A 56515-nucleotide genomic window follows, 5' to 3' on the forward strand; every position below is an offset into this window, starting at 1 on the left:
TCCAGGGGAAGACGCCCACCTTACGGCGCCGTCCACCGCCCCGGCCCCCCTGCCTACGATGAACGGACACCGACAGCCGCCGGAGGCCCCGTTGACCGATCTCACCGCCTTCATCGCCGCACTCCCCAAGGCGGAGCTGCACGTCCACCACGTCGGTTCCGCCTCGCCGCGGATCGTCGCCGAGCTGGCGGCCCGGCACCCGGACACGTCCGTGCCCAAGGACCCCGAGGCGCTGGCCGAGTACTTCACCTTCCGCGACTTCGCGCACTTCATCGAGCTGTACATCTCGGTCGTCGACCTGATCAGGGAGGCCGAGGACATCCGGCTGCTCACCTACGAGGTGGCCCGCGACCTGGCCCGCCAGCAGGTCCGCTACGCCGAACTGACCGTCACCCCGCACACGTCGGTGAAGCGCGGCATCCCGGACGTCGCGTTCATGGAGGCCATCGAGGACGCCCGCACCGCCGCCGAGCGCGACTTCGGCGTCGTGCTGCGCTGGTGCTTCGACATCCCCGGCGAACTGGGCCTGCCCGCGGCCGAGGAGACCGCTCGGATGGCCTGCGAGCTGCGGCCCGAAGGACTCGTCGCCTTCGGCCTCGCCGGGCCGGAGATCGGCTGGCCGCGCCCGCAGTTCAAGCCCTACTTCGACCGCGCCATCGCCGAGGGCCTGCACAGCGTGCCGCACGCTGGGGAGACCACGGGCCCGGAGACGATCCGGGACGCGCTGACCGCGCTGCGCGCCGAGCGCATCGGCCACGGCATCAGCGCCGCGCGGGACCCGGAGCTGATGGCCCTCCTGGCCGAGCGGGGCATCCCGCTGGAGGTCTGCCCCACCTCGAACGTCGCGACCAGGGCCGTGCCCTCCCTGGCGGAACACCCGCTCCCCGCCCTGGTCGCCGCCGGCGTCACGGTGACGATCAACAGCGACGACCCGCCGATGTTCGGCACCGACCTCAACAACGAGTACGCCGTCGCCGCCCGCCTGCTCGGCCTGGACGCGGCGGGCGTCGCCGCGCTCGCGAAGAACGCGGTGGCCGCCTCGTTCCTCGACGGCACGGGCAAGGCCCGGCTGAACGAGGAAATCGACGCCCACCTCGCCGCATGGCCGGGGTGACCGCCGTCGCCCACCGCGGCGACCCGTACCTCGCGCGCGAGAACACCCTGGCCTCCTTCGCCTCGGCCATCGCCGCGGGCGCCGACGCGATCGAGCTGGACGTGCGGCTGACCGCCGACGGCGTGCCGGTGGTGCTGCACGATCCGACGCTGGAGCGGCTGTGGGGCCACCGGGCCGCGGTGGCGGACCGCACCGCGGCGGAGGTCGCCGCGCTGACCGGCGGCGGCGTGCCCACCCTCGCCGCCGCGCTGGCCGTCACCGCGCCCGTGCGCACCCTGATCGACCTGCCGGAACGTTCCCCCGCCCTCGCCGGGGCCGCCGTCGCCGCCGCCCGCGCGGCGGGCGCGGCGGACCGCGTGTACTACTGCGGGGACCCGGGCGCGCTCCGCGCGGTGCGCGCCGCCGACGGCTCCTCCGAGATCGCGCTCACCTGGAAACGCACCGGGCGCCCGCGCCCCTCGCTGCTCGCGGAGCTGCGGCCCCGCTGGCTCAATTACCGCTTCGGCCTGGTGACCAGGGACACGGTGGAACGGGCCGCGGCCGAGGGCTACGAGGTGGCCGCCTGGACGGCCGACAGCAGACGCACCATGCGCCGGCTCGCCGCCCTCGGCGTCACCGCCATCACCACCAACCGCATCGCGACGCTGCGCGCCGTCCTGGCGGACGGCGCACGGCGCGGCTGACGGAGCGGAAACGGCCGGCCCGGCCGACCCCGCCGCTACAGGGCGGTCATCACGTGCTTGACGCGCGTGTAGTCCTCCAGGCCGTACGCGGACAGGTCCTTGCCGTAACCGGACTTCTTGAACCCGCCGTGCGGCATCTCGCCCACCAGCGGGATATGCGTGTTCAGCCAGACGCAGCCGAAGTCCAGGGCCTTGGACATGCGCATCGCCCGGGCGTGGTCCCGGGTCCACACCGAGGAGGCGAGGCCGTACTCCACGCCGTTCGCGTGGGCGACGGCCTCCGCCTCGTCCGCGAACTTCTGCACGGTGATGACCGGGCCGAAGACCTCCTGCTGGACGATCTCGTCGTCCTGCCGGCAGCCGGTGACGAGGGTCGGGGCGAAGAAGTAGCCCTCCTCGCCCACCCGGTGGCCGCCGGTGAGGACGGTGGCGTGGGCCGGCAGCCGGTCGACGAAGCCGGCGACCTTCGCCAGGTGCGCCTCGCTGTTCAGCGGACCGTAGAAGCAGTCGGGGTCCGCGACGTCGCCCGTCCGCACCTCCGCCACGGCCTTGGTGAGCGCGTCGACGAACGCGTCGTGCACGGATTCGTGCACCAGCACCCTGGCCGCGGCCGTACAGTCCTGCCCGGCGTTGAAGAAGCCCGCGTCCCTGATCCCCTCGGCCGCCGCCGCGAGGTCGGCGTCCTCGAACACCACGCACGGCGCCTTGCCGCCCAGCTCCAGATGGACGCGCTTCAGATCCCTGGCGGCCGCGGCTGCCACCTCCGTGCCGGCCCGCACGGAGCCGGTGATCGACACCATCGCCGGGGTGGGGTGCTCCACCATCAGCCGGCCGGTGTCCCGGTCCCCGCAGACCACGTTGAACACGCCGGGCGGCAGGATCTCGCCCATCAGCCCGGCCACGTAGGCGGTGGACGCCGGCGTGGTGTCCGAGGGCTTGAGCACCACCGTGTTGCCCGCGGCCAGCGCCGGGGCGAACTTCCACACGGCCATCATCACCGGGTAGTTCCACGGGGTGACCTGGGCGCAGACCCCGATCGGCTCGCGCCGCACGAAGGAGGTCAGGCCCGCCATGTACTCGCCGGCCGACTTGCCCTCCAGCATCCGGGCGGCGCCCGCGAAGAAGCGGATCTGCTCCAGCATCGGCGGCAGTTCCTCCTGGCGCGTCAGCTCCAGGGGCTTGCCGGTGTCGCGGCACTCGACGTCCAGCAGCTCGTCCGCGTGCGCCTCGAAGGCGTCCGCGATCTTCAGCAGCGCCAGCTGCCTGGTCGCCGGCGTCGCGTCCCGCCAGGCGGGGAACGCGGCCTCGGCGGCGGCCATGGCGGCGTCCACGTCGGCCGCACCCGACAGGGGCGCCGTGCCGTACGGCCGGCCGCTCGCCGGGTCCACCACCTCCATCGTCCGCCCGTCCACGGCGTCGCGGTACTCCCCGTCGATGTAGTTGCGCAAACGGCGCGGCTCGGTGGTCACGGCACCCTCCTGCCTTCCCGGTCCGGTCTTCTGCGGGCCTTCCGGCTATGCAGCCTATGCCCAGGGGGCTGCCGCACAACACCGCCTCGAACGACAGATCCGCCGCTCGCGGCTGCCCCAGCCCGGAAAAACAGCGCCTCTACCTCAGGATCAGCGCATTTCTTACGCCGCCGGGCCGGGGGGGTGCACCGTTCGGAGGATTCTTCGGACTACTCGCCGAGTCGGCGGGCACCGGCCCGCGGCGCCGTGTCACGGTGCCGAGTGGCTGTGACCGTTTCCCCGGCCGTTCGTTCACCCGGCCGGAGGAGTCACCACGATACGAGCGGAGGTGCCGCAGACATGGCCCCACCCGACAACGACGTGCTCTGGGCGCGCGACGTGCACTACGCCCACAACGGCTCACCCGCCCTGCTCGGAGTCTCCCTCGGCATCCGGCAGGGCGAGATCATCGCCGTCACCGGCCCCCGCGGCTCGGGGAAGTCCACCCTGCTCGGCTGCCTCTCCGGCCAGCTGGTGCCGGGGCGCGGGGAAGTCTGGTTCAACAGCATGCCCGTCCACACCCTCACCGCCACCTCGCGCGAGCGGCTGCGCCGCGACCGGTTCGGCTGGGTCGGGGACACCCCGCAGCTGGTCGCCGAGCTGACGGCCTGGGAGAACGCGGCGCTGCCGCTGCTGCTCGCGGGCACCGGGCACCGCAAGGCCCGCCGCACCGCCCTGGAGTGGCTCGACCGGCTCGACGTCGGCGACTGCGCCCGCAAACGCCCCGCCGCGCTGCTCCAGGCGCAGCGGCAGCGCGTCGCCATCGCGCGGGCCCTGGTGCACCAGCCGGACGTGCTGTTCGCGGACGAGCCGACCGCGCCGCTGCACCGCGCCGACCGGGCGCAGGCGCTGCGCACCCTCACCACCGCGGGCCGCTCGCACAGCATCACCGTCGTACTCGCCACCCACGACACCGAGGTGTCCACCCTGGCGGACCGCACGCTCACCCTCGTCGACGGCCGCGAGGCCGGCGCGGCGAACGAAGCCGCATGCTCACTCTCCGCCTAGCCCGCGGCGCCCAGCCGCTGGCCCTGTGCCGCAGGCTGCTGCTGGCCGGGGCCGCGGCGGGCGTCGGTTTCCTGCTGCTGGCCGCGCTGGCGTACGCCACCGCCCACCCGGGCGGCGGCCGGTCCGCGTGGCTGCGCCTCGCCTGGTGCGCGGTGCCGCTGGCCGCGACGGTCCAGCTGGCCGTCGCGGTGGCCAGGGCCGATCCGGCGGCGCGGCCCCGTTCCGGACTCGACATGGCGGGCATGGGCCCCGCCCGGGTCCCCCTGCTCGCGGCGGCCTCCACCGCGATCGCCGGGCTGCTGGGCAGCGCGCTCACGCTGCTGGTCTTCCTGCATCTGCGCGGCTCCGGTTCCGGCCTGCCGCTGGACGGCGCGGCGGGCGACGCCCTGGCCGCCGAACGGCCGCTGCCGGTCGGTGCGGCCCTCACGCTGCTGGCCGTGGCGCCCGCGGCCGCGGCCGCGGCCAGCGGCCTCGCGCTGCGCCGCGGCACGGCCGCGCCGCGGCGGCGGGCCGCGGAGGAGCCCGCTCGGGCCGCACCCGCGCTGCCGCCCGCGGGGCTGCCCTGGGGCACCGCGCTGACCGGGGCGGGGATCGCGCTGTGCGGATACGGAGGGAACGACGCGCGGGACGGCGCCGCGGAGGGCTGGCTGCCGCTGCCCGGGGTGCTCGGCGGCACCGCGCCGGGCGTGGTCGGCGGCTGGCTGCTGATCGCGGCCGGAATCGTGCTGGCCGCGCCCGGCCTGGTGTACCTGTGCGGGCGGCTGCTGTGCGGCGGGCGGCCCGGCGTACTGCGGCTGCTGGCGGGGCGCACGTTGCAGGGCGAGGCGCGCAGGCTCGGCTGTCCGCTCGGCGCGCTGTGCGCCGCGTCCGCCACGCTGCTCGCCGCGCTCGAACTGGACGGGCTGCGGGAGTTCGGGCCCCTCGGGGCGCTGGGCACCGGCGTGGTGCTGGCCTGCGCGCTCGGCACGGTGGCCACCGTCGCCGACACGGCGCGGGCGGACCGCAGGTCCGCCACCGCGGCGCTGGCGCGCCTCGGCGCGCCGCGCACGCTGCTGCGCGGGGCCGCGATGCTGCGGGCGGCGACGCTGCTCGGGGTACTGGTGCCGCTGACCTGGCTGGCCGCCTACCTGATCGCGCTGCCCGCGGGGCAGTGAGCGGACCGCGGCCCGGCCCCCGCCGGGGAGGCTCCGGGGGCCGGGCCGCGGTCCGGCCGGGTCAGGGCAAGGCATGGAAGGCGGGGAAGTCCGCCTCCGCGATGCCGCCCCGGCCGACCTTGAGGGGAACGACCGGCACGCCGACGACGCCGCGCGGCAGGTCGACGCGCGCCAGGTAGAGCCCCGGGTCGACGTGGGCGAAGCCGAACCACCCGGAGCCGTCGGCGCGCAGGGTCCGCTCCCCGCCCGCGGCGAAGATCGGGGTGAGGGTGACCTCCGCGCCGTCCAGCGGGGTGCCGTCACGCAGCGTCAGGGCGCCCGTGATGTGCCCCTCCTCGGGCGCCTCCTTCCACGGCATCCCGGGCACGGCGGCCCGTTCGGCGAACGGCGCGTCCGGCCCGTTCGTCAACGCCTCGGCCAGCCGGTCCTGTTCGGCCTCGCGGCCCTGCTCGGGCACGTCCATGCTGGGGTTGGCGTAGGAGTAACCGCTCCACCCGGCCGCGGTGTTGCCCGCGGCGGTGGGGGCGAGGGCGAGGTTGGCCTGCCGGACGCTGTCGGAGACCGAGTTGAGGTAGAGCGCGGGCCCGTTGACGGCCTGGCGGTCGCCCTGGCTGTCGGCCAGGAACTCCGACCACTCGGCGTACATCCGCGCCTGGTCCTGGTCCCAGTCGCGCTTGTAGTTCATGGCCACCACCGTGTCCATGATTCCCTCGTCCAGCCAGCCGGCCCAGTCCTGGAGTACTTCGCGGTAGGTGCGGGTGGTCTCCCAGCCACCGGTGGTCTGCGGGCCGAAACCGTAGGTGATGGCGTCCATCGACAGCCTGACCTGCGGGTCGGTCTCCCATATGCCCAGGTAGATGCGGCGCACGAGGCCGGTCACCTGGTCGCGCCGCCAGTCGCTCCACTGCTGGTCCGCCGGCTCGGGAACGTCGGTGCGGCCGGTCGCCCGCTGGAAGCGCTCCACCGAGACCTCGTTGTACCCCCAGTCGCTGTGGGTGGTCTGCGCGCTGCCGTCGGGGTAGCGGATGTAGTCGAGGTTGATGCCGTCCACGTCGTACTCGCGCACGATGCTCCGGATCGCGGACACGATGTACTCGACGGCGTCCGGGTGCCCGGGGTCGACGTAGGCGTTCGCGCCGACCAGCTCGGTCCCGTCCGCCTTCCGGTTCAGCCAGCGGTCGGCGCCGGTCGCGGACGGGCCGTGCCGGTTGAAGACGTGGTCCGCGGAGCGCGGCGGCGTCGTGCTGTTCCACATGGTGTTGACGTTGACCCAGGCGTGCACTTCGAGACCGGCCGCGTGGGCCTGCGCGATGACCTCGTCCAGCGGGTCGTAGGGGGCGGGGTCGACGGCGGCGTCGGTGCGCGGGTACTGGGCACGGTTGCAGAAGCAGTCGTAACGGCGGGCGGTCTGCACGATGAGCGCGTTGGCGTTGACGGCGAGCGCGTCGTCGATGAGCGTGCTGACCTGATCCGGCGTGTAGATGCCCTCGTTGAAGGCGTCGACCCAGTAACTGCGCCACTGTTCTGGCGGATTGTCCTCGGCCTGGGCCGGCCCTGCGGTGGCGAGACCGCCGCAGAGCAGACCCAGGCAGGCGAGCAGGATGGGCAGGAACCGTCTCATACGGGTCCCTCCGGGGGGAGTTGGTGGCTGCGGCCGATAATTTACTTCGCCGCCGCCGCCCCGCCTAGACGAAAACTTTCATCTTTTCTCCCGGCTTCCGCTTTTCTCCCGGCTTCCGCCCGCAAGTGAGGGTCCGGCAGTGTCCGGGCCGGCCGGCAGGGTCACCACCTCGGCCGCGTCGAAGCCCACCCGCACGGTCTCCCCCTCCTCGGGCGCCGCCCGCAGCGGGCAGGCGGCCTCCAGCTCGGGACCGCGTTCGGGCGCCAGGTGCAGCAACACGTGGTCGCCGCGGAAGGTCCGCGCCCGCACCGCGGCGGGCAGCGGCCCGCCGAGGCGGACCCCCGAGGGCCGGATCAGCACCCGGCACGGGCCCGGCGGGGTGCCCTCGGGCACCGGCACGGGCCCCCACGGGGTGTCGGCCCGGCCGTCCGGCCGCACGGTGGCCGCGGCCACGTTGCGGAAGCCGAGGAAACGGGCCACGAACGCGTCGGCGGGCCGCCGCCACACCTCGACCGGGCTGCCCGCCTGCGCGATCCGCCCCTCGCGCATCACGACCACCCGGTCGGCGAGCGCGAACGCCTCGCCCTGGTCGTGGGTGACGGCGAGCACGGTGGTGCCGAGGCCGCGGAGCAACTGCCGCAGCTCCACCGCGAGCCGCTCGCGCAGGTCGCGGTCGAGCTGGCCGAGCGGCTCGTCCAGCATCAGCAGCCGGGGGCGCGGCGCCAGCGCGCGGGCCAGCGCGACCCGTTGCTGCTCCCCGCCGGAGAGGCCGGCGACGGGCCGCCGTTCGGCGCCAGGCAGCCCGACCAGGTCGAGGAGTTCGGCGACGCGGCGGCGCGCCTCACCCGCGGGGACCCGGTGCATGCGCAGCCCGAACGCGATGTTGCCGCCGACGTCCCGCTGCGGGAAGAGCTGGTGGTCCTGGAACATCAGGCCGACGCCGCGCCGGTGCGGCGGCACGCCCGCCTGGTCCCGGCCGGCCAGGTGGACCGTTCCGGCATCGGCCGCGGTCAGGCCCGCCACCACGCGCAGCAGCGTGGACTTGCCACTGCCGCTCGGGCCGAGCACGCACACCGTCTCGTGTGCGTCGACGCGCAGGTCCACCGCGTCGAGCGCGGTGCGCGCGCCGTAGGCGACGCGGACTCCGGACAGTTCGAGCAGGGACATCAGGCCACCAGTTCCGTATGCCGGGCGGGGCGGAGGCTCTCCAGCAGGACGAGGGTCAGCGCGCACGTCACCATGAGGATCGTGCTCAGCGCCATGGCCTGCCCGTAGTTCAGCTCCCCGGCCCGGCCGAGCAGCCGGGCCACGGCGACCGGCAGCGTCGGCCGGTCGGCCCTGGCGATGAACACCGTCGCGCCGAACTCCCCCAGCGACACGGCGAACGCGAAACCCGCCGAGACCAGCAGCGCGCGCCGCACCAGCGGCAGGTCCACCTCGCGCCAGGCGCGCCACGGCGAGGCACCGAGCACCGCGGCGGCCTGCCGCAGCCGGTCGTCGACCGCGCGCAGCACCGGCAGCATGACGCGCACCACGAACGGCACGCCGACCAGCGCCTGCGCGAGCGGCACGAGTATCCACGAGGAGCGCAGATCGAGCGGCGGTTCGTCGAGGGCGATGAGGAAACCGAAGCCGACGGTCACGGCCGAGGTGCCGAGCGGCAGCATCAGCAGCGCGTCGAAGCCGCGCGTGAACCGGCCCGCGCGCCGGGTCAGCGCCGCCGCCGCAAGACCGCCGACGGCCAGCGCGATCAGGGTGGCGACGGCGGCGTAGGACAGCGAATTGCCGACGGCCTCCCACGGCGCGACCGCGAACGTGCCGCCGGACCGGGAGCCGAGAGCCCGGTAGTGCGCGAAGCCGTAGCCGTCCGGGCCGGAGAGGGAACGTTCGACCAGGACGCCGAGCGGCAGCAGGATCAGCAGCGCGATCACGGCCAGGGTGCCGCCGAGCAGGGCCCGTTCCCCAGCGCCGCGCGGCGGACGGGCGGTGTGCGCGGCGTCGACGAGCGCCAGCGAGGACTCCCGGCGGCGCACGATCCAGGCGTGCACGCCGAGCAGCACGCCGACGGTGGCGAGCTGGAGCAGGGTCAGCACCGCGGCGGTCGGCAGGTCGAGGAGCTGCGCGGTCTGCCGGTAGATCTCGACCTCCAGCGTCGCGTAGCGGGGGCCGCCGAGGATCTGGATGACGCCGAAGGAGGTGAACGTGAACAGGTAGACCATCAGCCCGGCGGCGGCCACGGAGGGGCCGAGCGCGGGCAGCGTCACCCGCCGGAACGCCGCGAACCGGCCGGCCCCCAGCACCCGCGCCGCCTCCTCCTGCCGCGGGTCCAGCTGGGCCCACAGACCACCGACGGTGCGCACGACGACGGCGTAGTTGAAGAAGACGTGCGCCAGCAGGATCGCCCACACGCCGGTGTCGAGGCGTACCCCCCACAGGTCGTCCAGCAGCCCGCCGCGGCCGGTGAGGCCGAGGAACGCGGCGCCCGTCACGACCGTCGGCAGCACGAACGGGACGGTGACGACCGCGTGCAGCACCCGCTTGCCGGGGAAGTCGAGCCGCGCGAAGACGTAGGCGCCGGGCAGCGCGAGAGCCAGCGTGAGCGCCGTGGAGGCGGCGGCCTGCCACAGCGTGAACCACAGCACCTGTCCCACGCCCGGATCGGTCAGCACCTCGAAGGCCGTGCCGGGCCGCCACTCGCCGTCCTCCTTCAGCCCGCGGCCGGTGATGGCCGCGACCGGATAGGCGAAGAACAGCGCGAAGAACGCCACCGGCACCGCGAGCAGCGCGGCCCGGCGCAGGGCGGCCGTACGCGTCACCTGACGACCAGGGAGGTCCACTCGTCGATCCACTCTTCGCGGTGGGCCGCGATCAGCTCCGCGTCCACGGTCAACGGCTCGTCGACGACCTCCCCGTACCGGGTGAACTCCTCGGGCAGCGCGGCATCCTCGCGCACCGGGTTCACGAACATCTGGAGCGGCATGTCCTCCTGGAACTCCTGGCTCAGCAGGAAGTCCAGCAGGGCCCGGCCCCCCTCCTCGTTGGCGGCGCCCGCCAGCAGCCCGGCGAACTCGATCTGCCGGAAGCAGGTGTCGGGCGCCACGCCCGTCGGCGCCTGCTCCGGCCGTTCCTCGCCGCCGTAGACCACGCCGGCGGGCGGCGAGGAGGCGTAGGAGACGACCAGCGGCCGGTCGCCGTCGCCCGCCCCGGAGAACCGTTCGTTGTACGCCTGCTCCCAGCCGTCGACGACCTCCACCCCGTTGTCCGCGAGCCGCTGCCAGTAGTCCTGCCAGCCGTCCTGGCCGTACGCGGCGACGGTGGCGAGGAGGAAGCCGAGCCCCGGCGAGGAGGTGGCCGCGTTCTGCACGACCAGCAGGTCACGGTAGGCCGGGTCGGCGAGGTCCTCGAAGGTCCCGGGCGGGGCGAGGCCGCGGTCCTCGAACCAGGCCCTGTCGTAGTTGACGCAGATGTCGCCGGTGTCCACGGGGGTGACGCGGTGCTCCGACCCGTCGAGCCGGTACTCCTCCGGCACGGCGGCCAGCCCCTCGGCCTCGTGCGGGGCGAAGACGTCTTCGTCGAGCGTGCGGGAGAGGAGCGTGTTGTCCACGCCGAACAACACGTCGCCCTGCGGGTTGCCCTGGGACAGCACGGCCTGGTTGACCACGATCCCGGCGTCCCCGCCGCGCAGCACCCGCACCGTGTAGCCGGTCTCCTCGGTGAACCGGTCGAGGACCTCGTCGGAGACGGCGAAGGAGTCATGGGTGACCAGGGTGACCTCGTCACCCCCGGAGCCCGCCTCCCCGCCGCCGCAGGCGACCGCGAGCAGGCCGAGCACCGGAACGACTATCAGGCTGCGCTTCATCGTGCCGCTTTCATGACGCGTGGGGCAGGGCGCACGCGGGCAGCACGAGAGCGATCCGAACTTCCTACCCAGCATGACCTGGGCGAGGTTCGAGGGTCTGCGGCCGGTGCCGCACTCTCAGCGCTGCGAGCGCTCCCCTGTCGGACTATGTGATGGCATGTGATCGGATGTTCGAACCAACGATAGCAGCGCGGGCTACCGCTCGGCCGCGGCGAGCTGGCCGCAGGCCCCCTCGATCTCCTGGCCCCTGGTGTCCCGCACGGTCACCGGCACGCCCTGCCGCTCCAGGGCGGCGACGAACGCCCGCTCGTCCTCGGGGCGGGACGCGGTCCACTTGGAGCCGGGCGTCGGGTTGAGCGGGATGAGGTTGACGTGGGCGCCGTGGCCCTTCAGCAGACGGCCCAGCAGGTCGGCCCGCCACGCCTGGTCGTTCACGTCCCTGATCAGCGCGTACTCGATGGAGATGCGGCGGCCCGACCGCTCGGCGTACGCCCAGGCCGCGTCCAGCACCTCCGCGACCTTCCAGCGGGTGTTGACCGGCACCAGGGTGTCCCGCAGCTCGTCGTCCGGCGCGTGCAGGGACACCGCGAGCCGGCAGGCGAACCCCTCCTCGGCGAACCGCCGCATCGCCGGGACCAGACCCACCGTCGAAACCGTGATGCCGCGCTGGGAGAGGCCGATGCCGTCCGGGCCCGGGTCGGTCAGCCTGCGGATCGCGCCGGTCACGCGCCGGTAGTTGGCCAGCGGCTCGCCCATCCCCATGAAGACGATGTTGGAGACGCGCGCCTGGCCGCCCGGCACCTCGCCGTCGCGCAGCGCGCGCATGCCGTCGACGATCTGGTGCACGATCTCGGCCGTCGACAGGTTCCGGTCGAGCCCGGCCTGCCCCGTCGCGCAGAACGGGCAGTTCATCCCGCAGCCGGCCTGGGAGGACACGCACATGGTGACCCGGTCCGGGTAGCGCATCAGCACCGACTCCACCAGCGTCCCGTCGTGCAGCCGCCACAGTGTCTTGCGGGTGGCGCCGTCGTCGCAGGCGAGGTGCCGCACCACGGTCATCAGCCGCGGCAGCAGCGCGCCCGCCAGGCGCTCCCTGGCCGCGGCCGGGACGTCCGTCCACTCGGCCGGATCGTCGGTCAGGCGCGTGAAGTAGTGGCGCGAAAGCTGCTGCGCGCGGAACGGCTTCTCGCCGAGCGCGGCAACGGCCTCCCGGCGCTCCTGTGGATCGAGGTCGGCGAGGTGCCGCGGGGGCTTGGCGGCCCCGCGGGGCGCGACGAAGGTCAGCTCTCCAGGTGCAGGCATGGTCCAGCCAGTGTCGCAGATACCGCGGCTACTCCGCGCCGACGAACGCCAGGAACAGCAGCCACACGACGGGCGCGGTCGGCAGCAGCGAGTCGAGCCGGTCCATGATCCCGCCGTGTCCTGGCAGCAGCGTGCCCATGTCCTTGATGCCCAGATCCCGCTTGATCATGGACTCGCCCAGATCGCCGAGGGTCGCGCTGACCGCCGCCCCCAGGCCCAGGAGCAGACCCTGCCACCAGGTGCCGCCGTCGATCAGGAAGTGCATGCACAGCGCCCCGGCAGCCATGGCGAACACCACGGCACCGGCCAGCCCTTCCCTGGTCTTGCCCGGGCTGATGCGCGGCGCAAGCTTGCGGCGCCCGAGGCGCCAGCCCACGGCGTACGCGCCGGTGTCGCTGACGACGGTCAGCAGCAGGAAGGTGAGCACCCGCCAGGAGCCGTCGTCCGCGGCGAGCATAAGCGCCACGAACGTCGCGAGGAACGGCACGTAGAACGCGACGAACACGCCGGCCGTCACGTCCCGCAGGTAGTTCTCCGGCGGCGCGGCCATCCGCCACACCAGCACCGCGAGCGCCGTCAGCGCGACGGCCACCCACGCGCCCTCCGCACCGCGCAGGTAGCCGGCCATGACCATGGCGGCGCCGCCCACCGCCAGCGGCGGGAGCGGCACCCGGATTCCCTTGCGGTCCGCAAGCCGCGAGGACAGCTCCCACAGCCCCACGACGACGGCCACCGCTATCACGCCGAGGAACGCCGGCTTGTAGACGAACAGCGAGACGAGGACGACGGCGCCGAGGCCGAGTCCGACCGCCACGGCGGCACGCAGATTGCGGCCAGCGCGCTTCCTGGGGCGCCGGGCCGCACGGTCTGGACGCTGCTCCGGCTCACCGCCGCCGGGGTCGGGCACGATCGACATAGGGGGAGTTTGCGCCGCATGCCGGTTTTCGCGCACGGGACCCGCCGGGGCGGGGCCGGCCTGCTCGGTCCTTCCGACGTACCCGGCGGCCGGGGGCGGCCCCCAGGATGATTCGTTCACGGATGACAGCGTCCTTCTCGGATCAGACCTCGAGCAGCTCGGCTTCCTTGTGCTTGAGCAGCTCGTCCACCTGCGCGACGTACTTGGCGGTCGTGTCGTCGAGCTCCTTCTCGCCACGACGGCCCTCGTCCTCGCCGACCTCGCCGTCCTTGATGGCCTTGTCCATGATCTCCTTGGCCTTGCGGCGCACCCCGCGAATGGAGATCTTGGCGTCCTCGCCCTTGGTCTTGGCGACCTTGATGAACTCCCGCCGCCGCTCCTCGGTCAGCTCGGGGAAGACCACGCGGATGATGTGACCGTCGTTCGTCGGGTTGACGCCGAGGTCGGAGTCCCGGACCGCCTGCTCGATGTTGCGCAGCGCGCTCTTGTCGAAGGGGGTGATGACGGCCATACGCGCCTCGGGCACCGAAAAGGACGCCAGCTGGTTGATCGGCGTCATGGTGCCGTAGTACTCGGCCACGATCTTGTTGAACATCGCCGGGTGGGCACGGCCGGTGCGGATGGCGGCGAGGTCGTCCTTGGCGACTCCGACCGCTTTTTCCATCTTCTCTTCAGCCTCGAGGAGGGCTTCTTCGATCACCACGTGCTCCTGGTTCGATGTGTGTGACGTGAATGACGTCGCGTGCGGCGGCCCGCTGGGCGCTTCAGGCCCGCCGGCCCTGGCTGTTCACAAGTGTGCCGATCTTCTCACCCTTTACCGCACGGGCGATATTGCCTTCCGCGAGCAGTTCGAAAACGAGGATCGGCAGCTTGTTGTCCCGGCACAGCGTGACGGCCGTGGAGTCGGCGACCTTCAGATCCCTGGTGATGACTTCGCCGTAGTCGAGCGCGTCGAACTTCACCGCCGCCGCGTTCTTCGCCGGGTCCGAGTCGTACACGCCGTCCACGCCGTTCTTGCCCATGAGCAGCGCCTCGGCGTGGATCTCCAGCGCCCGCTGGGCGGCCGTGGTGTCCGTCGAGAAGTAAGGCATGCCCATGCCCGCGCCGAAGATGACGACGCGGCCCTTCTCCAGGTGCCGCACGGCGCGCAGCGGGATGTAGGGCTCGGCGACCTGGCCCATGGTGATGGCCGTCTGCACCCGGGAGTCGATGCCTTCCTTCTCCAGGAAGTCCTGGAGGGCGAGGCAGTTCATGACGGTACCGAGCATGCCCATGTAGTCGGAGCGGGCCCGGTCCATACCGCGCAGTTGCAGTTCGGCGCCGCGGAAGAAGTTGCCACCGCCGATCACCACCGCGATCTGTGCGCCGTCGCGGACCACTGCCGCGATCTCCCGGGCCATCTTGTGCACGACGTCGGGGTCGACACCGAGTCCGCCGCCGCCGGCGAAGGCTTCTCCGGACAGCTTCAGCAGGAAACGGCGGGGTTTGTCGTCCTGGTTCATGGAACTCTCCTCGTGCACACACACCGAGGAGGCCACTGCCAGTGGACCCTTGCGGCTCCCCTGCTGGGCAATGGCCTCCTCGTCACAACTGCGGTCGCGCCGACCGTGTGATGCCACGGCCGGACGGCCTTCCGCCCGACAATAGCCGGGTAACGTCCGTTCCGCCGCGGACGGCGCGGCGGCCCGGTGCGTCCGCCGAGGTCAGGCGCCGACGCGGAAGCGCGCGAAGCCGTTTGCCGCCACGCCCGCCTCGGTCAGCACCTTCTGCACGGTCTTCTTGTTGTCCTTGGCGAACGGCTGGTTCAACAGGACGTGCTCCTTGAAGAAGCCGTTCACCCGGCCGTCCACGATCTTGGAGAGCGCGGCCTCGGGCTTGCCCTCCTCGCGCGCGGTCGCCTCGGCGATGCGGCGCTCGCTCTCGACGACGTCGGCGGGCACCTCATCCTGGGTGAGGTACCGGGGCGCGAACGCCGCGATGTGCTGCGCGACATCCTTGGCGACCTCGGCGTTCTCCTGCTCCAGCTGAATCAGCACGCCGACCTGCGGTGGCAGGTCGGGGCTGGTGCGGTGGAGGTAGGAGGCGACATAGCCGCCGGCGAGGCGGGCGTAGCGGTCGAGAACGATCTTCTCGCCCAGGGTCGCGTTGGCCTCGTCGACGTAGTCCTTGACGGACTTGCCGGACTCGATCTCCGAGGCCAGCAGCGTCGCGAGGTCCTCGGGCGCGGTGGCGAAGACGTGCTCGGCGATGGCCTGGGCCACCGCCTGGAACTTGTCGCCCTTGGCGACGAAGTCCGTCTCGCACTTCAGCTCGACCAGCACGCCCGAGGTGCTGTCCTCGGCGAGAACGGCGACGACCGCGCCATTCTCCGCGGTGCGGCTCTCGCGCTTGGCCACACCCTTCTGCCCCTTGACGCGCAGGATCTCGACGGCCTTGGCGACATCGCCCTCGGCCTCGTCCAGGGCCTTCTTGCAGTCCATCATGCCGGCGCCGGACAGCTCCCTGAGCTTCTTGACGTCGGCGGCGGTGAAGTTCGCCATGGTTACGTAATTCTCTTCCGGGGTGTCGTTCGGATCGCTTGGCGTCAGCTGGTCTGCTCGGCAGGCGTCTCCGTCGCCTCGGCGGCCGGTGCGGGCTGCTCCTCGGCAGGCTTGTCCTCGGCGGGCTTGTCCTCGGCGGGCTGCTCTTCGGCGGGCTTGTCCTCCGCCGCCTTCTCCTCGGCCGCCTTCTCCTCGGCGCCCTGGAGCAGCTCGCGCTCCCACTCGGGCAGCGGCTCGCCGGCCGGCTTCTCGCCGCCCTTGGCCTCGGCGGCACCGGAGCGGGCGATGAGGCCCTCGGCGACGGCGTCGGCGATCACGCGGGTGAGGAGCGTGACCGAACGGATCGCGTCGTCGTTGCCCGGGATCTTGTAGTCGACCTCGTCCGGGTCGCAGTTGGTGTCGAGGATCGCGACGACCGGGATGTTGAGCTTGCGCGCCTCACCGACGGCAATGTGCTCCTTCTTGGTGTCGACGATCCAGACGGCGCTGGGCACCTTCTGCATGTCGCGGATGCCGCCCAGGGTCTTCTCCAGCTTCGCCTTCTCGCGGGAGAGGACCAGCAACTCCTTCTTGGTGAGGCCGGAGGCCGCCACGTCGTCGAAGTCGATCTGCTCCAGCTCCTTCAGGCGCTGGAGCCGCTTGTGCACGGTCGAGAAGTTGGTGAGCATGCCGCCGAGCCAACGCTGGTTGACGTAGGGCATGCCGACCCGCGCGGCCTGCTCCGCAATGGCCTGCTGCGCCTGCTTCTTGGTGCCGACGAACATGACGGTGCCGCCGTGGGCGACGGTCTCCCTGACGAACTCGTAGGCGCGGTCGATGTACGACAGCGACTGGAGCAGGTCGATGATGTAGATGCCGTTGCGCTCGGTGAAGATGAACCGCTTCATCTTCGGGTTCCAGCGGCGGGTCTGGTGCCCGAAGTGGACGCCGCTCTCCAGCAGCTCCCGCATCGTGACGACGGCCATGGCCGTTCTCCTTGTGACGCTCGGTTGTCAGCGCCGCCCGGCTGGGCGGCACTCCTGACGCCCCGACGCGCTGTGCCGTGGGGTCCCGCCCCTGACGCGAGGCTGCTCCACGGACCGAGAAACGCGGCCACCGCGGCACCGCGGGAGGACCCTGGTGCCGAAGTGGCGGGGCATGCGAGGTCGATCCGGGACTCCGGATCGCCACGAGCAGTGTACGGGACCGGAACAGGCCCGGGCGACCGGTGACCACCTCCCTCGAAGGGGTGAGGAAGTTATCCACAACGACAGAGTTATCCACCAAGATCCACTTGTTGGGCGCGACTTCGTCACAGTCGGTGACGGAGGTGAGGCGGATGAATCAGCGAGGAGCACTCGGCCGCTTCGGAGAGGACGTGGCCGTACGGCGGCTGCGCGACGCGGGCATGACCGTCCTTGAGCGGAACTGGCGGTGCCGCGCCGGAGAGATCGACATCGTGGCGCAGGACCGCACGGCCGGCGGCAGGGCCGTGGTCGTCTGCGAGGTGAAGACCAGGCGCGGCGGCCGGTTCCAGCACCCGATGGCGGCGCTGACGCCCGACAAGGCGGAGCGGCTGCGCCGCCTCGCGCAGTGGTGGCTGTGCGAGCGCTGGCTCACGGTGTTCGACCAGCCGCCGCCCGGCGGACTGCGCATCGACCTGATCGGGGTGCTGCTGCCCACCCGCGGGGCGCCGCTGGTCGAGCACGCGCGGGGGGTGGCGTGATGGCGTTCGCCCGCACCTGCGCGGTCGCCCTGGTCGGCGTCGAGGGCGTGGTGGTCGAGGTCCAGGCCGATCTGGAGCCCGGGGTCGCCGCGTTCTCCCTGGTCGGCCTCGCCGACAAGTCGCTGAGCGAGAGCAGGGACCGGGTCAGGGCCGCGGTGATCAATTCGGGTGCGCCCTGGCCGCAGAAGAAGTTGACGGTGGGCCTCAGCCCGGCGGCGGTGCCCAAGTGCGGCAGCGGGTTCGACCTCGCGGTCGCGTGCAGCGTGCTGGCCGCGGCCGAGCGGATCGATCCGCGGGTGATCGCGGACGTCATGATGATCGGCGAGCTGGCACTCGACGGCCGGGTCCGACCGGTGCGCGGGGTGCTGCCCGCCGTGCTCACCGCGGCGGACGCCGGGTACCGGCAGGTGGTGGTGCCCGAGCAGGCGGCGGGCGAGGCCGCCCTCGTGCCGGACGTCGCGGTCCTCGGGGTGCGCAGTCTCCGCCAGTTGATCGCGGTGCTCGCCGACGAGCCGGTGCCGGAGGAGCCCGCGCCCGAGGAGCTGGGCCCGCACACCACGACGCCGGGCGCCGGCTGGGGGCACCCGCCGTCCGGCCACCTCTCGGGGCCGCCGGCCGGCGAGGCACCGCCGGACATGACGGAGGTCTCCGGCCAGCGCGTGGCCCGCCGCGCCCTGGAGGTGGCCGCCGCCGGCCGGCACCACCTCCTGCTCAAGGGGGCGCCTGGCGCGGGGAAGACGATGCTCGCGGAGCGGCTGCCCGGGCTCCTGCCGCCCCTGACCCGGCAGGAGTCCCTGGAAGTCACCGCCGTGCACTCGGTGGGCGGCTCGCTGCCGCCGGGCCGCCCGCTGGTGGACCGCCCGCCGTACTGCGCGCCGCACCACTCGGCGTCGATGGCGGCCCTCGTCGGCGGCGGCAGCGGCCTGCCCCGCCCGGGCGCGATGTCCCTCGCCCACCACGGGGTCCTCTTCCTCGACGAGGCGGCCGAGATGAGCGGCCAGGTCCTCGACGCGCTGCGGCAGCCTCTCGAGTCGGGGCAGGTGGTGGTGGCCAGGGCGGCCGGTACGGTCCGGATGCCCGCCCGGGTCCTCCTCGTCCTCGCCACCAATCCGTGCCCCTGCGGCAGACACGGTTCGCCCGGCGGGGACTGCGAATGCCTGCCGAGCGTCGTCAGACGCTACCGGGCACGGCTCTCGGGGCCGTTGCTCGACCGCATCGACCTGCGGGTCCCGGTGGACCCGGTGAGCCGGGCCGAGTTGGTCGCGGCCGGGGGCGGCGAGTCGACCGCGGTGGTGGCCGAGCGCGTGCACGCGGCCCGCGAGCGGGCCCGGGTCCGGTACGCCGACGCGGGCTGGCGCACCAACGGCGAGGTGCCAGGACACGAGTTGCGCACCCGCTGGGTCCCGCAGCCGGGCGCGCTGGCCAGGGCGGAGCAGGATCTGGACCGCGGTTTGCTCACCGCCAGGGGTCTTGACCGGGTGCTGCGCGTGGCGTGGACGGTGGCCGATCTCGCGGGCCACGGGCGGCCGACCGCTCAGGACGTCGACGCCGCGCTGGAGCTGCGGACCGGTGTGCGCCGCGGCGCGGGTGTCGTCGGCAGCCTGCCGTGAGCGGGCCAGACGCGGAGACCAGGCTGGCCAGGGCGGCACTCGCGCGGGTCGCCGAGCCGGGCGACGAGCTGGTGGGGCGGTTACTGGCCGAGCTGGGGCCGGTGGGGACGTGGCGGGCCCTGCGGGACGGCGGGCCCCGGCCGGTGCGGGCGCCGGCCGACCGGTGGGATGGGCTGCGGCTGCGCGCCCGGCACGCCCGCCCCGAGGCGGATCTGGCCCGGATCACGGACCTCGGCGGGCGCTTCCTGTGTCCTGATGACCGGGAGTGGCCCAGTCAGCTGGACGATCTGGGCCCCGCGCGGCCCGTGGGCCTGTGGGTGCGGGGTCCGTGCTCGTTGCGGTTCGTCGCGCTGCGCTCCGTTGCGCTGGTGGGCGCGCGGGCCTGCACGGACTACGGGGCGCACGTGGCGGCCGAGCTGGCCACCGCGCTGGCGGAGCGGGGCTGGACGGTGGTCTCCGGCGCGGCGTACGGCGTGGACGCGGCGGCGCACCGGGGCGCGCTCGCGGTCGGCGGCTCGACGGTGGCGGTGCTGGCGTGCGGGGTCGACGTCAGCTACCCGGCCGCGCACCGCGAGCTGCTCGGCCGTATCGCGGAGCGCGGGCTGCTGGTGGCCGAGCTGGCCCCCGGCGACCATCCGACCCGCGGTCGCTTCATCCAGCGGAACCGGGTGATCGCCGCCCTGACCAGGGGCACGGTGGTGGTGGAGGCGGCCCGGCGCAGCGGCTCGCTGATCACCGCGCGACACGCGCGGCGGCTCGGCAGGCATCTGATGGCCGTACCGGGCCCGGTGACCTCCGGTCTCTCCGCCGGAGCCCATCGGCTGATCCGGTCGGAGGCGACGCTCGTCCGCGATGCGGCCGACATCGTCGAGCTGGCGGGGGACATGGGCGAGCTGGCCGCCGAGGAGGCCGGTCCTGCCGTGCCGCGGGATCTTCTGGCGCCGCGGACCGGGCAGGTGCTCGACGCGCTGCCCGCCTCCGGGCCCGCCACGGCGGAGGAGGTGGCCCGGGGCGCCTGCACCAGCCCGCAGGCGGCGGAGGCGAGACTGCGGGAGTTGAGCTGCCTAGGCTTCGTCGAACGCGTGGCCGATCGCTGGCAGTTGTGCCGGGGCGATCCCCGACACGCGGACGAGGGCGACGCCCGCACCGGCGTCGGCGCATAACACCACGGTGCGCCCAGCGGAACGTATCTGCGCATGCCGACGGCGCCGCCACGTGCACAAAGCAACCCTTCAGTCACGCTACGCTCACAGGGTTTTCGCCGCCCTCGACCAGCACCCCCCGCACGCACACCCGAAGAACGGCTCAAGACGACGCATGCCACAGCACTCCCTGGGGCCCAAGCACGCGGCTCCGGCAGCGCCGGCCGCGGCGGACCGCGCCACAACTGCCGCCGCCCCCACCGCGCTCGCCGAGCTGTGGCGCTCCTACAAGGCCACCGGCGACGAACGGCTGCGGGAGCAGCTGATCCTGCACTACAGCCCGCTGGTCAAGTACGTGGCCGGCCGGGTCAGCGTGGGGCTGCCGCCCAATGTGGAGCAGGCCGACTTCGTCTCCTCGGGAGTGTTCGGACTCATCGACGCCATCGAGAAGTTCGACCCGGAGCGCTCCATCAAGTTCGAGACGTACGCCATCACCCGCATTCGCGGCGCCATGATCGACGAGCTGCGGGCGCTCGACTGGATTCCGCGGTCGGTGCGGCAGAAGGCCCGCGCGATCGAGCGCGCCTACGCCACCCTGGAGGCGTCCTTGCGGCGCACCCCCTCCGAGCCCGAGGTGGCCGCGGAGATGGGCGTCACCCTCGATGAACTGCACACGGTCTTCGGACAGTTGTCCCTGGCAAACGTGGTGGCCCTGGAGGAGCTGCTGCACGCCGGCTCCGAGGGCGGCGACCGGCTGAGCCTGATGGACACGCTGGAGGACACCGCCGCGGACAATCCGGTGGAGGTGGCGGAGGACCGCGAGCTGCGGCGGCTGCTGGCCCGCGCCGTCAACACGCTGCCCGAGCGTGAGAAGACCGTGGTGACCCTCTACTACTACGAGGGACTCACGCTCGCGGAGATCGGCGAGGTGCTCGGCGTCACGGAGAGCCGGGTGAGCCAGATCCACACCAAGTCCGTGCTCCAGCTGCGCGCCAAGCTCGCGGACGTCAACGGCTGACGACGAAGGGGCCGATCCCGGGGCGGCCACGCTCTAGAGTGAAAAGGTGCCCAGAATCCGAGCGGCCACGGTGGCCGAGCACCGCAAGATGCAGCGCGCCGCTCTGCTGGACGCGGCCAGGTCACTGCTGTCGGAGGGCGGCGTCGAGGCACTGACCTTTCCCGCCCTGGCCCGGCGCACCGGCCTGGCCCGGTCCTCGGTTTATGAGTACTTTCCCTCCAGGGCGGCCCTGGTCGAGGAGCTGTGCACGGCCGATCTGCCGCTCTGGGCCGCGGAGATCGAGGCCGCGATGGAAGCGGCCGACGGCCCGCGCGCCAAGGTGGCGGCGTATGTCACCCACCAGCTGGCCCTGGCCTCGGACGGGCGCCACCGGGCCGTCATGGCCATCGCCGCGGGCGACCGGGACGCCACGGCGCGGGCCGGCATCCCGCCGGACGCCGCCTGGGCAAGGATCAGGGCCGCGCACGGCGGCCTGCTCGACATGGTCGTCGGGGTCATGGCGGACCTCGGACATCCCGAGCCGCGGGTGGCGGCGGCGCTCCTCCAGGGCGTCGTGGACGCGGCCGTCCGCTGCGCGGCGTCCCCCGCCGCCCCGCCGGCGGACCACGTCGCCGCGAGCGCGCTGCGCATCGCCCTCGACGGAGTCGCCGGCGGCCTCCTCCGGGAGCGGGACGCCGTCGACGGGCAGCAGCCGGGAGGGGCCCCGTAGCAGCTCCCGCGGCAGCAGGGAGAGCGGATCAAGGTAGGTCTCGTCCCGCAGCAGCCCCCAGTGCAGGCAGGGCGCCGCGCAGTGGAACGGGCCAGCGGCCAGCGTGCCGACGGGCGAGCCGGGCGCGACCGAAGCCCCCACCGCGACCGAGGCCCGCACCGGCTCATACGTGGTCCGCAGCCCGGAGGGCGCGCCCGCCCCGTCCATCAGCTCGATGGTGAGTACCCCGCGCCCGGCGACCTGCCCGGCGAACACCACCGTCCCCGCGGCCGCCGCCCGCACCACCGCCCCGGGCTCGGTGATCAGATCGACTCCGCGGTGCCCGGCCGCCCACGGCTTCGGCGGGGGCTCCCAGAACCGGCCGACGAGCGGGCGCGCGGCCCCGCCGGTGCCGGGCACCGGCCAGACCCCCGAGGGCTGGGCCGCCGGAACAGTGAGCAGGATCACGGAGAGCAAAGCGGTCACTACCGTCATACCGCCAGCCTGCCGCGCCACGGGCCCCCGCGGGGACCGGAGACGAAATCTGTGGACAAGTCAGGCTCTGGGGATAACTTCGCCCCCCAATCGGGTGAGGGCGCTCGCTCAGGCGTTCCGCTCGCCGCCGCCGAAGCCAGAGTCCTCCGGCAGGTCGAGTTCGCTGCGGTTCAGCTCCTCGATATTCACGTCCTTGAACGTCAGCACCCGGACCTGCTTGACGAAACGGGCCGGTCTGTACATGTCCCAGACCCAGGCGTCAGCCATGGAGACCTCGAAGAACACCTCGCCCTGCACGGAGTGGACCTGCATCTCGTAGTCGTTCGTGAGGTAGAAGCGGCGCTCCGTCTCGATCACATACGTGAATAGCCCGACCACGTCCCGGTACTCCCGGTAGAGCTTGAGCTCCATCTCGGTCTCGTACTTTTCGAGGTCTTCGGCACTCATGGCGTGATCCCCTTCAGCCGTGCGTTCCCTCATTGTGCGTCACCCGGGACATCCGCACGCCGTGGCGGTCGGTTCCTTCCCGCCCGGCGGGCCAGTGGCGCGTACGCGGCACCCGCGAGGATCAGCACCGCACCGGCGCTGGTGGCGTAGAACAGCGGCCGCAGCGGCCCGGAACCGGAGATCCCGCCGTCAAGCCCCTCGAAGCCGCCCGGCCTCGGCAGCAGGCCGAAACGATCCAGCGGCCACACCGTCGCCTCGACGCGGGCCGAGACCGCGTCGAGAGGAACCGTTCCGGCACTGGTCTCGGACAGCAGGCTGCGGGAGTCGAGCGAATCCGCCCTGTCGTCGCCGAGCAGGAACAGCTCCCCCTCCGGCACCTCGGCCTCGAAGCCGCTCGGCGCGGCGCCGTACTCCTCGTCCAGGTACCGCTCGTCGACCGCCTCGCCGTCCACCGTGAGGCGTCCGCGCTCGTCACAGCAGGCGACCGTGTCGCCACCGACCCCGACCACGCGCTTGATCATCAAGGATTCGCCGAACGAGGTGTCGCGGAATACCACGACGTCGCCCCGCCGCACGTCCCCGCCGTCGATCCGCTGCGCCAGCACCCGGTCCCCCGAGGTCACCGACGGCGCCATGGAGCTGGTCGGCACCGTGTAGGGCTGGTACAGCACGGCGGCCAGGACGAACCCGCCGAGCAACAGCACACACCCGACGGCCACGGCGGCCCCGGAAAGCGCTCGCCCCAGCCGCCCCCGGCGACGCACCACTCCGCCCATGTGGGTCCCCTCCCGATCGGCTTCAGGAGGCGACCCTATCCAGCGGCAGGGTGGCAGGTCAGCCCTTTGCCCCGGTGCCCTCGTCCCGGTCCGTCGCGGGAGCCGCCGTGGCGACCGCGGCATCGGCCGCGGCCACCGCCCTGTCGAGCAGCCTGCGCCGACGCCACAGCACCAGCGGCAGCGCCCCGGCCACGCCGAGCGCCGCCGGCGACACGGCCGCCGCGGCACCGGCCACCGAGTCGTAGCCGTCGGGCACGGACAGCGTGCTCCAGCGGGTCACGGGCCAGGCGATGACGATGGCCCGGCCGACCACGTCGTCCACGGGCACGGTGCCACCCGACAGATTCTGGTGGAAGCGCGAATCGAGCGAATCCTGTCGGTGGTCGCCCATCACCCACAGCTCACCGTCGGGAATCGTGATCGGCCCGAAGGGCCGGTCCCCGCACGGAGTGTTCCCCGGGTAGAGGTAGTCGCTCTCGTCCAGCGCCTCGCCGTTGACGGTGACCTGGCCGTTCTCCTCGCAGGCCACCTCGTCGCCGCCCACCGCGATCACACGCTTGATCAGGTCCTGATCCTCCGCGGAGGGCATCAGCCCGATGAAGCTCAGCGCTTCCTGCACGGCGGAGCCGATACCGCCGCCCGAGGACGGGCTCTCGCCCAGCCAGCCGCCCGGATCGTGGAACACCACGACCTCGCCGCGCTCCGGCTCGGCGCCGAACCAGGGGGTGAGCTTGTCCACCAGCACGCGGTCGCCCTGCTGGAGCGTGTTCTGCATGGAGTTGGACGGGATGGAGAACGCCTGCACGAGGAACGTCTTGATCAGCAGCGCCAGAACGATGGCGATGCCGATGAGGATCGGCAGCTCCTTCCAGAAGGAACGCTGCTTCGCCGCGCGCCTGCGGCGCTGCCTAGGGCTCTCCGCGGTCTCGTCCGCGGCCGCTCCGGCGCCTGCGGAGGCGTCCGCGGAGCCGTCCGGCACACCGGGGGGATCGTCGCCGGACGCCGCGCCATCCGGATGCTGCGGGCGGTTCTCCGGGTCGTCGTCCGAACCGGATCGCGCATCCACCGCTACATCCCCCACATTCGCTCCTCACGCTCCGCTCCGGCCCGCCCGGCTTCCGCAGCAGGCCCACTACTCCCATAACGAGCGGGAGTTCCGCAGGGATCGGGAGCCGCGCTATTTGATTGTCGGTACGGACAGCATTGTCGCCGCCCGTGGCACGCGCGTCGACCGCGCCCGCGGCGGGGTCGGGCACGTCCGCGAACGCCTCCGTGCCGCCGAGACGCTGCCAGTGCCCGAAGGGCCACGCGATCACGACCGCCCGGCCGACGACCAAGTCCACCGGTACGGTACCTTGTCCCTCCTCGTCCAGGTGATAGCGGGAGTCGGCCGAATTCGACCGGTGATCTCCCATCACGAACACCCGCCCGTCGGGAACGGTCACCTCGAACTCGATCTGCGAGGGCGGGTTCCCGGGATACAGGTACGGCTCGTCCAGCGGGGTCCCGTTCACCGTGATCCGGCCGTCCGCGTCACAGCACACCACCGTGTCGCCGCCGACGCCGATGACCCGTTTGATCAGATCCTGGTCGTCGTCGCTCGGCAGCAGGCCGATCCAGGTCAGCGCCGCCTGGACGTGCCGGATGCCGAACGGGCCCTCGTCCTCGTCGGTGTCGCCGGCCTGCTCGGTCTCCAGCCAGCCGCCCGGGTCGGTGAAGACGACCACATCGCCCCGGGACGGCTCCCAGCCGAACCACGGCGTGAGCTTGTCCACCAGGACCCGGTCGTCCACGCGAATCGTTTCCTCCATCGACCCGGAGGGAATCACGAACGCCTGGACCAGGAAGGTCTTGAGCACCAGCGCGATCAGCAGCGCGGTGCCGATGAGTATGGGAATCTCCCGAGTGGCCCGCAGCCGTCTGCGGCGCCTGATACGCCTGGCGGCCCGCCGCCGGTCCGCGCGCCCCTCACCGGGGCCGCGCAGCGTGGGTCTCGGCTCCTCGCCCGCTGGCTGCTCCGCACCCGCGGGGTACGCGCCGTCCCCGGCGCCCTCGGGCCCGCCGTTCCGCCGACGACCGGACCGAGGCTTGCCGCGCTCACCCATGATCCGACCGCAACCAGCCCCAGCGGTCCACCGGCCAGCCGATCAGCACCACCCGGCCGATCACCTTGTCGACGGGGACGGTGCCGCCCCCCGGGGAGCCGAGGTACTCCCTGGAGTCCGCCGAATCAGAACGGTGGTCGCCCATTACCCACAACCGTCCCTCGGGCACTTGGATATCAAACCTGACATGCGAAGGCTTGTCCCCCGGATACAGATAGGGCTCGTTCAGCGGCTCGCCGTTGACCTCGATCCGCCCCTGGCTGTCGCAGCACCGCACGCGGTCCCCGCCGATCCCGATGACGCGCTTCACGTAGTCGGTCTCCGAGCCCCGGGACAGACCGATCGCCGCGCCGGCGCCGCGCAGCAAACCGCCGAGCAGCCCCGGGTCCGACTCCTCCGCGACGAAGGAGCCCGTGCCGTCGAACACGATGACGTCCCCGCGCTGCACCTCCCCGCCGAAGCGGTAGGCCAGCTTGTTGACCATGACGCGGTCCCCGACCTGGAGCGTGCCCTCCATCGAGCCGCTGGGGATCAGGAACGGCTGCATCACGAAGGAGCTGGTGAGCGCCGTCAGCACCACCGTGCTCAGCGCCACCACCACCCACAGACGCACCGAACGCGACCACCGCCGCCATACCCGGACGGGTCTGGCAGGGCGGTCGCGCTCCGGGGGGCGTGCGTCGGAATCGGTCACGCCGCGATGGTAACCGGCGGCGCGGGCCGGTCAGTTCTCCCGCTTCTCCTTGATCTTCGCGGCCTTGCCACGCAGGTTGCGCAGGTAGTAGAGCTTGGCGCGGCGCACGGCACCGCGGGTCACGAGCTCGATCTTCTCCACGACCGGAGTGTGCACGGGGAACGTGCGCTCCACGCCGACGCCGAAGCTGACCTTGCGCACCGTGAAGGTCTCCCGGACCCCGGAGCCCTGGCGGCGGATGACCACGCCCTTGAACTGCTGCACACGGGACCGGTTGCCCTCGATGACGCGCACGTGGACGTTCACGGTGTCACCGGGGCGGAAGGCCGGGACGTCGTCCCGCAGGGAAGCGGAGTCGACACTGTCCAGGAGGTTCATGGCTTGCTGCTCTCCTCGCCGATGCCACAGGTCATCAGCGGAAATGATCGTGATGGTGGAAAGGGGACGGCCCGGCCGCGTCGGCGGCGTCGGTCCCCCTGTGGCAGGGTCGCGCGCCGGATACGGAAAGGGCCAGCGGCCTATTGTTCCACGTCCGCCGACGCGCGCCCAAATCGGCCGTCCGCACCCGGTCGCCAGCCGAGCTCGGCCAGCGTGGCGCGGTCGTGCTTGTCGAACGCGGCCGGGTCGCCGCCCTCGATCAGGTCGGGGCGGGTACCGCTGGTGCGGCGCAGCGCCTCGTCGCGGCGCCAGCGCGCGATCCTCCCGTGGTGCCCGCTGACCAGCACCTCCGGCACGCTCCGGCCGCGCCACTCGGGGGGCTTGGTGTAGACCGGCCCCTCCAGCAGCCCGGCCATCGGGCCGGGGGCGAAGGAGTCGTCGCGGTGCGACTCGGCGTTGCCGAGCACGCCCGGCAGCAGCCGTGCGATCGCCTCGACCATCACGAGCACCGGCGCCTCGCCGCCGGCGAGCACGTAGTCCCCGATGGACAGCTCACGCACGTCGAAACGCTCGCCGTAGTGGTCCACGACCCGCCGGTCGATGCCCTCGTAGCGGGCCGGGGTGAAGATCAACCAGGGCTTGGCCGCCAGCTCGTGGGCCACCTCCTGCGTGAACGCCCGGCCACTGGGCGTGGGCACGACGAGCACCGGCGGCTCCTGCCCGCCGGACGGCCCCGAGGCGAGCACGGAGTCCAGCGCCTCGCCCCACGGCTCCGGCTTCATCACCATGCCGGGACCGCCGCCGTAGGGGGTGTCGTCGACGGTGTGGTGCCGGTCGCGGGTCCACCCCCGCAGGTCGTGCACGCGCACGTCCAGGAGCCCGGCGGCGCGCGCCTTGCCGACGAGCGAGACACCCAGCGGCTCCAGGTACTCGGGGAAGATGGTGACGACGTCCAGCCTCACGTCTCGTCGCCCCCGTCGAGCAGCCCCGGCGGCGGATTCACCACCGCGCGCCCGGCGTCGAGGTCGATGTCGGGAACGATCTCCGAGACGAACGGGATCAGCGCCTCCCCGCCCCCGGTACGCGCCACGATCAGCAGGTCCTGCCCCGGCAGGTGGGCGACTTCCGCGATGCTGCCGAGCGCCGTGCCGTCCGCGGTGACCACGTCGAGGCCGACCAGCTGGTGGTCGTAGAACTCCTCCGGGTCGTCGGGCAGCTCCGCCGGGTCCACCTCGGCGATCAGCAGCGTGTTCCGCAGGGCCTCGGCGGCCGTGCGGTCCTGCACGCCCGCGAAGCGCAGCAGCAGCCGACCGCTGTGCACGCGGCCGGACTCGATGGTCAGGGGGCCGGTCCCGGCGGGGTCGGTCGCCAGCTCGGCACCGGGGGCGAGCCGCAGCTCCGGCTCGTCGGTGCGGACCTCGACGGTGACTTCGCCCTTGATGCCGTGGGCACGGCCGATGCGCGCGACGACGACTTGCACTGTATGTCCGTTCTCAGGAGGCACCGAGGGCCGGAGCGGCAACTGCCGCTCCGGCCCTGGGTGCGATGCCGATGGCGCCGTCAGCGGACCTCGTCCGCGTCGACGAGGTCGACGCGGACGCCCTTGCCGCCGAGCGCGCCCACGACCGTGCGCAACGAGCGCGCGGTACGGCCATTGCGGCCGATCACCTTGCCGAGGTCGTCGGGGTGAACCCGGACCTCGAGGACTCGCCCGCGGCGCAGGGTACGCGAGGCGACCTGGACCTCATCGGGATTGTCGACGATGCCCTTCACCAGGTGCTCCAGGGCCTCTTCGAGCATTTCAGCCCTCGGTCGACTCTGCCGGGGCCGCGGCGGCCTCGGCGTCGGCCTTCTTCTCGCCCTTCTTCGCCTTCGGAGTGATGGCCTCACCCCGGGGCTCACCGCCGGACTCCTTGGCCGCGGCCTCGAACAGGGCGCGCTTGTCCGGCTTGGGCTCGGCGACCTTCATCGGCGGCGGGGCGGGCAGACCCTTGAACTTCTGCCAGTCGCCGGTGACCTTCAGGATGGCCATGACCGGCTCGGTCGGCTGCGCGCCGACGCCCAGCCAGTACTGGACGCGGTCGGAGTCGACCTCGATGCGGGAGGGGTTCTGCACCGGGTGGTACAGGCCCAGCTCCTCGATGGCACGGCCGTCCCTGCGGGTACGCGAGTCGGCGACGACGATGCGGTAGTGCGGCGAACGGATCTTGCCCAGTCGCTTCAGCTTGATCTTGACTGCCACGGGTGTGGTGTCTCCTGCGTGTTGACGTGGTGGACCGCCGGGGCGGCCGCGTGGGGTTGCGGCGCCGGGGGTCCGATGGACGCGTCAGCCGGAGGAGAGAGGGGTCCTGTACGACTGCCGAGTTCAACGGCCCATTCTGCCATAGCCCGTCAGGCGGAAGCCGCCACGGTCAGGGCCTCGGCGATCTGGAAGGGCTTCTTGCACGCACCGCACACGATCGGGGCCTGCGCCAGGACGGACGGTACGACGCGGACGTTCCGCCCGCACTCGCACACCGCCTTGACGCGCACCCCGCCACCGGAGGAACCGTGCCGGGCCGCGGGCCCGCGGAAGCTCCGCTTCGTGTCCGTGGCGTTGGCCGCCACGTGCGCCTTCAGCGCCCGTTGCAGCCGCTCGGCCGTGGGCCGGTAGCGCCGTCTGGTCTCGGCGTTCATCGTGACCAGCGAGAAGCCGCTGCTCGGATGCGGGTCGTCGGTGTGATCGAGGCCGAGCTCCTCCGCGATCGCGAGAAAGCGGCGGTTGTGGTAGCGGCCGGCGCGGGAGGTGTCCCTGACCCCCCGGGCAGCGGCGATACCGTGCACGGCCTCGTGCAGCAGCCGTTCGAAGGAGAGCTCGGAGCCGCAGGCGGACGAGGACTCTCCGATCAGTGATTCGGGCGTCGCCAGGTCAGGCAGCTCCGGATGGTGCCGTTGAATATCGGCCCACGCGTGCGCCAGCTCGGCGGCGAGAACTGGAACTGGTTGTGTCGTGCTCACGTCGTAGCTAACGAGCGAGCACCCCGAGGTGTTCCGATTCCGGGGCAAGTCCACGAATTTGCACCTACTGGTCAGTTCGCCGTCATTGCGGCCCCGCGAAACGGGGCGAAGAACCCGCGAAAGCTCAGTAGGCGCGGCCTACGACGGCGATCGTGCCCGGGGCGTCGTCCGACTCGGGAACGGAGCCGTCCTCGGCCACGAGGCAGCGCACGGACACCGCGTCCTGCGCGAGCCTGGCCTCCCCTTCGGCACCCAGATCGGCCCACGGAATGCGCGCCCAGCCCCCGGCCGCGGCCACCTCCACCGCCTCCGGCACCGTGCGCACCTCCGTGGTGCGCGCCTCGCGGCGCTCCCGCGACTGCCGCAGCAGCAGCGCCTGGTCCTCCTCCAGCAGGCCGGGCAGCAGCCCGGGCAGCGCGTCGATCGCGACGGGCGCCTTCCCGCCCGGGACGCGGCGCGCCAGCATCGCGGTGCCCGCGGCCAGGTCCCGCGGTCCGACCTCGACCCGGACCGGCACGCCCTTCAGCTCCCAGTCCACGGCGCGGCGGCCGAACGGGGTGTCGGTGCGGTCGTCGACCTCGGTCCTGACGCCGGCCGCGGTGAGCGCGGCGCCGATTTCGCGGACCTTCGCAAGCACGGCCTCGTCGTCCTTGATCGCCAGCACGACGGCCTGCACCGGGGCGAGCCGGGGCGGGACGCGCAGCCCGTTGTCGTCGCCGTGGGACATGATCAGGCCGCCGACCATGCGTGTCGAGGAGCCCCAGGAGGTCTGCCAGACCAGCTCGCGGCCGCCGTCCGCGGCGAGGTAGCGGGTGTCGAAGGCGCGCGCGAAATTCTGGCCGAGCTCGTGGCTGGTGCCCATCTGGAGCGCCTTGCCGTCACTCATCATCGCTTCGAGCGTGAGGGTGTTGATGGCTCCGGCGAAGCGCTCGGCGGGCGACTTGCGGCCGAGGACCACGTCGATGGCCAGGGTGTTGACCATGAAGTCGCCGTAGACGTCCCGGTGAATGCGGGCGGCGTAGTCGCGGGCGTCCTCGGCGGTCGCGTGCGCGGTGTGCCCCTCCTGCCACAGGAACTCCGTGGTGCGCAGGAACACGCGGGGCCGCATCTCCCACCGGACCACGTTGGCCCACTGGTTGATCAGCAGCGGGAGGTCGCGGTAGCTCTGCACCCACTTGGCGAAGTACTCGTTGATGATCGTTTCCGACGTGGGGCGGACGACCACGGGCTCCTCGATCTGCTTGCCGCCGCCGTGCGTGACGACGGCCAGCTCGGGCGCGAAACCCTCGACGTGCTCGGCCTCCCTGGCCAGGTAGGACTGCGGGATGAACAGCGGGAAGTAGGCGTTGCGGGCGCCGGCCGCCTTGATCCGCGCGTCCATCTCCAGCTGCATCCGCTCCCAGATCCCGTACCCGTAGGGCCGGATGACCATCGTGCCGCGGACCGGGCCGTTGTCGGCGAGCTCCGCCTTGGCGATGACGTCCTGGTACCAGCGCGGGAAGTCGTCCGCCTGGGGAGTGAGCACGGGAGCCTTGGTCATGGCGGGAATGGTACGGCTCCCGGCTCCTCAAACGTGAATTGGGTTACTTCGGCGGCAGCATGTCCCTGAACTCCTGGGGCAGTTCGAAGTCGGCCGGGTCCGCGCCCGCACCCTCGCCGCGCTGCGCGGCGGCCTGCTCATCGGCCTGGCGCTTCATCGGGTTGCCCGAACGCCGCGCGCCCTTGCCCTTCTTCTGCGGCTTGGACTTGCGCTTGCCGCCGCCGCCACCGATGCCGGGCATGCCCGGCATCCCCGGCATGCCGCCGCCCTGCGCCATCTTCGACATCATCTTCCTGGCCTCGAAGAAGCGCTCGACGAGCCCCTTGACCGCGCTGACGTCGACTCCGGAACCGCGGGCGATGCGGACCCGCCGCGAACCGTTGATGATCTTGGGGTCGGCGCGCTCGCCAGGCGTCATCGACTTGATGATGGCGGCAGTGCGGTCGACCTCGCGCTCGTCGAGATTATTGATCTGCTCGCGCATCTGCCCCATGCCCGGCATCATCCCGAGCAGCTTGGAGATGGAGCCCATCTTGCGGACCTGCTCCATCTGCGCCAGGAAGTCCTCGAGTGTGAACTCCTTGGGGCCCTTGGCCAGCTTGCTGGCCAGCTTCTCGGCCTCCTGCTGGCTGAACGTGCGCTCGGCCTGCTCGATCAGGGTGAGCACGTCGCCCATGCCGAGGATGCGGGACGCCATGCGGTCCGGGTGGAACGCGTCGAAGTCGTCCAGCTTCTCGCCGTTGGAGGCGAACATGATCTGGCGGCCGGTGACCTGCGCGATGGACAGGGCCGCACCGCCGCGGGCGTCGCCGTCGAGCTTGGAGAGCACCACGCCGTCGAAGCCGACGCCGTCGCGGAACGCCTCCGCCGTGCTGACCGCGTCCTGGCCGATCATCGCGTCCACGACGAACAGCACCTCGTCGGGGCTGACCGCGTCCCTGATGTCGGCGGCCTGCCGCATCATCTCCTCGTCGATGCCGAGCCGTCCGGCGGTGTCGACGACGACGACGTCGTACTGCTTGTCCCTGGCGTAGGACAGGGAGTCCTCCGCCACCTTGACCGGATCGCCCACCCCGTTGCCCGGCTCGGGGGCGAAGACCGCCACCCCGGCCTGCTCCGCGACGACGGCGAGCTGATTCACCGCGTTCGGCCGCTGCAGGTCACAGGCGACCAGCAGCGGGGTGTGGCCCTCCGCCTTCAGCCAGCGGCCGAGTTTGCCGGCCAGCGTCGTCTTGCCCGCGCCCTGGAGGCCCGCGAGCATCACCACGGTCGGCGGGGTCTTGGCGAACCGCAGCCGCCTCGTCTCGCCGCCGAGGATGGCGACGAGCTCCTCGTTGACGATCTTGACGATCTGCTGCGACGGGTTGAGCGCCCGGGACACCTCGGCGCCCTGGGCCCGCTCCTTGATCTGCTTGATGAACGCGCGCACCACGGGCAGCGCGACGTCCGCCTCCAGCAGGGCGATGCGGATCTCCCGCGTCGTGGCATCGATGTCCGCCTCGCTCAGACGGCCTTTGCCCCTGAGGTTCTTGAACGTTGCCGCAAGGCGGTCGGAGAGAGTGTCGAACACGGCGCTGGCGGTTCCTTACACATCGGCGGACGGGTCGGCGGTGCCCTCCAGCGTATCCGCCCGCCGACGATGCGGTCAGCCCGCGGGCGCACGGGTCTGGTCGGCCAGCGCGTCCTGAAGGGTGCGCGCGAGGCCGACGGCCTCCTCCGGGGCCAGCGGCTGACCGGCGGGCCGCGTCACGTAGAACGCGTCGACCGCGTTCGCCCCCAGCGTGCTGACGTGCGCGCTGCGCACGACGACCCCGGCGGCGTCCAGGGCGTGGCCGATGCGGTACAGCAGCCCGGGGGCATCCTGGGCCCGCACCTCGATGACCGTGGCCACCCGGGAGCCGAGGGGCGCGACGGTGACCCGCGCCGGCGGGGCCAGGGGCATCCTGCGCCGCGGCCTGCGGTAGGCGGCCTCCCGTTCCGCGAGCCTGGCGGCGATGTCGAGGGACCCGTCCAGGGCGCGGATCAGGTCGGCGCGCAGCCGTTCCGCCTGCGGCAGCGAGCCGTACTCCGCGGCCACGCGCCAGTCGAGCAGCAGCACCGGTCCCTGTCCCGCGGGGTCGACGACGCTCAGCTCGGCGGAACGCACGGTCAGCCGGTGCAGCGCGAGCACCCCGGCGACCGCGGGCAGCACGCCCGGCCGTTCCGGAACGGCGACGACCAGTTCGACGCCGACGGGCTCCGGCTCCGCGGCTTCCCCGGGCTCCCCGGTGACCTTGTCCGCGCCGCCCCGCCCGTCCTGCGCGGGCCGTGCCCCGGCGCGCGGGTGCAGGGCGAGGACAGGGCCGCCGGTGCGGAACGCCTCGACGGCCAGCCGTTCGCCTGCCACCGTCGCTCCCGACGGCGCGGCCGGGGCGGGCGCGCCGCCGTCCTGGAGGCGGGCGGCGACACGTTTGACCAGGTCGGCGAGCAGCGAGGCGCGCCAGCTCGACCAGGCGGCCGGGCCGGTGGCCAAGGCATCCGCCTCGGTGAGGGCGTGCAGCAGCTCCAGGGTCGACTGGCTGCCGACGGCCTCGGCGACGAGTTCGACGGTGGCGGGGTCGTCCAGGTCGCGCCGGGTGGCCGTCTCGATGAGCAGCAGATGATTCCTGACGAGCGCGGCGAGCACGTCGGCGTCGGCGGGGCCGAAGCCGATCCTGGCCGCCATGTCCCGGGCGATGGTCTCGCCCGCGACGCTGTGGTCCCCTGGCCAGCCCTTGCCGATGTCGTGCAGCAGGGCGGCGACCAGGAGCAGGTCGGGACGGCCGACCCGGCGGGTGAGGGCGGAGGCGCGAACGGCGGTCTCGACCAGGTGGCGGTCCACGGTCCAGCGGTGCACCGGGTTGCGCTGGGGGCGGCAGCGGACCCGTTCCCAGTCGGGCAGCAGCCGCGTGATCAGCCCGGCCGCCTCCAGCGCCTCCCAGACGGGAACGGTGTCGGGCCCGGCGCCGAGCAGGGTGATGAACTGCTCGCGCGCCTCGGCGGGCCAGGGCACCGGCAGCGCGGCCTCGGCGGCGGCGAGCGCGTGGGCCGCGGGCATGGCGAGCGGCAGACCCGCCTGTGCCGCCGCGGCGGCGGCGCGCAGCGGCAGCACCGGGTCGCGGCCGGCCCGCGCGGTGCGGGCGAGCACGACCTCGCCGTCCTGCTCCACGACACCGTCGGCCAGCGGGGTGCGTTCCTCCGCCGCGGGCCCGCGTCTGGCGGTGCGGGAGGCGAGCAGGCCGCGCAGACGGCGGCGCGCGGAACGGGAGCGCAGCACGCGGCCGACCTCGCGCCAGGTGACGTCGGAGGCGTAGGAGATGGTGCGGGCCGCCTCGTAGACCTGCCGCAGGAGGGTGTCGGCGTCCAGGACGCCGAGGGCGCGGGCGACCTGGTCCTGGTCCTCGAGGGCGAGCCGGTCGGTGGCCCGGCCGGTGGTGAGGTGGAGTGCGTCGCGCACGTCGAGCAGGGTGTTGCGGGCGGCTTCGAGACCCTGGCGCGGGGCGTCGGCGACCCATGAGGCGGCGACGGCGCGCAGCGCGGTGGCGTCGCGGAGGCCGCCTCTCGCCTCCTTGAGGTCGGGTTCGAGGAGGAAGGGCAGTTCGCCGTGGCGGCGGGCCCGTTCGCGGCCGAGCTCGTGCAGTTCGGGGAGGCGGGCAGGGGCCTGGCTGCGCCACTGGGCGAGCAGGGCGGTGCGCAGCTCGGCGGTGAGGGCGGCGTCGCCCGCGACGTGGCGGGCGTCGAGCAGGCCGAGGTGGACCTTCAGGTCGGTGGCGGCGGTCTCGTGGGCCTCGGCGAGGGTGCGCACGGAGTGGTCGAGGGCGATGCCCTGGTCCCAGACCGGGTACCACAGCCGGTCGGCGAGGGCGGCGATCGCGGCGCGGGGCGCGGTCCCGTCGTGCAGCAGCAGCAGGTCGAGGTCGCTGCGGGGGGACAGCTCGCCGCGGCCGTAGCCGCCGACGGCGAGCAGGGCGACGCGGCCGGGGCGGGGGCCCGCGCCCAGCAGGCCGGCGAGCCACTGGTCGGTGAGCCGGGCGAGTCCGGCGCGGCGCGGCGGCCCGGGCTGCGCCTCCTGGGTCAGGAGGTGCAGCCGGGCCGCCGCGTAGCCACCGCTGGGGCCCGCCTGGTCGCCGGTGGCGGATGTCGTGTCCGACGTCATGCGGTCCCCAACTCCTCGTGTGGTCTAAAGGGCATCGGGGCCGCGTTCGCCGGTACGGACCCGCACGGCCGTGTCGACGGGCAGGCTCCACACCTTGCCGTCACCGATCTTGCCCGTGCGCGCGGCCTTGACCACGACGTCGACGAGCTGTTCCGCGTCGGAGTCCTCGACCAGGATCTCGATGCGGATCTTGGGCACGAGGTCGACGGTGTACTCGGCGCCGCGGTAGACCTCGGTGTGGCCGCGCTGGCGGCCGTAGCCGCTGGCCTCGGTGACCGTCAGGCCCTGCACCCCGAACGCCTGGAGGGCGTCCTTGACCTCGTCGAGCCGGTGCGGCTTGATCACCGCGGTGATGAGCTTCATGCGTCCACCTTCTTCTCACCGGCCGCCACGTCGGCGGTCTCGGGAACGCTGCTGACGGGCACCGAACCGGTCCCGGACTGACTGAAGTCGTACCCGGTCTCCGCGTGGTACGCCAGGTCGAGACCGGCGACCTCTTCCTCCTCGGAGGAACGGAATCCGACGGTGCGCTGGATCAGCTGCGCCAGGATGTAGGTGACGACGAACGAGTAGGCCAGCACGGAGAAGGCGCCCAGGGCCTGCTTGCCGAACTGCTCGACGCCGCCCAGGCCGTCGGTGGCGAGGAAGCCGACCAGCAGGGTGCCGACGAGGCCGCCGACGAGGTGGACGCCGACGACGTCGAGGGAGTCGTCGTAGCCGAGCTTGAACTTGAAGCTGACGGCCCAGGCGCAGACCGCGCCGGAGAGGACGCCGATGAGGATGGCGCCCATCGGGTTGACGTGCGCGCCCGAGGGCGTGATGGCGACGAGGCCGGCGATGGCGCCGGAGGCGGCGCCCAGCGTGGTGAACGCGCCGTGGCGGATGCGTTCGTAGATCAGCCAGCCGAGGATCGCGGCGGCGGTGGCGACCTGGGTGTTCAGCGCCATCAGGGCGGCGGTGCCGTTGGGCGAGAGCGCGGAGCCGGCGTTGAAGCCGAACCAGCCGAACCACAGCAGGGCGGCGCCGAGCAGGACCATCGGCAGGTTGTGCGGGCGCATCGGCTCCTTCTTGAAGCCGACCCGTTTGCCGATCACCAGGACGGCCGCGAGTGCACCGGCTCCCGCGTTGATGTGGACGGCCGTTCCGCCGGCGAAGTCGATGACCTCCTGCTCGAAGAGCCAGCCGTCGGCGGCCCAGACCCAGTGGGCGACCGGGAAGTAGACCACGGTGATCCACAGCGCGATGAACAGGGCCCAGCTGCTGAACTTCACCCGGTCGGCCAGTGCACCGCTCATCAGGGCGGGGGTGATCACGGCGAACATCAGCTGGAAGACGGCGAAGGCCAGCATGTCGCTGTTCTCCGCGGTGATGTCCTGGAAGCCGAGGAAGTCGAGGTTGCCGATGAGGCCGCCGTCATCGGCGTCCGAATAGTTGCTGCCGAAGGCGAGGGTGAATCCGTAGAGCACCCACAGCACGCTGGAGATGCCGAGCGCGATGAACGACATCATCAACATGTTGAGGGCGCTCTTGACCCGGACCATGCCGCCGTAGAAGAAGGCCAGCCCGGGGGTCATCAGCATGACCAAGGCGGCACAGATCACCACAAAAGCGATATCCGCTGCTTCCAACGTGAACGTCTCCTCGGAGTTACGACCCGTGCGGGCGGGATCGGGTCAGGATGCGCCACAGGCTCTCCGAGAGCCGTTTCGGTCGATGGACCCCCTTGTTTCGCCGATGTGACGATGACGCATGACGTGTTACGCCGCAATGAAATCGGTCAGTCACTCAGCGCCGCCGGGTTAATGTGTGCGGCACCGCGCCACGAGGCCGCGGCCGGGGGCCGTGGCCCGGAAGCCGGCCGCGGCGGCCACCCGGGGTGACTTGGCATGGGGGAGCCGAGTCGGGCTGTCCGGGGCGGCCGGCGCGGCCGGCGCTCAGGGGCGGGCGATCCGGTCAGACCGCCCTGCTGGCCTCGCTCTCCGGGAGTTCGGCGGTGAGCCGCTCCGTCATCTCGGTCACCTCGGGGACCTGCCCGAAGACCCGCCCGGCGGTGGCCCAGGTCTTCCGCAGCCGGTTGTTCACCCGCTCCGAGCGCAGCCGCCGCGCCAGCCCCATGGCGTGGTTCGCACGGTCGGCACAGGCCTCGGCCTCGCGGCCCAGCAGGTGCACGGTGGCCATTCCGATGAGGTTGAGTGCATACGAACGCTGGTGCCCGCCGGAGGGGTCCGCGGCGCACTCCTGGGCGAACAGTTCCACCGCCTGCTCCATCAGCGGCCTGGCGCGCGAGAGGTAGGCGGGGCTGCGGCCCGCGACGTACGCGAGGTCGCGGTAGGAGTGGGCGTTCTCCGCGAACAGCTCGGCCTCGGAGAAGAAGCCGATCCAGTCCGGGTCCTGGTCGCCGCGGCCGGTCTCGGCGAACGCGTCCTCCGCCATCCGGACCGCGCGGTGGCACTTGGGCGGCTGGCCCAGGGTGGCGTACGCCCTGGCCTCGAGCGCGTACAGCATCGCCTGGGTGCGGGGCGTGGCCCGCTCCCTGCTGCCGTACTGGGCCAGGTGGATCAGCTCGAGCGCGTCCTCGCCGCGCCCGAGGTGGATCATCTGCCGGCTCATCTTCGACAGGACGTATGCCCCGAGCGGCCGGTCCTCCGCCTCCTTGGCGGCGTGCAGCGCGAGCACGAAGTACTTCTGCGCGGTGGGCTGGAGCCCGATGTCGTAACTCATCCAGCCCGCCAGCTCGGACAGCTCGGCCGTGATGCGGAACAGCCTGCGGCGGACCGTTTCGCCTTGGGCTTCCTGGAGCAGGTCGGTGACCTCGTGCAGCTGGCCGACGACCGCCTTGCGCCGCAGCCCGCCGCCGCACTGTGCGTCCCAGCGCCGGAACTGGGAGGTCGACGCCTCCAGTTGGGACAGCTCGGGCTCGGAGAGCCCCGCCATCCGCCGTCCGGCGGCGCGCTCCTGGGGCCGCAGTGACGTCAACCGCGCCTCCGCGGTGTCCGGAGCGCCCGGGGTCGGCACCAGCCAGCGCTGCATGGGCTCTATCAGGGCGGGCCCCGCCGACATCGTCAGCGAGGTGCCGAGGAAGCCGCGGCGGCCGAGCATCAGGTCGCTGCGGGAGAACTCGTTGATCAGCGCGACCGTCTGGGGCCCGGCCCAGGGCAGGTCGATCCCCGAGACGGCGGCCGATGTCGGCGCCGAGCGCAGCCCGAGGTCCTCGATGCCGACGACACAGCCGAACCGTTCGGAGAACAGCTCCGAGAGGATGCGCGGGATCGGCTCGCGCGGCTGCTCGCCATCCAGCCAGCGGCGCACCCGGGAGGTGTCCGTGCTGATGTGATGCGCGCCGAGCTGGCGGGCGCGCCGATTGACCTGGCGGGCCAGCTCGCCCTTCGACCAGCCGCTTCGCCGGAACCACGACTCCAGCCGTTCGTTCGGCCGCCTGACAGAGGTACCGCTGCCGTTGCCGTCCACAGTTACGCCCCCAATCCCGGGAGTTGGCCTGGCATACGAAGTGACGGAGGTCTGTTGACACCGCGTCTACGAATGCACCGAAAGTAATCCTACGATCACCGGCATGGCGAGGGGGGCACCCGCAATCGCCACCATTCGCCACCCCTTCGCGTGAACACTTCTGCCCGCCGCGCACGCTTCACTAGTGCGCGCGATGTTCGAAACCGGATGAGCTGAAGCACGCCGGGGGCGCACGCAGACGCGCGCACCCCCCTTCACGCTCGGTGCCAGGTCCGTAACCATCGGCGGAGCCGACCAGTTGGAGAGTGTATGGGTTTCACGATCGTCGGCATGCGGGAGATCCGGGAGCTGCGGCTGGCCGCCAGGCGGCCCGGGCGACCGGACCGGGCGCCCGCCGCCACGGCCGTGGCGGAGTACACCGGTCTGTGGGGCTGGGACGTGGTCCCCGGCGCGCGCGCCAGGCGCGGCCCGGGACCGCACGGACGCGTCACCTGTTCCTGCGGCGACCGCGACTGCGCCGCCCCCGGCGCACACCCCCTCGCGCCGGAGCGCACCGTCCCCGCGGGCGCCACCCTGGACCAGGCCGCACAGGCCTGGGCGCGCACGCCCGGCGCGGCCGTGCTGCTGCCGGCGGGCGGCAGCTTCGACGTGCTGGAGATCCCCGAGACCGCCGCCCGGTGCGCGCTCCCCCGGCTGGAGCGCATGAACATCCCTCTCGGCCCCGTCGCCCTGGCGCCGCACGGGCGGGCATGGTTCCTCGTGGCGCCGGACGCCGCGGCCGGCCTGCCGCAGCTGCTGTACCGCCTCGGCTGGGACGGCGCCCAGCTGAATCTGCGCGCCCTGGGCGCGGGCCGCCACATCACCGCGCCCCCCTCGGACCACGCGGGTCTCGGCCCCGTGCGCTGGCTGCGCGCGCCCGGCCTGGAGACGGCCGTGTCACCGCCCCCGGCCAGGCTGCTGCTCGGCACCCTGGCCTACGCCTGCCACCGGACCGGCCCTCCGGCAGCCGGGGCCGGCCGCGGCTCGGGCTGACGCGCGGCCGGGCGCCCGGGCCTCGGCCGACCCAGGCCCAGGCTCACGCTCGGACCTCGGCTCAGGCGAGGAGCGCGTCCACGAACGCCTCGGGCTCGAACGGCGCCAGGTCGTCCGCCCCCTCGCCGAGCCCGACCAGCTTGACGGGCACGCCCAGCTCACGCTGAACGGCGACCACGATGCCGCCCTTGGCGGTGCCGTCGAGCTTTGTCAGCGCAATGCCGGTGACGTCGACGACCTGCGCGAAGACCTTCGCCTGCGTCAGGCCGTTCTGCCCCGTGGTGGCATCGAGGACGAGCAGTACCTCGTTCACCGGGCCGTGCTTCTCCACGACGCGCTTGACCTTGCCCAGCTCGTCCATCAGCCCGGCCTTCGTGTGCAGCCGGCCCGCGGTGTCCACGAGCACCACGTCGGCCCCCTGGGTGATGCCCTCCTTGACGGCGTCGAACGCGACCGAGGCCGGGTCGCCGCCCTCGGGCCCGCGCACGGTGCGGGCGCCGACCCGTGTCCCCCAGGTCTGGAGCTGGTCGGCGGCCGCCGCCCTGAAGGTGTCGGCCGCGCCGAGCACCACCGAATGGCCCTCGGCGACCAGGACGCGGGCCAGCTTGCCCGTGGTGGTGGTCTTGCCGGTGCCGTTGACGCCGACGACCAGGACGACTGCCGGGCGCTCCTCGCCCTCCGGGGACACCCCGCCCTCGGTGTGCACGGTGCGGTCCAGGTCGGTGCCGATCTGGGCCAGCAGCTCCTCGCGCAGCAGGTCCCGCAGCTCGTCGGGGCTGCGGGTGCCGAGCACCAGGACCCGTTCGCGCAGCCGCTCGACCAGCTCGACGGTGGGGGCCGGGCCCACATCCGCCGAGATCAGCGTGGCCTCGATCTCCTCCCAGGTGTCCTCGTCCAGCCGCTCCCGCGACAGCAGGGTGAGCAGGCCGCGTCCCAGCGAGGTCTGCGACCTGGCGAGCCGGGCGCGCAGCCGGACCATCCGGCCCGCGGCCGGCTCCGGCACCTCGATCTCCGGGGCCGGGGGCGCGGGCGGTGCCTCGGGTCCTGGGAGGGTGATCTCCTCGACGGTGCGGCGCTCCTCCTCGGTCACGGGGGGCGCGGCGTCGTCGCCGACCTGCGGTTCGCCGGGGGGCGCCGGCCTGGCCGCCGGCCGGTCGTCCGGCGGGGGCGCCTGCTTCCTGCGGCTGGTGACGACGAGCCCGCTGATCACGGCAACCGCGACCACGGCGATGATGACGACAAGGATCAGAATGTCCATCGGTTCCCTTGGTGGACCTGGCGGAGGGGCAACGGCTCCTAACGTACCGCCGTCCCGTTCCGGCCCCTGCTATCCCATCTCCTCCAGCCTCTTGCCCTTCGTCTCCGGCACGAAGGCCAGCAGGAACGGGATCGAGAGAAGGGCGAAGCAGGTGTAGATCACGTAGGCGCCCGAGAGGTTCCACTCCGAGAGGGTCGGGAAGCTCTGGGTGATGGCCCAGTTGGCGATCCACTGCGCGGACGCGGCGACGCCGAGCGCGGCGGCCCTGATGCGGCCGGGGAACATCTCACCGAGCAACACCCACACCACCACGCCCCATGAGAGCGCGAAGAAGAGCACGAAGCCGTGCGCGCCGATCAGCGCGACCACGCCCTGCGCGTCGGGCAGCCGGATGTCCTCGCCCGTGCCTTCCTTGAAGGAGAACGCCCACGCCGTCAGGCCGAGCGATACGGCCATGCCGATGGAACCGATGAGGGCGAGGGCCTTGCGGCCGATCCGGTCCACGAAGAGCATCGCGATCACGGTGCCGACGATGTTGATGATGGACGTGGTGAAGGAGTAGAAGAACGAGTCGCCCGGGTCGATGCCGACGGACTGCCAGAGCGAGTTCGAGTAGTAGAAGATCACGTTGATGCCGACGAGTTGCTGGAAGACCGAGAGGCCGATCCCGATCCAGACGATGGGCAGCAGCCCGGCCCGGCCGCCGATCAGGTCGCGCCAGTTCGTCTTGCGCTCGCTGTGGATCTTCTCGTCGATCTCGGCCACCCGGGCATCCAGGTCGGTGCCCTTGGCCTCGACATCGGCGAGCACACGCTTGGCCTCCTCGGCCTGCCCGCTGGCGACCAGGTGGCGCGGCGACTCCGGGATGCCGAAGGTCATCAGCCCGTAGAGCAACGCCGGCAGCGCCTCCACGCCGAGCATGATCTGCCACGCCTCCAGGCCGAGCAGCGCACCACGCTGGTCCCCGTCGGCGAGGGTGACCAGACCCCAGTTGACCAGCTGGGACACGGCGATCCCCAGCACGATCGCGGCCTGCTGGAACGAGGCGAGCCGGCCGCGGTACTCGGGCGGCGAGACCTCGGCGATGTAGGCGGGGGCGATGACGGAGGCCATGCCGATCGCGACTCCGCCGAGGGTGCGCCAGAAGGCCAGGTCCCACACGGAGAACGGCAGCATCGATCCGATGCCGCTGACCAGGAACAGCACGGCGGCGATCTGCATGACGCGGATGCGTCCGAGGCGGTCGGCGAGCCGCCCGGCGACGACCGCGCCGAGCGCCGCGCCGAGCAGGGCGATGGCAACCACGGTGCCGAGACGCCCCGAGGAGACGTCGAACTTTCCGCGGATGCCCTCGACCGCTCCGTTGATGACGGCGCTGTCGTAGCCGAAGAGGAAGCCACCGAGCGCCGCGGTGGCGGCAATGTAGATCACGTAGCTGAGGTGGGGCGGGCGCTTGTCCCGCTCGCCCGTACCCGCATGCGCGGAACTGGTCACGTTGTTCTCCCGGGTGTCCGGCGGCAGTGCCGGACTACGAGTGCTCGCACGGCCGGTCGGTACACCTGCCGCGCCCGTGCCACCGGTGAACCCAGAAGTGGCCCTGTCGAGGGTAGGGCGCCACTTCTTCAAGTCAAATCAGGAGAGAAGGGGCGCAGCACCGAGAAACGCGCATGGGACCGTTCGAGGAGTGAAGGCGCCCGGGCGGTGGTGTCAGGCGGAGAGACGCTGGCTGATGACCTTCGAGACGCCGTCGCCCTGCATGGAGACGCCGTACAGCGCGTCGGCGACCTCCATCGTCCGCTTCTGGTGCGTGATCACGATGAGCTGGGAGCTGTCCTTCAGCTCCTCCATGATCCGGATGAGCCGCTGGAGGTTCGTGTCGTCCAGCGCGGCCTCCACCTCGTCCATGACGTAGAACGGGCTCGGCCTGGCCTTGAAGATCGAGACCAGCAGGGCCACCGCCGTCAGCGAGCGCTCGCCGCCGGAGAGCAGCGAGAGCCGCTTCACCTTCTTGCCCGGCGGCCTCGCCTCCACATCCACGCCGGTGGTCAGCATGTCCGACGGGTCGGTGAGCAGCAGCCGCCCCTCACCCCCCGGGAAGAGGCGGGAGAAGACGCCCTCGAATTCGCGCGCCGTGTCGTGGTAGGCGGCGGTGAACACCTGTTCCACCCGCTCGTCCACCTCCTTCACCACCTGGAGCAGGTCGGCGCGCGTCTTCTTCAGGTCTTCGAGCTGCTCACTGAGGAACTGGTGGCGCTCCTCCAGGGCCGCGAACTCCTCCAGGGCCAGCGGGTTGACCTTGCCCAGCTGCTTGTAGGCCCGTTCGGCCGCGCGCAGCCGCTTCTCCTGCTCGGCCCTGACGAACGGGCGGGACGCCTCGCCCTCCGCCCCCGCCCCGTCCGCGCCCGCCCCCTCCGCGGGCTCCTCGCCCTCGGCGGGCGGCGACGGCGGCACCGGCTGGTCTGGCCCGTACTCACGGACCAGCACCTCGGGTTCGACGCCGAGCTCCTCCAGGGCCCGCCCCTCCAACTGCTCGATGCGCAGGCGCTTCTCCGCGCCCAGCACCTCGCCGCGGTGCACGAAGTCGGTCAGCTTGTCCAGCTCCTCCTTCAGCTCCCGCCCCGCGTTCCGCTCGGCGGCCAGCGCCTGTTCCCGTTCCGCCTTGGCCCGTTCGGCCGACTCCCGTTCCGCGACCGCACGTTCCAGTGAGACCTCGACGTGGGCGAGCAGCTGCCTGGCGCCCGAGGCCACCGCGGCGGCCACCTCGCCCTCGTGCCGCATCCGGGCGCGCCGCCGCTCGGCGCGCGCCCGCGTCTCGCGCTCGGCGCGTGCGGCGCGGTCCAGGGAGTCGGCCCGGCCGGAGAGCCCCTTGACCCGCTCCTCGTGCGTGCGGACCTGAAGTCTGGCCTCCATCTCCGTCTGCCGGGCATTCGCGCCGTCCGCGGCCAGCCGGTCCCTGACCGTGGTGTCCGGCTCCTCCTCCCCCTCGGCCGCCTCCTCGGCGACCGCGAGCCGCTCGGCCAGCTCCTCCGCCTGTTCCGTGGCGCGCGCCAGCTCCTCCCTGGCCCGCTCCACCGCGGCCTCGGCGCGTTCCGCCTCGCCCGCCGCTCCCCTGGCCTGACCGGCCAGGCGGCCCAGGTCCTGCGCGACCTTCGACTTGGCCCGCTCGGCCGCGCTGCGCCGCTGCGCCAGCTCCTCCACCGCGGCGGCGCACGCCGTGCGCCGCCGCGCCGCCTCCTGCTGGGCCGCGCCGAGCGCCTCGGCCCGCTCCGCCAGGCGGCGCAGCTCCGCCGCCGCCTCGTCGACGGACGCCTGGACTTCGAGCAGGCTCGGCGCGCCGGCCGAACCGCCCTGGGCGAGGTGCGCGGACAGCAGGTCTCCGTCCGCGGTGACGGCGGTCAGCCGCGGGTACGCGGCCACCAGTTCCCTCGCGTCGTCCAGGGTGCCGACCACGACGACGTTCCGCAGCAGGCGGCGCACGGCGGGCAGCAGGGTCTCCGGCCCGTGCACCAGCTCGGCGGCCGGGGCCCGGCCCTCACCCGCGGCGAACTGCGGGGGCTCCCCCGGCTCCTCGGGGGCGCCCCCGAGGAGGAGGGCGGCGCGGCCCGCGTCGTCCTTGCGCAGCATGCGCAGGGCGTCGACCGCGGCGGCTGGCCCCTCGACGGCGACCGCGTCGGCGGCCGCGCCGAGCGCGGCGGCGACGGGAACCTCGTGGCCGGGGACGACGGTCAGCAGTTCCGCGGCAGGCCCGAGCAGCCCGGTGAGCCGGTCCGCGGCGGCGAGCAGCGCCCCCGACCCGTCCTTGCGGCGCAGCCCCGGCGCGAGCGCGTCGTGTCGCGCGGAGACCGCTGCCCGTTCCCGCTCGGTCGCGGTGACGGCCTCGCGCGCCTCGGCGAGCGCGGCCTCCGCGGCGGCCAGCTCGCCCTTGGCCGCTTCGTGCTCCCCGGCCAGCTCGGAGTCGTCGGCATCCAGCCCATCCACCTCGGCCCGCAGCGCCTCGTACTCCTCCTGGGCCTTGGTGGCACGGGCCAGCGCCTCGTCCCTGGCCGCGGCGAGGCGGTCGATCTGCGTCTGGGCGGAAGCGGCCCTGCTGCGGGCGGCGTTCGCCTGGCCGTGCAGGCGGGCCAGGCCCTCGCGGCGGTCGGCGAGGGCGCGGGCCACGTCCTTCAGGCGCCGTTCCTCCCCGGCCAGCCGGCGTTCGAGCTCGGCACGGTGGTCGACGGTGTCCTCCAGGGCGCGCCCCGCCGCTTCGAGCGCCGCGGTCAGCTCGGCCTCCTGTTCGCGGATGCGCGCGGCCTCGCGTTCCATGTCCTCCGGGTCGCGGCCGCGGCGTTCCTCCGGGACCTGGGCGCGGGAGGAGGCGACCCGCGCGTCGGCAAGGCTGACGGTGCCGCGGACGCGCTCGGCCAGTTGTGACAGCTCGTACCAGGTCGCCTGGGAGCGCTGGAGGCGCGGGGCGAGTGTCCGTACCTCCTGCTCAAGCTCCGACTCCCGGCGCATGGCCTCCTTCAGGCGCCCTTCGGCCGCCTCTTTGCGCTCCTTCAGGGCCGCCTCGTCGGCGACCTCGGCGCGGAGCGCGGCACGCTGGGTGACCAGGTCGTCGGCGAGCAGCCGCAGCCGCGCGTCCCGCAGGTCGGCCTGGATGACGGCCGCCCTCCTGGCGACCGCGGCCTGCCGTCCGAGTGGCTTGAGCTGCCGTCTCAACTCGTCGGTGAGATCCTGGACGCGGGCCAGATTGGCCTGCATGGCGTCCAGTTTGCGCAGCGCCTTCTCCTTGCGCTTGCGGTGTTTCAGAACGCCGGCGGCCTCTTCGATGAACGCGCGGCGGCCGGTGGGGTCGGCGTGCAGCACCGAATCGAGCTGACCCTGTCCCACGATGACGTGCATCTCGCGTCCGATACCGGAGTCGGAGAGCAGATCCTGCACATCAAGCAGACGGCAGGTGTCGCCGTTGATCTGGTATTCGCTGCCGCCGTTGCGGAACATCGTCCGCGTAATGGTGACCTCGCTGTAGTCGATGGGAAGTGCACCATCGGCGTTGTCAATGGTCAGGGACACCTCGGCCCTGCCGAGCGGCGGGCGGCCGGTCGTCCCGGCGAAAATGACGTCCTCCATCTTGCCGCCGCGCAGCGACTTGGCGCCCTGCTCCCCCATGACCCACGAAAGAGCGTCCACCACATTGGATTTACCCGACCCGTTCGGGCCGACCACGCAGGTGATACCGGGCTCGAAGCGCAGCGTCGTGGCGGAGGCGAAGGACTTGAACCCGCGCAGGGTCAGGCTCTTGAGGTGCACGCCGTGCGACTTTACCCGGCGCTCCTCGGCAATTCGCCGTTTCGACGCGGGGGATGCAGGGCACATCAGTCAGTAAGCCACGCAGGGGTGGTAGGGACCCCCGCACATGACGAAGGGACGCCGAAGCGTCCCTCGCATTAACTCCGCAGGCGGGAGCCCTCTCGGGGTCTGCCCTCTTCATTGAGGTCAGGTAAGGGCGGGCTCCCCCTTGGACACGTCGATGCCGTCGAGCAACGAGTCGCCGTGACGAGCGGCGGCGGCGAGCGCGTCGTTCTCCGCCTGGACCCGGATGAGCTGGGTCTCCAGGTCCTGTACGCGCTGCTGTAGCCGTCGCATCTCGGCGAGGACTCGGGGGTCGGAGCCGCCGACGTGACCGAGAAGCGCCTTTGCCATGATGGATGGTCCTCCACACTGAGTGACCGACCGAAGCCGTTGGTAGGTCGTGAGGGATTGAACCCGCGGCGTCCGCTCTGACCTGTTTTCCAGGGCGTCAATGCGGAGAAGCGCGGGACTTTCAGCGTCTCACCAAAAAGTTGGACGGTCAACACGATCACACCGCGTATCCCCCGGGCGCCACGGCACTCGGCATCCGGTGGGCAGAGGTGGCGGCGGCGACTCGGGAAGATCCGGCGGCATCGCCTGGCGCGGGTAGTTGCCGCAGCCTTGCACGTCGGAGCGGGGATGGCAAGCGGTCATGGCGACTTTCCCGCCGCCGGACGACGCGCCCTCAGCGAATCCCGAATCCCTCGTAGCCGCCCCGCGGTGTGTCCCAAATCTCGGTGACGCCGTCCACGTGGCCGGGCGTGTCGCCCTCCCGTAGCCACCCGAGCAGCTGCAGGCACCGCTCCGCGGGGCCCTCGGCAACCACTTGGACCCGGCCGTCCGCGGTATTGAGAGCAAAACCGGACAGATCTCCGATGGCGAGGGCGCGGGCCCTGGTGTGCCAGCGGAAGCCGACTCCCTGGACCATGCCCCGCACCCAGGCGGTCATCCGGACGGGCTCCCGGCTGTCGGCGGCCGGCGGAACGGGGGGTGACGGCGGGCACATGTGACGCACGCTATCCCCTCATTCCCGTTCCGGACACTGGCGCTCACGTCCTCATGCCGTACAGTCACGCGATGAAACTCACCTGTTTGGGTGAACTTATGATCTTCGAGTGAACGAGGACGGTGCTGCCGATGGGACGCCATCGCCGCCGCCGGGGGCACGCGCGTACCGGTCTGATCGGTGCCTCCGCGGCACTGGCCGTGGGCGCGGTGGCCGTCGGCACGGGCCTGCTGCCCGGCGTCGGGGACAGCCTCTCGCTGACCGACAGCGACGACGTGCAGGCCCAGGACCAGCGCTCCAGGACCGAGCGCCCCGCCTCCCCCACGCCGGACCCGGAGCGGTCCCCGCGGGAAAAGCCCGCGGAGGAGACGCCGGAGCCCGCCGAGGAACCGTCCCCCACGGAGGCGGCCGAGCCCACGGAGGAGCCCGCCAGGGAGCCGGAGCCGGAGGCCGCCGACCCGCCCGCGCAGGAGACCGCGCCGCCGGAGCCGGAGCCCACCGCGCCCTCGCCCCTGCCGTCCGAGGAGCCGGACCCGAGCCCCGAGCCGGGCTCGGCCGAGGCCGAGGCGGTCCTGTCGCTCGTCAACGACGAGCGCTCCCGCGCGGGCTGCGCGCCCCTCACCCTCGACCCCGCCCTCAACGCCCTGGCCGCCGGCCACAGCAAAGACATGGCGGAACGCGGCTACTTCGACCACACGGACCCGGACGGCGGGACGCCCTGGGACCGCGCGGCCGAAGCGGGCGTGGACAACCTCGGCGGCGAGAACATAGCCCGCGGGCAGCAGGACGCCCAGGCCGTCATGGACTCGTGGATGTCCAGCGAAGGGCACCGGGCCAACATCCTCAACTGCGACTTCACCACCCTGGGCCTCGGCGTGCACTTCGCCGAGGGCGGGCCCTGGTGGACGCAGAACTTCGGCTTCTAGCCCCTTCTAGACCGGCAGGCGGGGCGCGCGCTGACAGCGCGGGCAGAAGTAGCTCGACCGGTTCATCCAGGGACGCCTGCGGACGGCCGTTCCGCAACGCCGGCACGGCTCGCCCTCCCGGCCGTACACGTCGAGCGCGCGGGAGAAGTACCCGGACTGGCCATTGACGTTGACGTACAGGCTGTCGAAGCTGGTGCCACCGACCGCCAGGGCCGCGGTCATCACCTCGCGCACGTGCGTCACCAGCTCGGCGGTTCCGCGGCGGGTCAGGCCGGCGGTCGGGCGCTCGTAATGCAGACCGGCGCGCCACAGCGCCTCGTCCGCATAGATGTTGCCGACCCCGCTGATGAGCGACTGGTCGAGCAGGGCCCGCTTGACGGTGGTCCTGCGGCGGCGCAGCGCGACATGGAACGCGTCCTCGTCGAAGTCCTCGTCCAGCGGATCGCGCGCGATGTGGCTGATGACGTCGGGCAGGCCGGCCGGGTCGAGCGGGTGCAGCGAAAGCCCGCCGAAGGTGCGCTGGTCGACGAAGCGCAGCTCGCCCCGCGCCAGATCGGTGAACGTGATGCGGATGCGCAGGTGCTTCTCGTCCGGGGTCCGCTCCGGCTGCACGAGCAGTTGACCGCTCATGCCCAGGTGCGCGAGCAGCGCGAACTCGTCACCGAGCGGCAGCCACAGGTACTTGCCCCGGCGGCGCACGTCCGTCACGGCGGTGCCGCGCAGCCGGTCCGCGAAATCGACCGCGCCCGCCACGTGCCGCCGGATCGCCCGCGGGTGCAGCACCTCGGCGCCCGCCACGGTCCGGCCGCCGATCCAGCGGGCGAGGCCGCGCCGGACGACCTCGACCTCGGGCAACTCAGGCAACCGGCGCTCCGTCCGCGGCCGCCTTGCCGTTCTCGCCGTCGATCGCCGCCCGGATCGAACGCCAGGCGGTCTCCGCCGCCTGCTGCTCGGCCTCCTTCTTGCTGCGGCCAGTGCCGGTGCCGTAGGTCTCGCCACCGACACGGGCCGCAGCGGTGAAGGTCTTCTCGTGATCGGGACCGGTCTCGGTGATCACGTACTCGGGCACCCCGAGGCCCTCCGCCGCGCTCAGCTCCTGAAGGCTGGTCTTCCAGTCGAGCCCCGCGCCCAGATTGGACGAACGCTCGATGACCGGGTCGAACAGCCGGTGCACCAAGGCGTCCGCGGCCGCGAGTCCCTGGTCCAGGTAGACCGCGCCGATCACGGCCTCCAATGTGTCGGCGAGGATCGACGCCTTGTTCCGCCCGCCGGTGCCCTCCTCGCCCCGTCCGAGCCGGACGAAGGCGCCGAGGTCGAGACCGCGGGCCACCTCCGCCAGGGCCCTGGCCTGGACGACCGCGGCCCGCAGCTTGGCGAGCTGGCCCTCGGCCAGGTCCGGGTGCTTGCGGTACAGCGTGTCGGTGACCACGAGGCCGAGGACGGAGTCCCCCAGGAACTCGAGCCGCTCGTTGGTGGGCAGCCCACCGTTCTCGTACGCATAGCTGCGGTGGGTCAGCGCACGCACCAGAAGGGCGGGCTCGAGCCGGTAGCCGAGCCGCCCTTCCAGAATCGCAAGGGACGAGGCCGTGTCCACCGACGCCTGGGGTTGCGACCTCCTGGCGTGTGACATGAAGCCTGTCACCCGCCGATCAGACCTCGAGGACCTGACGGCGGTTGTACGTGCCGCAGTTGCCGCACGCGGTGTGCTGCAACCTCGGCTCCTGGCAACGCTCGCAGCGCACCAGAGTGGGGACCGCAGCCTTCCACTGCGACCGGCGGTGGCGCGTGTTGCTGCGCGACATCTTCCGCTTCGGAACAGCCACGGCTACTTCTCCTGTGGATCGTCCCCGCTGTCGCGAGGTGGCTTGTCTTGCTTGTCTTGCCCGGCGGGCCCGTCGGGACGCATACTCCCGGCGAACTCCTGAAGGGCCGCCCAACGGATGTCGACGGCCTCGCCGTGCTGGTGGTCCGGATTCTGCGCGAGCGGCACCCCGCAGTCGGGGCACAGACCCGGGCAGTCCTCCTCGCACACCGGTTGCAGCGGCAGTGACAGCACCACCGCATCCCGCAGCACGGGCTCAAGGTCGAACAGGTCGCCTTGAAGGAACAGCCTCTCCTCGTCCCCCTCCTCGTCGCCCGTCTCCGCCGGACGGCGGGCCGGGCCATCGGTATCGGGGTAGGAGAACATCTCCTGGAAGTCCGCGAAGCCCTCAAGGGTCAGCGGCTCCAGACACCTTACGCACTCGCCCGAGAGCGGTGCACGGACGGTGCCGGTCACCAGCACACCCTCCATGACCGACTCCATGCGAAGCTCCACCTCAAGCTCCGCGCCCTTCCGCACCCCGATGACCTCGGTGCCGAGATCGTCAGGGGCCGGAACCGTGCGGGAAAACCGCTTCAGCGCACCGGGACGCCGCCCCAGCTCACGTGTGTCGAACACGAGAGGGGCTCGGCGATTCAGCGGGGCGTTCAGGGCTTTCTGCTTTCTCACGAGGGCGGGGCCGGCAGCGGTCAAGCCGCGCACATCGGCCCCTCGACGAGGGGCCGGGGAGGCAGCCGCGACCACGGAGGGTGGGCGACCGAAGGGCCAGCATACTTCACGGGCCGCCACGCACCCAATCGGAGCGGTCAGGGCTGGCCCTGCTGGTAACGGCGCAGTTGCTCGGCGTCGATCATGCCGGTGTCGAACAGGCTCGTCTCGTCCAGCGCCCCGGACGGCTGGTACCCGTATCCCTGCGGTGCCTGCTGCTGCCCACCGTACGGGTCCTGGGGGTAACCGCCCGCGGCGTAGGCGTCGTCGCCGTAGCCCTGGCGCTGCTCGCCGCCGTACGCGTCCTGCCCGTACATCTGCTGTCCGTAGCCGTCCTGCGCGCCGTAGCCGGCCGCCGCGGGGACGGGCTGCCCGAGCCCGTACGGGTCCTGGGCGTCGTAGCGCTCGACGGCGGGCTCCGGCGGGGCCGGGGGCTGCGGCGGGACCTGGGGCAGGTCCGGCTGCTGGACCGGCTGCATCTGCTGGACCGGTGCCTGGGGCTGGGGCACGCCCAGGTAGTCGTAGGTGTCCTGCTCGGCGTGCGAGTCGAAGTAGGAGTCGCCCGGCACCCCGCCGTCCGCCTCCTGGGCGGCCACGTGCTCGGCCAGCTCGTCGATCGGCCGGTGGCCCGTCAGCTTCTGCCGGCCGCGACCGACCGCCTCCAGCGTCTTCTTCAGGACCGCCTCGATGGCCCCGAACTGCGCCTCGACGTAGGAGTCCGCCTGGGCCAGCAGCTCCTGCGGGTCGCCGCGGTCCGGACCGAGGAGCTTGGTCCTGCCGCGGTCGACCGAGCCGATCGTCTTGCCGAGGACCACCTCGAAATTGGCCAGCTTGCTGTCCACGTAGTCGTCGGCCTCGGCCCTGACCGCCTCCGCCTCCCTGCGGGCCTCCGCCAGGAGGCGGGACGCCTCGTCCTGCGCACGCTGAACGATCTCGGTGCCCTCGACGAGGGAGCCGCGCTCGGCGTGCGCGGCCTCCACGATCCGGCGCGCCTCCTGCTGGGCGTCGGCCACGACCTGCTCGCGCCCGCCCAGCACCTCCCGGGCCTCGGCCAGCGAACCGGGAAGCGCCTGCCGCACCTCCTCAAGGCCCCCGAGCAGATCTGACCTGTTGATGACGCAGGACGCCGACATGGGCATGCCCTTGGCGCTCCGGACCGCCGCGACGATCTCGTCAAGTTTCTGCTGTACGTCCACGAGGCGACTGTACGGCCAACGGGCGCTTCGCGGGCACCGGTTCGCCCGGCCCGGTGACGGGCGTGGCGGCCCGGGTCCTGACCTAGCCGCGGTCCAGCTTCGCGACCAGCGCGGACAGCACGGGCCCGGGCACGAGGTGAGAGACGTCACCGCCCCAGGCGGCAACCTCCTTGACCAGGCTGGAGGACAGGAAGCTGTAGACCGGGTTGGTCGGGATGAACATGGTCTCCACGCCGGAGAGCCCGTTGTTCATCTGCGCCATCTGGAGCTCGTAGTCGAAATCGCTGACCGCCCGGAGCCCCTTGACGATCGCGGGGATGTCGCGCTGTTTGCAGTAGTCCACCAGCAGGCCGTGGAACGCCTCCACCACCACGTTCCCGTAACTCTCGGTGCACTCCCGGATCAGCGCGATGCGCTCCTCGACGGTGAACAGCCCCTGCTTCGATTTGTTGATCATGACGGCGACGTGGACGGTGTCATAGAGCTTCGAGGCTCTGGCCACGATGTCGAGATGCCCATTGGTGACGGGGTCGAAGGACCCCGGACAGACGGCGCGACGCAACGGTCTTTCCTCGCTCTCCCGGTCGCTCATGACCGGTCGCTTACGTGGTGGACGGCGAACCGGCCGTACCAGAGCGTTCCCTCGCCGTAGCGACGCGAACGCAGCTCCTGGAAACCGGCCGGCCAGGGAAAGGCACCCCCGCGGGTGCTCCGCTCCACGGTGACGACGCTGTCATCGGTGAGCCAGCCATTCGATCCGAGTGTGAGCAGGATCTCTTGAAGATCGCTATGGCCGACCGCGTAGGGCGGATCGAGGAAAACCAGATCGTAGGGCGCGCCCGCGGGCGGCGACGCGGCCAGCTGCTCGGCGCGCACGGTGCGCAACTCGGCGCCGGGCAGCCCCAGGGCCGTGATGTTGGTCCGGATGGTCCTGGCCGCCCTGGCGTCGGACTCGGCGAGCAGGGCGTGCGCGGCCCCGCGGGACAGCGCCTCCAGGCCGACCGCGCCGGAACCGCCGTACAGGTCGAGCACCCTGGCCCCGTCGAGCGGACCCCACAGGGCGGTCCAGGACGAGAACAGGCCCTCGCGCGCCCGGTCCGAGGTCGGACGGGTGCCGCCGCCGGGCGGCACGGCCAGCCGCCTGCCGCCTGCGGTCCCGGCGATCACGCGGGTCATGGGATCCTCACAGCGCTACTCGGTCAGCCGTCGCGCTCCACGCTATACGGGCCGCCGCGCCGCCACGTGCCGAGGTCGGGCGGCACCGGCCGCCCGGCCGGGCCAGGCCGGCCGAGCCGCCGCGCGGCCAGGGCCGCGGCGGCCTCGTCGGCGTGCACCTCGCTGACCAGACCGCCGTCGGGGGCGTGATCGTGCTCCAGCTCGTACAGGCACAGCTCCGTGTCGTCGGCCAGCAGGAACGCGTGCTCGTACAGCGCGATCCAGCCCCGGCCGCCGCCCTGCCCCCTGGGGTCGGGCAGGCGCTCGATCGCGTAACCGCCGGCGGCGGCGAGGCGCTGGAGCGTCCCCTCCCCCGGCCGGTCGGCATTGACGGCCCGGCCCAGCAGCCGCCCGGCGTGCGCGGCGGGGTCGTCCCCGGGGTAGGTCCGCGCACTGCGGACCCGGGTCCCGGGGACGACAAGCGGGTCCCGTCCGGCTTCCCGGCGGTTGGTCATGCCAGCTCCTCCTCGCGGACACGCAGCCGCTTCTAGGACGTATCGGACGGGAATCCCGCTCCCCCGGCGGGCGCGTCAGCTCTCCGCGGGCTCCCCGACCGCGCCGACGAGCGCCGGTGAGGCGTACCTCGACCAGGAGAGGCAGCCGTCCGGCGGGCAGTGCTCCGGGCGCCGCGGATCGTGGCCCAGCTCACGCAGCTTGGTGCGCACCGAGTCGGGGGTGCGGCCGAAGCGGGCGGCTATGCGGGCGATGGTCTCGCCGGAGTGGAACCGGCGGGTCAGGTCCTCCTCGTGCTGCGGTATCCAGGGCGCTCCGTGGCCGGGGAACAGCTCGCGCAGGATGTCCCGGTCCGGGATGGGCTCGGCGACGTCCGCCGCGAGGGCCAGCGCGCGCAGCCCGCGGTTGAGCGCGATGCGCAGCGTGGGCACGTCGGCCAGCGGCATGGTCAGCACGCCGGACGCCAGCGGGACGTCCGGCTGGGCCTCGCGCCAGCCGGTGAGGGTCAGGGTGAGGGTGAGGTCGTCGTCGCTCGCCAGCTCGACGCGGAAGATCTTGTCGCCGAGCGGCAGTTCGTTGGTGTGCCGGAATGCCATCGAGCAACCCCCAATGGTCCAACTGCGATCAATCCCGTATGGATTGCCGCGGACTAGGTCCATTCTCCCAGGTGACACTGACAATTGACGGGTCGTCCGGGACTCGTCAGCCCTTGTCGAGGAACTCCTCGCGCTCCGCGTCGAGGAGGGCGTCGAGGGCGGTGCGCAGATCGGGCGAGCCCGCCAGATCCGGGTCCCCGGCGACCAGCGCGGTGGCCTCTGCCCTGGCCTCGGCGATCAGCTCCTCGTCGTCGATGACGGCCAGCATCCGCAGGCTGCTGCGGCCCCCGGACTGCGCCTGCCCCAGAACGTCGCCCTCGCGGCGCTGCTCCAGGTCGATCCGGGACAGCTCGAAGCCGTCCGTCGTCCCGGCCACGGCGTCGAGACGGGCGCGGGCCGTCCCGCCCTCGGCCGCGTCGGTCACCAGCAGGCACAGGCCAGGCGCGGAGCCGCGGCCGACCCGGCCGCGCAGCTGGTGGAGCTGGGAGACGCCGAACCGGTCCGCGTCCATGATCACCATGGCGGTGGCGTTCGGCACGTTGACCCCGACCTCGATCACGGTCGTCGCGACCAGCACGTCCACCTCGCCCGCGGCGAAGCGGCGCATCACGTCGTCCTTGGCGTCCGGCGCCATACGGCCGTGCAGCACCTCGGTGCGGACCTCCCGCAGCGGGCCCTCGGCCAGCCGGGCCGCCACGTCGAGCACGGCGAGCGGCGGGCGCTGCGCCCCGCCCTCGTCGGCCGCCCCGCCGTCGGGCCCGTCCCCGTCCCCGTCGTCGCCCGCGCCCCCGTCCACGTCCACGTCCGCGTCCACATCGTCCGCCGCTTCCGGAGGCGCCGCCCCGGGGGCCGGCGGCCCGCCCTCGTCGCCGATCCGCGGGCAGACGACGTACGCCTGGTGGCCGTCCGCGACCTCCTCGCGCACCCGCTGCCAGGCGCGGGTGAGGAAGTGCGGCTTGTCCCGCACCGGGACGACGTGGCTGGCGATGGGCGAGCGGCCCTGCGGCAGCTCGTCGAGCACCGAGGTCTCCAGGTCGCCGAAGACCGTCATGGCGACCGTGCGCGGAATCGGCGTCGCGGTCATCACCAGCAGGTGCGGCGGCCGTTCGCCCTTGGCGCGCAGCGCGTCGCGCTGCTCCACGCCGAACCGGTGCTGCTCGTCGACCACCACCAGGCCGAGGTCGTGGAACTGCACGACGTCCTCGATCAGCGCGTGCGTGCCGATCACGACTCCGGCCTCGCCGGTCGCGGCCTCCAGCAGCGCCGCGCGCCTGGCCCGCGCGCCCATCGAGCCGGTGAGCAGCGTGACCTTGGTACCGCGCTCGGCGCCGCCCAGCATGCCGCCCTCGGCGAGGTCGCCCATCATCTCGGTGATCGAACGGTGGTGCTGCTGTGCCAGGACCTCGGTGGGCGCGAGCAGAGCGGACTGCCCGCCGGTGTCGGCCACGGCGAGCATGGCGCGCAGCGCCACCAGCGTCTTGCCGCTGCCGACCTCGCCCTGGAGCAGCCGGTGCATCGGGTGGTCGGCCGCCAGGTCCGCGAAGATCTCGTCGGTGACCCGCCGCTGGCCGGCGGTGAGCGTGAACGGCAGCCGCGCGTCGAACGCGTGCAGCAGCCCGTCCGCGGCCGGCCGCCTCGGCACCGCGGGCAGCTGGGCGGCGGCGCCGCGCCGCCGGGCGAGCGCGACCTGCAGCACGAAGCCCTCGTCCCACTTCAGCCGCGCCCTGGCGTCCTCGATGTCCCGTCTGGTGCGCGGCCTGTGCACCTTCTCGAACGCCTCGGGCAGCGGCAGCAGACCGCGCCGGGCGCGCAGCGGCTCGGGCAGCGGGTCGACCAGGCCCTCCCAGCCGACCGCGGCCAGCGAGTCGAGCACGACGCCGACCGACTTGGCGATCCGCCAGGACTCCAGCTGCTTGCAGGCCGGGTACAGGGGCAGCGGGCGGCCTGCGAAGTCCGCCACGGCGGCGGAGCCGCTGTCCTCGTCGAGCAGCTCGTAGGCGGGGTGCGACAGCTGGAGCTTGCGGTTG

54 protein-coding genes, 1 pseudogene and 1 riboswitch (1 of these 56 running past the window's edge) are annotated in these 56515 nt (G+C 72.6%); of the genes and pseudogenes, 11 read left to right on the plus strand and 44 right to left on the minus strand.

The genetic code is table 11. The features are described from left to right. Nucleotides 1-58 precede the first annotated feature (58 nt). Both STBA_RS07960 and STBA_RS07965 read left to right on the plus strand, forming a co-directional pair. Nucleotides 59-1114, plus strand: a complete 1056-nt coding sequence (locus STBA_RS07960; RefSeq protein WP_079251792.1) for an adenosine deaminase — start codon at nucleotides 59-61, stop codon at nucleotides 1112-1114. After that, nucleotides 1102-1797, plus strand: coding sequence for a glycerophosphodiester phosphodiesterase (locus STBA_RS07965; RefSeq protein WP_077058572.1), 696 nt, complete (start codon nucleotides 1102-1104; stop codon nucleotides 1795-1797). Before STBA_RS07960 ends, STBA_RS07965 begins: the two co-directional genes overlap by 13 nt. Before the next feature lie 35 nt (nucleotides 1798-1832). Here STBA_RS07965 and STBA_RS07970 read toward each other — a convergent pair whose 3' ends face one another. Continuing rightward, nucleotides 1833-3266: a gamma-aminobutyraldehyde dehydrogenase gene (locus tag STBA_RS07970; RefSeq protein ID WP_077058573.1), complete on the minus strand. Its 1434-nt coding sequence runs from the start codon at nucleotides 3264-3266 to the stop codon at nucleotides 1833-1835. A gap of 339 nt (nucleotides 3267-3605) precedes the next feature. On the opposite strand from STBA_RS07970, the gene STBA_RS07975 reads away from it, so the two are divergent. Both STBA_RS07975 and STBA_RS07980 read left to right on the plus strand, forming a co-directional pair. Then, nucleotides 3606-4313: an ATP-binding cassette domain-containing protein gene (locus tag STBA_RS07975; protein WP_077058574.1), complete on the plus strand. Its 708-nt coding sequence runs from the start codon at nucleotides 3606-3608 to the stop codon at nucleotides 4311-4313. Next, a complete protein-coding gene (locus tag STBA_RS07980) occupies nucleotides 4295-5467 on the plus strand; it encodes a hypothetical protein (protein ID WP_077058575.1) in 1173 nt (390 codons plus the stop codon). The genes STBA_RS07975 and STBA_RS07980 overlap by 19 nt, the downstream gene beginning before the upstream one ends. 61 nt (nucleotides 5468-5528) lie before the next feature. On the opposite strand, the gene STBA_RS07985 is transcribed toward STBA_RS07980, so the two are convergent. The 10 genes from STBA_RS07985 to rpsB form a co-directional block, all read right to left on the minus strand. Then, the gene (locus STBA_RS07985) at nucleotides 5529-7088 is read right to left on the minus strand and encodes a family 10 glycosylhydrolase (RefSeq protein WP_077058576.1); all 1560 of its coding nucleotides are present in this window, start codon (nucleotides 7086-7088) and stop codon (nucleotides 5529-5531) included. 78 nt (nucleotides 7089-7166) lie between these two features. Further along, nucleotides 7167-8255, minus strand: coding sequence for an ABC transporter ATP-binding protein (locus tag STBA_RS07990; protein WP_079251793.1), 1089 nt, complete (start codon nucleotides 8253-8255; stop codon nucleotides 7167-7169). Then, entirely contained in the window at nucleotides 8255-9904 is a 1650-nt protein-coding gene (locus tag STBA_RS07995; protein WP_253194582.1) for an iron ABC transporter permease, read from the minus strand. Before STBA_RS07995 ends, STBA_RS07990 begins: the two co-directional genes overlap by 1 nt. Then, nucleotides 9901-10947, minus strand: a complete 1047-nt coding sequence (locus tag STBA_RS08000) for a thiamine ABC transporter substrate-binding protein (RefSeq protein ID WP_077058577.1) — start codon at nucleotides 10945-10947, stop codon at nucleotides 9901-9903. The genes STBA_RS07995 and STBA_RS08000 overlap by 4 nt, the downstream gene beginning before the upstream one ends. Nucleotides 10948-10990: 43 nt before the next feature. Continuing rightward, nucleotides 10991-11096: riboswitch (TPP riboswitch) on the minus strand. A gap of 46 nt (nucleotides 11097-11142) precedes the next feature. Next, nucleotides 11143-12249 (minus strand): 23S rRNA (adenine(2503)-C(2))-methyltransferase RlmN, encoded by a 1107-nt coding sequence (gene rlmN / locus STBA_RS08005; RefSeq protein WP_077058578.1) that lies wholly within the window; start codon nucleotides 12247-12249, stop codon nucleotides 11143-11145. Between the two features lie 28 nt (nucleotides 12250-12277). Beyond that, complete coding sequence (locus STBA_RS08010) at nucleotides 12278-13285, minus strand: phosphatidate cytidylyltransferase (RefSeq protein ID WP_077058579.1); 1008 nt, start codon at nucleotides 13283-13285, stop codon at nucleotides 12278-12280. 22 nt (nucleotides 13286-13307) lie between these two features. After that, complete coding sequence (gene frr / locus STBA_RS08015) at nucleotides 13308-13865, minus strand: ribosome recycling factor (protein ID WP_077063180.1); 558 nt, start codon at nucleotides 13863-13865, stop codon at nucleotides 13308-13310. 64 nt (nucleotides 13866-13929) lie between these two features. Next, the gene (gene pyrH, locus STBA_RS08020) at nucleotides 13930-14667 is read right to left on the minus strand and encodes a UMP kinase (protein WP_077058580.1); all 738 of its coding nucleotides are present in this window, start codon (nucleotides 14665-14667) and stop codon (nucleotides 13930-13932) included. Between the two features lie 201 nt (nucleotides 14668-14868). Beyond that, on the minus strand, nucleotides 14869-15705 hold the full coding sequence (gene tsf, locus STBA_RS08025) for a translation elongation factor Ts (RefSeq protein ID WP_077058581.1): 837 nt from the start codon (nucleotides 15703-15705) through the stop codon (nucleotides 14869-14871). A gap of 44 nt (nucleotides 15706-15749) precedes the next feature. Next, the gene (gene rpsB / locus STBA_RS08030) at nucleotides 15750-16670 is read right to left on the minus strand and encodes a 30S ribosomal protein S2 (RefSeq protein ID WP_077058582.1); all 921 of its coding nucleotides are present in this window, start codon (nucleotides 16668-16670) and stop codon (nucleotides 15750-15752) included. A gap of 353 nt (nucleotides 16671-17023) precedes the next feature. Between rpsB and STBA_RS08035 the strand changes: the two genes are divergently transcribed. From STBA_RS08035 to STBA_RS08055, 5 genes are all read left to right on the plus strand, one after another. Further along, the gene (locus STBA_RS08035; protein WP_077058583.1) at nucleotides 17024-17410 is read left to right on the plus strand and encodes a YraN family protein; all 387 of its coding nucleotides are present in this window, start codon (nucleotides 17024-17026) and stop codon (nucleotides 17408-17410) included. Then, on the plus strand, nucleotides 17410-19020 hold the full coding sequence (locus STBA_RS08040) for a YifB family Mg chelatase-like AAA ATPase (RefSeq protein WP_077058584.1): 1611 nt from the start codon (nucleotides 17410-17412) through the stop codon (nucleotides 19018-19020). The genes STBA_RS08035 and STBA_RS08040 overlap by 1 nt, the downstream gene beginning before the upstream one ends. Further along, nucleotides 19017-20183, plus strand: coding sequence for a DNA-processing protein DprA (gene dprA / locus STBA_RS08045; RefSeq protein WP_077058585.1), 1167 nt, complete (start codon nucleotides 19017-19019; stop codon nucleotides 20181-20183). The genes STBA_RS08040 and dprA overlap by 4 nt, the downstream gene beginning before the upstream one ends. A 154-nt stretch (nucleotides 20184-20337) precedes the next feature. Beyond that, entirely contained in the window at nucleotides 20338-21180 is an 843-nt protein-coding gene (gene whiG / locus STBA_RS08050) for an RNA polymerase sigma factor WhiG (RefSeq protein ID WP_077058586.1), read from the plus strand. A gap of 70 nt (nucleotides 21181-21250) precedes the next feature. Continuing rightward, nucleotides 21251-21889, plus strand: a complete 639-nt coding sequence (locus tag STBA_RS08055; RefSeq protein ID WP_077058587.1) for a TetR/AcrR family transcriptional regulator — start codon at nucleotides 21251-21253, stop codon at nucleotides 21887-21889. An 84-nt stretch (nucleotides 21890-21973) separates the two neighbouring features. Here STBA_RS08055 and STBA_RS35565 read toward each other — a convergent pair. From STBA_RS35565 to STBA_RS08145, 18 genes and pseudogenes are all read right to left on the minus strand, one after another. Then, nucleotides 21974-22363 (minus strand): annotated as a pseudogene (locus STBA_RS35565) (peptidoglycan DD-metalloendopeptidase family protein); the annotation flags it as partial. Nucleotides 22364-22471: 108 nt separating this feature from the next. Continuing rightward, entirely contained in the window at nucleotides 22472-22810 is a 339-nt protein-coding gene (locus STBA_RS08065; protein WP_077058588.1) for a DUF2469 domain-containing protein, read from the minus strand. Nucleotides 22811-22839: 29 nt separating this feature from the next. Beyond that, nucleotides 22840-23586 (minus strand): signal peptidase I, encoded by a 747-nt coding sequence (gene lepB / locus STBA_RS08070; RefSeq protein ID WP_077058589.1) that lies wholly within the window; start codon nucleotides 23584-23586, stop codon nucleotides 22840-22842. A 58-nt stretch (nucleotides 23587-23644) separates the two neighbouring features. Further along, on the minus strand, nucleotides 23645-24565 hold the full coding sequence (gene lepB, locus STBA_RS08075; RefSeq protein WP_079251795.1) for a signal peptidase I: 921 nt from the start codon (nucleotides 24563-24565) through the stop codon (nucleotides 23645-23647). Beyond that, entirely contained in the window at nucleotides 24495-25691 is a 1197-nt protein-coding gene (gene lepB / locus STBA_RS08080; RefSeq protein WP_079251796.1) for a signal peptidase I, read from the minus strand. The genes lepB (STBA_RS08075) and lepB (STBA_RS08080) overlap by 71 nt, the downstream gene beginning before the upstream one ends. Further along, nucleotides 25684-26238, minus strand: a complete 555-nt coding sequence (lepB, locus tag STBA_RS08085) for a signal peptidase I (protein ID WP_253195212.1) — start codon at nucleotides 26236-26238, stop codon at nucleotides 25684-25686. The genes lepB (STBA_RS08080) and lepB (STBA_RS08085) overlap by 8 nt, the downstream gene beginning before the upstream one ends. Nucleotides 26239-26415: 177 nt before the next feature. Continuing rightward, nucleotides 26416-26763 carry a 50S ribosomal protein L19 gene (rplS, locus tag STBA_RS08090; RefSeq protein ID WP_077058591.1) on the minus strand — a complete coding sequence of 116 codons (348 nt, stop codon included), beginning with the start codon at nucleotides 26761-26763 and terminating at the stop codon, nucleotides 26416-26418. Between the two features lie 140 nt (nucleotides 26764-26903). Beyond that, complete coding sequence (gene trmD, locus STBA_RS08095) at nucleotides 26904-27725, minus strand: tRNA (guanosine(37)-N1)-methyltransferase TrmD (RefSeq protein WP_077058592.1); 822 nt, start codon at nucleotides 27723-27725, stop codon at nucleotides 26904-26906. Beyond that, complete coding sequence (gene rimM, locus STBA_RS08100; RefSeq protein WP_077058593.1) at nucleotides 27722-28243, minus strand: ribosome maturation factor RimM; 522 nt, start codon at nucleotides 28241-28243, stop codon at nucleotides 27722-27724. The genes trmD and rimM overlap by 4 nt, the downstream gene beginning before the upstream one ends. An 80-nt stretch (nucleotides 28244-28323) precedes the next feature. Further along, nucleotides 28324-28563 (minus strand): RNA-binding protein, encoded by a 240-nt coding sequence (locus STBA_RS08105; protein ID WP_077058594.1) that lies wholly within the window; start codon nucleotides 28561-28563, stop codon nucleotides 28324-28326. 1 nt (nucleotide 28564) lies between these two features. Then, on the minus strand, nucleotides 28565-29005 hold the full coding sequence (gene rpsP / locus STBA_RS08110; protein WP_077058595.1) for a 30S ribosomal protein S16: 441 nt from the start codon (nucleotides 29003-29005) through the stop codon (nucleotides 28565-28567). A gap of 149 nt (nucleotides 29006-29154) precedes the next feature. Further along, nucleotides 29155-29760 (minus strand): hypothetical protein, encoded by a 606-nt coding sequence (locus STBA_RS08115; protein WP_077058596.1) that lies wholly within the window; start codon nucleotides 29758-29760, stop codon nucleotides 29155-29157. Between the two features lie 124 nt (nucleotides 29761-29884). Beyond that, nucleotides 29885-31300: a proline--tRNA ligase gene (gene proS / locus STBA_RS08120; protein ID WP_077058597.1), complete on the minus strand. Its 1416-nt coding sequence runs from the start codon at nucleotides 31298-31300 to the stop codon at nucleotides 29885-29887. A gap of 43 nt (nucleotides 31301-31343) precedes the next feature. Continuing rightward, nucleotides 31344-32870: a signal recognition particle protein gene (gene ffh / locus STBA_RS08125; protein WP_077058598.1), complete on the minus strand. Its 1527-nt coding sequence runs from the start codon at nucleotides 32868-32870 to the stop codon at nucleotides 31344-31346. Nucleotides 32871-32945: 75 nt separating this feature from the next. Beyond that, complete coding sequence (locus STBA_RS08130) at nucleotides 32946-35474, minus strand: [protein-PII] uridylyltransferase (protein ID WP_077058599.1); 2529 nt, start codon at nucleotides 35472-35474, stop codon at nucleotides 32946-32948. A gap of 24 nt (nucleotides 35475-35498) precedes the next feature. Continuing rightward, nucleotides 35499-35837, minus strand: a complete 339-nt coding sequence (locus STBA_RS08135) for a P-II family nitrogen regulator (RefSeq protein ID WP_077058600.1) — start codon at nucleotides 35835-35837, stop codon at nucleotides 35499-35501. Then, complete coding sequence (locus tag STBA_RS08140; RefSeq protein WP_107485000.1) at nucleotides 35834-37102, minus strand: ammonium transporter; 1269 nt, start codon at nucleotides 37100-37102, stop codon at nucleotides 35834-35836. The genes STBA_RS08135 and STBA_RS08140 overlap by 4 nt, the downstream gene beginning before the upstream one ends. A 325-nt stretch (nucleotides 37103-37427) precedes the next feature. Further along, complete coding sequence (locus STBA_RS08145; RefSeq protein ID WP_171987670.1) at nucleotides 37428-38942, minus strand: hypothetical protein; 1515 nt, start codon at nucleotides 38940-38942, stop codon at nucleotides 37428-37430. Nucleotides 38943-39251: 309 nt separating this feature from the next. On the opposite strand from STBA_RS08145, the gene STBA_RS08150 reads away from it, so the two are divergent. Then, complete coding sequence (locus STBA_RS08150; RefSeq protein WP_077058602.1) at nucleotides 39252-39974, plus strand: bifunctional DNA primase/polymerase; 723 nt, start codon at nucleotides 39252-39254, stop codon at nucleotides 39972-39974. 61 nt (nucleotides 39975-40035) lie between these two features. Here the strand turns inward: STBA_RS08150 and ftsY are convergent, their stop codons facing one another. The 5 genes from ftsY to STBA_RS08175 all read right to left on the minus strand — a co-directional run bounded on the left by ftsY (nucleotide 40036) and on the right by STBA_RS08175 (nucleotide 47572). Beyond that, nucleotides 40036-41232, minus strand: coding sequence for a signal recognition particle-docking protein FtsY (ftsY, locus tag STBA_RS08155; protein ID WP_077058603.1), 1197 nt, complete (start codon nucleotides 41230-41232; stop codon nucleotides 40036-40038). Nucleotides 41233-41301: 69 nt separating this feature from the next. Beyond that, a complete protein-coding gene (locus STBA_RS08160; protein WP_077058604.1) occupies nucleotides 41302-42726 on the minus strand; it encodes a sugar porter family MFS transporter in 1425 nt (474 codons plus the stop codon). Between the two features lie 213 nt (nucleotides 42727-42939). Beyond that, the gene (gene smc / locus STBA_RS08165; RefSeq protein WP_077058605.1) at nucleotides 42940-46524 is read right to left on the minus strand and encodes a chromosome segregation protein SMC; all 3585 of its coding nucleotides are present in this window, start codon (nucleotides 46522-46524) and stop codon (nucleotides 42940-42942) included. A gap of 186 nt (nucleotides 46525-46710) precedes the next feature. Continuing rightward, nucleotides 46711-46917 (minus strand): hypothetical protein, encoded by a 207-nt coding sequence (locus tag STBA_RS08170; protein WP_077058606.1) that lies wholly within the window; start codon nucleotides 46915-46917, stop codon nucleotides 46711-46713. Between the two features lie 334 nt (nucleotides 46918-47251). Continuing rightward, nucleotides 47252-47572, minus strand: a complete 321-nt coding sequence (locus STBA_RS08175) for an acylphosphatase (RefSeq protein WP_077058607.1) — start codon at nucleotides 47570-47572, stop codon at nucleotides 47252-47254. Between the two features lie 131 nt (nucleotides 47573-47703). Here STBA_RS08175 and STBA_RS08180 point away from each other — a divergent pair, with 131 nt between their 5' ends. Next, a complete protein-coding gene (locus STBA_RS08180; protein ID WP_077058608.1) occupies nucleotides 47704-48498 on the plus strand; it encodes a CAP domain-containing protein in 795 nt (264 codons plus the stop codon). Between the two features lie 6 nt (nucleotides 48499-48504). Here STBA_RS08180 and mutM read toward each other — a convergent pair whose 3' ends face one another. The 10 genes from mutM to recG all read right to left on the minus strand — a co-directional run. Further along, on the minus strand, nucleotides 48505-49362 hold the full coding sequence (gene mutM / locus STBA_RS08185) for a bifunctional DNA-formamidopyrimidine glycosylase/DNA-(apurinic or apyrimidinic site) lyase (protein WP_077058609.1): 858 nt from the start codon (nucleotides 49360-49362) through the stop codon (nucleotides 48505-48507). Beyond that, nucleotides 49355-50128 (minus strand): ribonuclease III, encoded by a 774-nt coding sequence (gene rnc, locus STBA_RS08190; protein WP_077058610.1) that lies wholly within the window; start codon nucleotides 50126-50128, stop codon nucleotides 49355-49357. Before rnc ends, mutM begins: the two co-directional genes overlap by 8 nt. Before the next feature lie 19 nt (nucleotides 50129-50147). Further along, nucleotides 50148-50321 (minus strand): 50S ribosomal protein L32, encoded by a 174-nt coding sequence (rpmF, locus tag STBA_RS08195; protein WP_049568059.1) that lies wholly within the window; start codon nucleotides 50319-50321, stop codon nucleotides 50148-50150. Nucleotides 50322-50323: 2 nt separating this feature from the next. Further along, nucleotides 50324-50971 carry a YceD family protein gene (locus STBA_RS08200; protein ID WP_253195214.1) on the minus strand — a complete coding sequence of 216 codons (648 nt, stop codon included), beginning with the start codon at nucleotides 50969-50971 and terminating at the stop codon, nucleotides 50324-50326. Between the two features lie 155 nt (nucleotides 50972-51126). Beyond that, nucleotides 51127-52224, minus strand: a complete 1098-nt coding sequence (locus STBA_RS08205; protein ID WP_077058611.1) for an ATP synthase F0 subunit B — start codon at nucleotides 52222-52224, stop codon at nucleotides 51127-51129. 82 nt (nucleotides 52225-52306) lie between these two features. Next, entirely contained in the window at nucleotides 52307-52786 is a 480-nt protein-coding gene (gene coaD / locus STBA_RS08210) for a pantetheine-phosphate adenylyltransferase (RefSeq protein WP_216356019.1), read from the minus strand. Nucleotides 52787-52812: 26 nt separating this feature from the next. Then, nucleotides 52813-53400 (minus strand): 16S rRNA (guanine(966)-N(2))-methyltransferase RsmD, encoded by a 588-nt coding sequence (rsmD, locus tag STBA_RS08215; RefSeq protein ID WP_077058613.1) that lies wholly within the window; start codon nucleotides 53398-53400, stop codon nucleotides 52813-52815. 23 nt (nucleotides 53401-53423) lie between these two features. Further along, nucleotides 53424-53894 carry a DUF6227 family protein gene (locus tag STBA_RS08220; protein ID WP_077058614.1) on the minus strand — a complete coding sequence of 157 codons (471 nt, stop codon included), beginning with the start codon at nucleotides 53892-53894 and terminating at the stop codon, nucleotides 53424-53426. Nucleotides 53895-53969: 75 nt separating this feature from the next. After that, on the minus strand, nucleotides 53970-54488 hold the full coding sequence (locus tag STBA_RS08225) for a hypothetical protein (RefSeq protein ID WP_077058615.1): 519 nt from the start codon (nucleotides 54486-54488) through the stop codon (nucleotides 53970-53972). A 106-nt stretch (nucleotides 54489-54594) separates the two neighbouring features. Beyond that, nucleotides 54595-56515: the 3' portion of an ATP-dependent DNA helicase RecG gene (recG, locus tag STBA_RS08230; RefSeq protein WP_171987672.1), read on the minus strand. 377 nt of this gene lie beyond the right edge of the window; the window shows 1921 of its 2298 coding nt (coding positions 378-2298); its start codon lies beyond the right edge, outside the window — the gene reads right to left on this strand; its stop codon occupies nucleotides 54595-54597.

Source organism: Streptomyces sp. MP131-18, from assembly GCF_001984575.1.
Taxonomy (GTDB): domain Bacteria; phylum Actinomycetota; class Actinomycetes; order Streptomycetales; family Streptomycetaceae; genus Streptomyces; species Streptomyces johnsoniae.

Excerpts from the sequence above, each read along its gene's own strand:
- STBA_RS08040 (WP_077058584.1), top strand. The coding sequence starts at position 17,410 with ATGGCGTTCGCCCGCACCTGCGCGGTCGCCCTGGTCGGCGTCGAGGGC.
- STBA_RS08065 (WP_077058588.1), bottom strand. The coding sequence starts at position 22,810 with ATGAGTGCCGAAGACCTCGAAAAGTACGAGACCGAGATGGAGCTCAAG.
- proS (WP_077058597.1), bottom strand. The coding sequence starts at position 31,300 with ATGACCAAGGCTCCCGTGCTCACTCCCCAGGCGGACGACTTCCCGCGC.
- STBA_RS08175 (WP_077058607.1), bottom strand. The coding sequence starts at position 47,572 with ATGTGCCCGCCGTCACCCCCCGTTCCGCCGGCCGCCGACAGCCGGGAG.
- STBA_RS08170 (WP_077058606.1), bottom strand. The coding sequence starts at position 46,917 with ATGGCAAAGGCGCTTCTCGGTCACGTCGGCGGCTCCGACCCCCGAGTC.
- STBA_RS07965 (WP_077058572.1), top strand. The coding sequence starts at position 1,102 with ATGGCCGGGGTGACCGCCGTCGCCCACCGCGGCGACCCGTACCTCGCG.
- STBA_RS08220 (WP_077058614.1), bottom strand. The coding sequence starts at position 53,894 with ATGACCAACCGCCGGGAAGCCGGACGGGACCCGCTTGTCGTCCCCGGG.
- STBA_RS07985 (WP_077058576.1), bottom strand. The coding sequence starts at position 7,088 with ATGAGACGGTTCCTGCCCATCCTGCTCGCCTGCCTGGGTCTGCTCTGC.
- tsf (WP_077058581.1), bottom strand. The coding sequence starts at position 15,705 with ATGGCGAACTTCACCGCCGCCGACGTCAAGAAGCTCAGGGAGCTGTCC.
- lepB (WP_253195212.1), bottom strand. The coding sequence starts at position 26,238 with ATGCAGCCGTTCCTGATCCCCAGCGGCTCGATGGAGGGCACGCTCCAG.
- STBA_RS08180 (WP_077058608.1), top strand. The coding sequence starts at position 47,704 with ATGGGACGCCATCGCCGCCGCCGGGGGCACGCGCGTACCGGTCTGATC.
- rnc (WP_077058610.1), bottom strand. The coding sequence starts at position 50,128 with ATGTCACACGCCAGGAGGTCGCAACCCCAGGCGTCGGTGGACACGGCC.
- STBA_RS08150 (WP_077058602.1), top strand. The coding sequence starts at position 39,252 with ATGGGTTTCACGATCGTCGGCATGCGGGAGATCCGGGAGCTGCGGCTG.
- rlmN (WP_077058578.1), bottom strand. The coding sequence starts at position 12,249 with ATGCCTGCACCTGGAGAGCTGACCTTCGTCGCGCCCCGCGGGGCCGCC.
- STBA_RS07990 (WP_079251793.1), bottom strand. The coding sequence starts at position 8,255 with ATGTCCCTGCTCGAACTGTCCGGAGTCCGCGTCGCCTACGGCGCGCGC.
- STBA_RS08135 (WP_077058600.1), bottom strand. The coding sequence starts at position 35,837 with ATGAAGCTCATCACCGCGGTGATCAAGCCGCACCGGCTCGACGAGGTC.
- STBA_RS07975 (WP_077058574.1), top strand. The coding sequence starts at position 3,606 with ATGGCCCCACCCGACAACGACGTGCTCTGGGCGCGCGACGTGCACTAC.
- pyrH (WP_077058580.1), bottom strand. The coding sequence starts at position 14,667 with ATGAACCAGGACGACAAACCCCGCCGTTTCCTGCTGAAGCTGTCCGGA.
- rsmD (WP_077058613.1), bottom strand. The coding sequence starts at position 53,400 with ATGACCCGCGTGATCGCCGGGACCGCAGGCGGCAGGCGGCTGGCCGTG.
- STBA_RS08130 (WP_077058599.1), bottom strand. The coding sequence starts at position 35,474 with ATGACGTCGGACACGACATCCGCCACCGGCGACCAGGCGGGCCCCAGC.
- whiG (WP_077058586.1), top strand. The coding sequence starts at position 20,338 with ATGCCACAGCACTCCCTGGGGCCCAAGCACGCGGCTCCGGCAGCGCCG.
- STBA_RS07980 (WP_077058575.1), top strand. The coding sequence starts at position 4,295 with ATGCTCACTCTCCGCCTAGCCCGCGGCGCCCAGCCGCTGGCCCTGTGC.
- STBA_RS08035 (WP_077058583.1), top strand. The coding sequence starts at position 17,024 with ATGAATCAGCGAGGAGCACTCGGCCGCTTCGGAGAGGACGTGGCCGTA.
- STBA_RS08000 (WP_077058577.1), bottom strand. The coding sequence starts at position 10,947 with ATGAAGCGCAGCCTGATAGTCGTTCCGGTGCTCGGCCTGCTCGCGGTC.
- STBA_RS08225 (WP_077058615.1), bottom strand. The coding sequence starts at position 54,488 with ATGGCATTCCGGCACACCAACGAACTGCCGCTCGGCGACAAGATCTTC.
- lepB (WP_077058589.1), bottom strand. The coding sequence starts at position 23,586 with ATGGGCGGAGTGGTGCGTCGCCGGGGGCGGCTGGGGCGAGCGCTTTCC.
- ftsY (WP_077058603.1), bottom strand. The coding sequence starts at position 41,232 with ATGGACATTCTGATCCTTGTCGTCATCATCGCCGTGGTCGCGGTTGCC.
- STBA_RS08105 (WP_077058594.1), bottom strand. The coding sequence starts at position 28,563 with ATGCTCGAAGAGGCCCTGGAGCACCTGGTGAAGGGCATCGTCGACAAT.
- rpsB (WP_077058582.1), bottom strand. The coding sequence starts at position 16,670 with ATGGCCGTCGTCACGATGCGGGAGCTGCTGGAGAGCGGCGTCCACTTC.
- rplS (WP_077058591.1), bottom strand. The coding sequence starts at position 26,763 with ATGAACCTCCTGGACAGTGTCGACTCCGCTTCCCTGCGGGACGACGTC.
- lepB (WP_079251796.1), bottom strand. The coding sequence starts at position 25,691 with ATGGGTGAGCGCGGCAAGCCTCGGTCCGGTCGTCGGCGGAACGGCGGG.
- STBA_RS07960 (WP_079251792.1), top strand. The coding sequence starts at position 59 with ATGAACGGACACCGACAGCCGCCGGAGGCCCCGTTGACCGATCTCACC.